54 protein-coding genes, 1 pseudogene and 1 riboswitch (1 of these 56 cut by a window edge) are annotated in these 57,671 nt (G+C 46.5%); of the genes and pseudogenes, 26 read left to right on the forward strand and 29 right to left on the reverse strand.

Annotated elements, in window-relative coordinates; translation table 11 throughout:
• Positions 1–155: 155 nt before the first annotated feature.
• Together CKK33_RS03055 and CKK33_RS03060 are read right to left on the reverse strand one after the other, a co-directional pair.
• Positions 156–767, reverse strand: coding sequence for a superoxide dismutase (locus tag CKK33_RS03055; RefSeq protein WP_095702695.1), 612 nt, complete (start codon positions 765–767; stop codon positions 156–158).
• A gap of 125 nt (positions 768–892) precedes the next feature.
• The gene (locus CKK33_RS03060; protein ID WP_095702696.1) at positions 893–1,258 is read right to left on the reverse strand and encodes a CoA-binding protein; all 366 of its coding nucleotides are present in this window, start codon (positions 1,256–1,258) and stop codon (positions 893–895) included.
• 122 nt (positions 1,259–1,380) lie between these two features.
• On the opposite strand from CKK33_RS03060, the gene CKK33_RS03065 reads away from it, so the two are divergent.
• The 5 genes from CKK33_RS03065 (at position 1,381) to CKK33_RS03085 (ending at position 5,464) form a co-directional block, all read left to right on the forward strand.
• Positions 1,381–1,950 (forward strand): thiamine pyrophosphokinase, encoded by a 570-nt coding sequence (locus CKK33_RS03065; protein ID WP_095702697.1) that lies wholly within the window; start codon positions 1,381–1,383, stop codon positions 1,948–1,950.
• A gap of 117 nt (positions 1,951–2,067) precedes the next feature.
• On the forward strand, positions 2,068–3,144 hold the full coding sequence (locus CKK33_RS03070; protein WP_095702698.1) for a DUF6515 family protein: 1,077 nt from the start codon (positions 2,068–2,070) through the stop codon (positions 3,142–3,144).
• A gap of 145 nt (positions 3,145–3,289) precedes the next feature.
• On the forward strand, positions 3,290–3,634 hold the full coding sequence (locus CKK33_RS03075) for a four-helix bundle copper-binding protein (RefSeq protein WP_095702699.1): 345 nt from the start codon (positions 3,290–3,292) through the stop codon (positions 3,632–3,634).
• A gap of 9 nt (positions 3,635–3,643) precedes the next feature.
• Entirely contained in the window at positions 3,644–4,246 is a 603-nt protein-coding gene (locus CKK33_RS03080) for a flavodoxin family protein (protein WP_095702700.1), read from the forward strand.
• A gap of 30 nt (positions 4,247–4,276) precedes the next feature.
• Complete coding sequence (locus CKK33_RS03085) at positions 4,277–5,464, forward strand: class I SAM-dependent rRNA methyltransferase (RefSeq protein ID WP_095702701.1); 1,188 nt, start codon at positions 4,277–4,279, stop codon at positions 5,462–5,464.
• Between the two features lie 3 nt (positions 5,465–5,467).
• Here CKK33_RS03085 and CKK33_RS03090 read toward each other — a convergent pair whose 3' ends face one another.
• From CKK33_RS03090 to pnuC, 6 genes are all read right to left on the reverse strand, one after another.
• Positions 5,468–6,235 (reverse strand): TerC family protein, encoded by a 768-nt coding sequence (locus tag CKK33_RS03090; RefSeq protein WP_095702702.1) that lies wholly within the window; start codon positions 6,233–6,235, stop codon positions 5,468–5,470.
• A gap of 87 nt (positions 6,236–6,322) precedes the next feature.
• Positions 6,323–7,642 carry a hypothetical protein gene (locus tag CKK33_RS03095; RefSeq protein ID WP_095702703.1) on the reverse strand — a complete coding sequence of 440 codons (1,320 nt, stop codon included), beginning with the start codon at positions 7,640–7,642 and terminating at the stop codon, positions 6,323–6,325.
• Positions 7,626–8,201: a hypothetical protein gene (locus tag CKK33_RS03100; RefSeq protein ID WP_095702704.1), complete on the reverse strand. Its 576-nt coding sequence runs from the start codon at positions 8,199–8,201 to the stop codon at positions 7,626–7,628. Before CKK33_RS03100 ends, CKK33_RS03095 begins: the two co-directional genes overlap by 17 nt.
• Positions 8,198–8,758, reverse strand: coding sequence for an RNA polymerase sigma factor (locus CKK33_RS03105; RefSeq protein ID WP_095702705.1), 561 nt, complete (start codon positions 8,756–8,758; stop codon positions 8,198–8,200). The genes CKK33_RS03100 and CKK33_RS03105 overlap by 4 nt, the downstream gene beginning before the upstream one ends.
• Before the next feature lie 123 nt (positions 8,759–8,881).
• On the reverse strand, positions 8,882–9,421 hold the full coding sequence (locus CKK33_RS03110) for an AAA family ATPase (protein ID WP_095702706.1): 540 nt from the start codon (positions 9,419–9,421) through the stop codon (positions 8,882–8,884).
• Positions 9,422–10,039, reverse strand: a complete 618-nt coding sequence (pnuC, locus tag CKK33_RS03115) for a nicotinamide riboside transporter PnuC (protein ID WP_095702707.1) — start codon at positions 10,037–10,039, stop codon at positions 9,422–9,424.
• 97 nt (positions 10,040–10,136) lie between these two features.
• Here pnuC and CKK33_RS03120 point away from each other — a divergent pair, with 97 nt between their 5' ends.
• Positions 10,137–10,625 carry a DUF3347 domain-containing protein gene (locus CKK33_RS03120; RefSeq protein WP_095702708.1) on the forward strand — a complete coding sequence of 163 codons (489 nt, stop codon included), beginning with the start codon at positions 10,137–10,139 and terminating at the stop codon, positions 10,623–10,625.
• A gap of 2 nt (positions 10,626–10,627) precedes the next feature.
• Here CKK33_RS03120 and CKK33_RS03125 read toward each other — a convergent pair whose 3' ends face one another.
• The gene (locus CKK33_RS03125) at positions 10,628–11,044 is read right to left on the reverse strand and encodes a hypothetical protein (RefSeq protein ID WP_143822891.1); all 417 of its coding nucleotides are present in this window, start codon (positions 11,042–11,044) and stop codon (positions 10,628–10,630) included.
• 57 nt (positions 11,045–11,101) lie between these two features.
• Between CKK33_RS03125 and CKK33_RS03130 the strand changes: the two genes are divergently transcribed.
• The 6 genes from CKK33_RS03130 (at position 11,102) to hflX (ending at position 17,644) form a co-directional block, all read left to right on the forward strand.
• Entirely contained in the window at positions 11,102–12,286 is a 1,185-nt protein-coding gene (locus tag CKK33_RS03130) for an anhydro-N-acetylmuramic acid kinase (RefSeq protein ID WP_095702710.1), read from the forward strand.
• A 185-nt stretch (positions 12,287–12,471) separates the two neighbouring features.
• Complete coding sequence (locus CKK33_RS03135) at positions 12,472–12,918, forward strand: cytochrome B (RefSeq protein ID WP_095702711.1); 447 nt, start codon at positions 12,472–12,474, stop codon at positions 12,916–12,918.
• Between the two features lie 225 nt (positions 12,919–13,143).
• The gene (locus CKK33_RS03140) at positions 13,144–14,553 is read left to right on the forward strand and encodes an anthranilate synthase component I family protein (RefSeq protein ID WP_095702712.1); all 1,410 of its coding nucleotides are present in this window, start codon (positions 13,144–13,146) and stop codon (positions 14,551–14,553) included.
• 43 nt (positions 14,554–14,596) lie between these two features.
• Positions 14,597–15,214 carry an aminodeoxychorismate/anthranilate synthase component II gene (locus CKK33_RS03145; protein WP_095702713.1) on the forward strand — a complete coding sequence of 206 codons (618 nt, stop codon included), beginning with the start codon at positions 14,597–14,599 and terminating at the stop codon, positions 15,212–15,214.
• A gap of 110 nt (positions 15,215–15,324) precedes the next feature.
• Complete coding sequence (gene trpC / locus CKK33_RS03150; protein WP_095702714.1) at positions 15,325–16,107, forward strand: indole-3-glycerol phosphate synthase TrpC; 783 nt, start codon at positions 15,325–15,327, stop codon at positions 16,105–16,107.
• A 352-nt stretch (positions 16,108–16,459) separates the two neighbouring features.
• On the forward strand, positions 16,460–17,644 hold the full coding sequence (hflX, locus tag CKK33_RS03155) for a GTPase HflX (protein WP_095702715.1): 1,185 nt from the start codon (positions 16,460–16,462) through the stop codon (positions 17,642–17,644).
• 59 nt (positions 17,645–17,703) lie between these two features.
• Here hflX and pepT read toward each other — a convergent pair whose 3' ends face one another.
• Positions 17,704–19,023 (reverse strand): peptidase T, encoded by a 1,320-nt coding sequence (gene pepT / locus CKK33_RS03160; RefSeq protein WP_095702716.1) that lies wholly within the window; start codon positions 19,021–19,023, stop codon positions 17,704–17,706.
• Between the two features lie 88 nt (positions 19,024–19,111).
• On the opposite strand from pepT, the gene CKK33_RS03165 reads away from it, so the two are divergent.
• The 4 genes from CKK33_RS03165 to CKK33_RS03180 are packed head-to-tail and all read left to right on the forward strand — an operon-like array spanning position 19,112 to position 22,542.
• Entirely contained in the window at positions 19,112–19,831 is a 720-nt protein-coding gene (locus CKK33_RS03165) for an outer membrane beta-barrel protein (protein WP_095702717.1), read from the forward strand.
• Between the two features lies 1 nt (position 19,832).
• Positions 19,833–20,183, forward strand: a complete 351-nt coding sequence (locus CKK33_RS03170; protein ID WP_095702718.1) for an MmcQ/YjbR family DNA-binding protein — start codon at positions 19,833–19,835, stop codon at positions 20,181–20,183.
• 5 nt (positions 20,184–20,188) lie between these two features.
• Positions 20,189–21,934 (forward strand): M14 family zinc carboxypeptidase, encoded by a 1,746-nt coding sequence (locus CKK33_RS03175; protein ID WP_095702719.1) that lies wholly within the window; start codon positions 20,189–20,191, stop codon positions 21,932–21,934.
• Entirely contained in the window at positions 21,931–22,542 is a 612-nt protein-coding gene (locus CKK33_RS03180; RefSeq protein WP_095702720.1) for a rhomboid family intramembrane serine protease, read from the forward strand. The genes CKK33_RS03175 and CKK33_RS03180 overlap by 4 nt, the downstream gene beginning before the upstream one ends.
• On the opposite strand, the gene CKK33_RS03185 is transcribed toward CKK33_RS03180, so the two are convergent.
• Positions 22,532–23,521 carry a hypothetical protein gene (locus CKK33_RS03185; RefSeq protein WP_095702721.1) on the reverse strand — a complete coding sequence of 330 codons (990 nt, stop codon included), beginning with the start codon at positions 23,519–23,521 and terminating at the stop codon, positions 22,532–22,534. The genes CKK33_RS03180 and CKK33_RS03185 overlap by 11 nt on opposite strands.
• 54 nt (positions 23,522–23,575) lie before the next feature.
• On the opposite strand from CKK33_RS03185, the gene CKK33_RS03190 reads away from it, so the two are divergent.
• Positions 23,576–24,586 carry a dipeptide epimerase gene (locus CKK33_RS03190; protein ID WP_095702722.1) on the forward strand — a complete coding sequence of 337 codons (1,011 nt, stop codon included), beginning with the start codon at positions 23,576–23,578 and terminating at the stop codon, positions 24,584–24,586.
• On the opposite strand, the gene CKK33_RS03195 is transcribed toward CKK33_RS03190, so the two are convergent.
• The 4 genes and pseudogenes from CKK33_RS03195 to CKK33_RS03210 all read right to left on the reverse strand — a co-directional run bounded on the left by CKK33_RS03195 (position 24,569) and on the right by CKK33_RS03210 (position 30,443).
• Complete coding sequence (locus CKK33_RS03195) at positions 24,569–28,333, reverse strand: ATP-binding protein (RefSeq protein ID WP_095702723.1); 3,765 nt, start codon at positions 28,331–28,333, stop codon at positions 24,569–24,571. The genes CKK33_RS03190 and CKK33_RS03195 overlap by 18 nt on opposite strands.
• 69 nt (positions 28,334–28,402) lie before the next feature.
• Positions 28,403–29,290 carry an ACP S-malonyltransferase gene (fabD, locus tag CKK33_RS03200; protein ID WP_095702724.1) on the reverse strand — a complete coding sequence of 296 codons (888 nt, stop codon included), beginning with the start codon at positions 29,288–29,290 and terminating at the stop codon, positions 28,403–28,405.
• An 89-nt stretch (positions 29,291–29,379) separates the two neighbouring features.
• Positions 29,380–30,017, reverse strand: a pseudogene (folE, locus tag CKK33_RS03205) (GTP cyclohydrolase I FolE).
• 9 nt (positions 30,018–30,026) lie between these two features.
• Positions 30,027–30,443 (reverse strand): 6-carboxytetrahydropterin synthase, encoded by a 417-nt coding sequence (locus CKK33_RS03210; RefSeq protein WP_095705730.1) that lies wholly within the window; start codon positions 30,441–30,443, stop codon positions 30,027–30,029.
• A 220-nt stretch (positions 30,444–30,663) separates the two neighbouring features.
• Between CKK33_RS03210 and mqnB the strand changes: the two genes are divergently transcribed.
• Positions 30,664–31,200 carry a futalosine hydrolase gene (gene mqnB / locus CKK33_RS03215; RefSeq protein WP_233138137.1) on the forward strand — a complete coding sequence of 179 codons (537 nt, stop codon included), beginning with the start codon at positions 30,664–30,666 and terminating at the stop codon, positions 31,198–31,200.
• A 33-nt stretch (positions 31,201–31,233) separates the two neighbouring features.
• Here mqnB and efp read toward each other — a convergent pair whose 3' ends face one another.
• Complete coding sequence (gene efp / locus CKK33_RS03220) at positions 31,234–31,797, reverse strand: elongation factor P (RefSeq protein WP_095702726.1); 564 nt, start codon at positions 31,795–31,797, stop codon at positions 31,234–31,236.
• A gap of 317 nt (positions 31,798–32,114) precedes the next feature.
• Here efp and CKK33_RS03230 point away from each other — a divergent pair, with 317 nt between their 5' ends.
• The 3 genes from CKK33_RS03230 (at position 32,115) to CKK33_RS03240 (ending at position 35,054) form a co-directional block, all read left to right on the forward strand.
• Positions 32,115–33,533 carry a glycogen synthase gene (locus CKK33_RS03230; RefSeq protein ID WP_095702728.1) on the forward strand — a complete coding sequence of 473 codons (1,419 nt, stop codon included), beginning with the start codon at positions 32,115–32,117 and terminating at the stop codon, positions 33,531–33,533.
• Between the two features lie 4 nt (positions 33,534–33,537).
• Positions 33,538–34,800 (forward strand): glucose-1-phosphate adenylyltransferase, encoded by a 1,263-nt coding sequence (locus CKK33_RS03235; protein ID WP_095702729.1) that lies wholly within the window; start codon positions 33,538–33,540, stop codon positions 34,798–34,800.
• 74 nt (positions 34,801–34,874) lie between these two features.
• Positions 34,875–35,054 carry a hypothetical protein gene (locus tag CKK33_RS03240; RefSeq protein WP_095702730.1) on the forward strand — a complete coding sequence of 60 codons (180 nt, stop codon included), beginning with the start codon at positions 34,875–34,877 and terminating at the stop codon, positions 35,052–35,054.
• An 83-nt stretch (positions 35,055–35,137) separates the two neighbouring features.
• Here the strand turns inward: CKK33_RS03240 and CKK33_RS03245 are convergent, their stop codons facing one another.
• From CKK33_RS03245 to aspS, 5 genes are all read right to left on the reverse strand, one after another.
• Positions 35,138–35,815 (reverse strand): metal-dependent hydrolase, encoded by a 678-nt coding sequence (locus CKK33_RS03245; protein ID WP_095702731.1) that lies wholly within the window; start codon positions 35,813–35,815, stop codon positions 35,138–35,140.
• A 27-nt stretch (positions 35,816–35,842) separates the two neighbouring features.
• Entirely contained in the window at positions 35,843–36,157 is a 315-nt protein-coding gene (locus tag CKK33_RS03250) for a YbaB/EbfC family nucleoid-associated protein (protein ID WP_095702732.1), read from the reverse strand.
• A gap of 99 nt (positions 36,158–36,256) precedes the next feature.
• Positions 36,257–37,468: a serine hydrolase gene (locus CKK33_RS03255; RefSeq protein WP_095702733.1), complete on the reverse strand. Its 1,212-nt coding sequence runs from the start codon at positions 37,466–37,468 to the stop codon at positions 36,257–36,259.
• A 152-nt stretch (positions 37,469–37,620) separates the two neighbouring features.
• Entirely contained in the window at positions 37,621–38,091 is a 471-nt protein-coding gene (locus CKK33_RS03260; protein ID WP_095702734.1) for an FKBP-type peptidyl-prolyl cis-trans isomerase, read from the reverse strand.
• A gap of 20 nt (positions 38,092–38,111) precedes the next feature.
• The gene (gene aspS / locus CKK33_RS03265) at positions 38,112–39,866 is read right to left on the reverse strand and encodes an aspartate--tRNA ligase (RefSeq protein WP_095702735.1); all 1,755 of its coding nucleotides are present in this window, start codon (positions 39,864–39,866) and stop codon (positions 38,112–38,114) included.
• Between the two features lie 124 nt (positions 39,867–39,990).
• Between aspS and CKK33_RS03270 the strand changes: the two genes are divergently transcribed.
• Both CKK33_RS03270 and ffh read left to right on the forward strand, forming a co-directional pair.
• Positions 39,991–41,076, forward strand: a complete 1,086-nt coding sequence (locus CKK33_RS03270) for a S41 family peptidase (RefSeq protein WP_095702736.1) — start codon at positions 39,991–39,993, stop codon at positions 41,074–41,076.
• A gap of 394 nt (positions 41,077–41,470) precedes the next feature.
• Positions 41,471–42,799 carry a signal recognition particle protein gene (gene ffh, locus CKK33_RS03275; RefSeq protein ID WP_095702737.1) on the forward strand — a complete coding sequence of 443 codons (1,329 nt, stop codon included), beginning with the start codon at positions 41,471–41,473 and terminating at the stop codon, positions 42,797–42,799.
• A 105-nt stretch (positions 42,800–42,904) separates the two neighbouring features.
• On the opposite strand, the gene gltX is transcribed toward ffh, so the two are convergent.
• The 8 genes from gltX to CKK33_RS03315 all read right to left on the reverse strand — a co-directional run bounded on the left by gltX (position 42,905) and on the right by CKK33_RS03315 (position 51,906).
• On the reverse strand, positions 42,905–44,425 hold the full coding sequence (gene gltX / locus CKK33_RS03280) for a glutamate--tRNA ligase (protein WP_095702738.1): 1,521 nt from the start codon (positions 44,423–44,425) through the stop codon (positions 42,905–42,907).
• Positions 44,426–44,500: 75 nt separating this feature from the next.
• Positions 44,501–45,349, reverse strand: coding sequence for a transglutaminase family protein (locus CKK33_RS03285; RefSeq protein WP_095702739.1), 849 nt, complete (start codon positions 45,347–45,349; stop codon positions 44,501–44,503).
• Positions 45,339–46,079 (reverse strand): peptidase, encoded by a 741-nt coding sequence (locus CKK33_RS03290; RefSeq protein ID WP_095702740.1) that lies wholly within the window; start codon positions 46,077–46,079, stop codon positions 45,339–45,341. The genes CKK33_RS03285 and CKK33_RS03290 overlap by 11 nt, the downstream gene beginning before the upstream one ends.
• Positions 46,080–46,175: 96 nt before the next feature.
• Positions 46,176–47,150 (reverse strand): transglutaminase family protein, encoded by a 975-nt coding sequence (locus CKK33_RS03295; protein ID WP_095702741.1) that lies wholly within the window; start codon positions 47,148–47,150, stop codon positions 46,176–46,178.
• A 59-nt stretch (positions 47,151–47,209) separates the two neighbouring features.
• Entirely contained in the window at positions 47,210–48,145 is a 936-nt protein-coding gene (locus tag CKK33_RS03300; RefSeq protein WP_095702742.1) for an alpha-E domain-containing protein, read from the reverse strand.
• A gap of 107 nt (positions 48,146–48,252) precedes the next feature.
• Complete coding sequence (locus tag CKK33_RS03305; protein ID WP_369803587.1) at positions 48,253–49,668, reverse strand: circularly permuted type 2 ATP-grasp protein; 1,416 nt, start codon at positions 49,666–49,668, stop codon at positions 48,253–48,255.
• 224 nt (positions 49,669–49,892) lie between these two features.
• On the reverse strand, positions 49,893–51,062 hold the full coding sequence (locus CKK33_RS03310) for a glycosyltransferase family 87 protein (RefSeq protein WP_158223389.1): 1,170 nt from the start codon (positions 51,060–51,062) through the stop codon (positions 49,893–49,895).
• 100 nt (positions 51,063–51,162) lie between these two features.
• Complete coding sequence (locus CKK33_RS03315) at positions 51,163–51,906, reverse strand: hypothetical protein (protein ID WP_095702745.1); 744 nt, start codon at positions 51,904–51,906, stop codon at positions 51,163–51,165.
• A gap of 268 nt (positions 51,907–52,174) precedes the next feature.
• A riboswitch (SAM riboswitch) is annotated at positions 52,175–52,282 on the forward strand.
• A gap of 74 nt (positions 52,283–52,356) precedes the next feature.
• On the opposite strand from CKK33_RS03315, the gene CKK33_RS03320 reads away from it, so the two are divergent.
• The 3 genes from CKK33_RS03320 to CKK33_RS03330 form a co-directional block, all read left to right on the forward strand.
• Entirely contained in the window at positions 52,357–53,487 is a 1,131-nt protein-coding gene (locus CKK33_RS03320; RefSeq protein ID WP_095702746.1) for a cysteine desulfurase family protein, read from the forward strand.
• A 256-nt stretch (positions 53,488–53,743) separates the two neighbouring features.
• The gene (locus CKK33_RS03325) at positions 53,744–56,932 is read left to right on the forward strand and encodes a SusC/RagA family TonB-linked outer membrane protein (protein ID WP_095702747.1); all 3,189 of its coding nucleotides are present in this window, start codon (positions 53,744–53,746) and stop codon (positions 56,930–56,932) included.
• 4 nt (positions 56,933–56,936) lie between these two features.
• Positions 56,937–57,671 carry the 5' portion of a SusD/RagB family nutrient-binding outer membrane lipoprotein gene (locus CKK33_RS03330; protein WP_095702748.1) on the forward strand. 705 nt of this gene lie beyond the right edge of the window, so only the first 735 of its 1,440 coding nucleotides appear in the window; its start codon is at positions 56,937–56,939; its stop codon lies off the right edge, out of view.

The following is a 57,671-nucleotide window of genomic DNA, read 5'->3' on the forward strand; positions in this document are numbered from 1 at the left end:
AGAGGAGAGGGTTCTATAACGCCATCCTTATAAAGTCCTCTCCTCTGGAGAGGATTTAGGTGAGGCCTATACTACTAAATAAAAAAGCGGCAGATTGTTTACCTGCCGCCTTTTTTATTTAAGCCTTCTCCTTTGGAGAAGGTTTGGATGAGGCATTACGCTATCGCTTTAGCGTATAACTCAGAAACGTGGTTCCAGTTGATCACGTTCCAGATAGCGGCTAAATAATCCGGGCGACGGTTTTGGTATTTTAAGTAATAAGCATGTTCCCAAACGTCAATACCCAGGATTGGTGTACCTTTTACTTCGGCAATGTCCATTAATGGGTTGTCCTGGTTAGGGGTTGAGGTTACGGCCAGTTTTTTATCGGCACCAACAATTAACCAGGCCCAGCCAGAACCAAAACGGGTTGCACCCGCTTCAGATACTTTAGTTTTAAAATCAGCAAAAGAACCGAAAGTGCTTTTGATCGCGTCAGCTAACGGGCCTGTAGGCTCGCCGCCACCGCTTGGAGACAATAAAGTCCAGAACAAAGAGTGGTTGTAGTGGCCACCGCCATTGTTACGCACAGCGGCAGGGTACTTTGAAATATTTTTGATGATATCTTCAATTTTGCCATCCGCCTCTGGTTTACCTTCCAAAGCTTTATTTAAGTTGGTAACATAAGCCTGGTGATGTTTACCGTGGTGAATTTCCATGGTAGTTTTATCAATATGCGGTTCAAGAGCATCAGTAGCGTATGGTAACGCCGGTAGTGTAAATGCCATAATATTTCAAATTTATTGGTTAAACAATTTATATGTGACGTAGCAAATATAAGCGCAGATATTACTTTTTGTTCTAATGAAATGTCATTTAATGATATGATAACTTACGAGGCTTCCGCCTCGCCCTAATACTGCCCCACTGAAAGCAGAAGCAGCGTACAAGCATAATCGGTTTCAATGCCGTTATCTACTGCCATGCGTCGCAGCTCCTCATTCTCGGTTCCGGGGTTAAAAATTATCCTTTTAGGTTTTGTTTTAAAGATGTAGTCGTACAATGGCGGCTGGTTCTGCGGCCCTACATAAAGCGTTATAGTATCAATATCGGTGTGGATGGTTTCCGGTTTCTCAATAGCAACCCCGGCCACCTCACCGGTTTTAATGCCTACATTCACAATACTGTGCCCATGGCTCACCAGGCGGTTAGCGGCCAGGTAGGCATAACGCGAAGGGTCGGGCGTAGCGCCTATAATGAGTGTTTTCTTATCTGCCATATGTATATAACGTGCAAGTTATAAAAATGATTTATTGGCAGGCCTAATGCCTCCGGTAATTACATTCAAATGGAATTTACGTTACCTTTGGCTATCCACCTTTGGTGAGATAAAAATAGAAAATGTCATCACACCATGTTATCCGCGAAAAGCAGGAACCAGCATTACTGGTACTCAGCTTAACTAACTTCAGCGACGAACTGCTGGGCCAGTTACTGGAATGGAGCCCTACGGTTGTTGCGCTGCAGCACGCGGCAGAAGAATTAAACAGCCTCGGTATTAAGGTGGATGTGGTGGTAGAGCATGAAGTAACCGCTCATTTACAGGAACATGTAAAGTTTATTTCCGCGGGAGCAGAAAATGCTATCGCCGCGGCATTAAACTACCTGGCAAACGAGGGTTACCCGGCAGTGAATGTAGTGACGGACGATGTGGAAATAAACCAATACGAACAGTTTATTAAGCGCATTAACCTGGTAATTTACAGCGGCACCCAAAAAATTTATCCCGTAAGTAGCGGGTTTAGTAAATGGAAGCCCGCGGACGAACGGGTAAGGATACTATCAGCATGTGCCGACCTGCAAACTACAGGCCTTTTAGCACAGCCCGATGGCGATCATATCACCCTGGCCGATGGTTTATTTTCGCTTAACTTCACCGGGCCGTACCTGTTTATTGCCGAGGAGCTTTAAAAATAATTGCGGCCTGCTTTTTGTTGAAAATAATTTATTAAGGATTAAACCGTTAGGAACTTTTCCAGTCATACATACAAATCAGCGCGAAAGCGCTGGCGCTTTATTACTTTCAAGATGAGAACAGCATATAAAAAATTATTAACAGTGGCCCTCAGCGGAATGATGTTCCTGGGTATGGGCCTCAACGCTGATGCACAACGGGGCGCTCGTGGCGGTGGCGGTGGTGGATTTAGTGGTGGCGGTGGCCGTGGGTTTAGCGGTGGTGGCGGTGGCGGTTTCAGCCGGCCATCAGCAGGCTCTTTCAGCCGGCCTTCAAGCGGCTTTAGCCAGCCATCAAATGGTTTTGGCAGAGGTTCGGCAGGCGCGTTCAGTCGCCCATCCGGTAGCTTTAGCAGGCCAAATGGCACTGCAATAGCGCCAAACAGCAGTGGTTTCGGCCGGGGTTCTGCCGGTGTTACCGCAGGCAGGGGCTATGGTTACAGCAACCGTGGCGCTTTCGCGGGTAGCCCATATTCCGGGTTTAACCGTGGCAGCGGCTACACAAGAGGCTACTATGGTGGCCGTTATGGCTATGGTTATGGCAGGCCATATGTAAGGCAATATTACGGCCCACGTTATTTTGGCTATGGTTATTATAACTATCGCGGTTACTATAACTCTTATTATTTGCCACGCATTGGTTTCAGCATAGGCGTACTACCTTTCGGTTACTATCCGTTCTGGTGGAACAACTACCAGTACTACTACGCCGACGGTTTGTATTACCAGTACAATGATAACCAATATACTGTAGTGGAACCACCGGTAGGAGCAGCAGTAAATTCATTACCATCAAAAGCGCAGCCTATTACTATCAACGGTGAGCAGTTCTATGAATCAAACGGTGTTTACTACCGTGCGGTAACCCGCGATGATGGTACTGTGGTTTACGAAGTAGCCGGTAAAGACGGTGAACTAAATACCAGCAATGGCGGTTCTGACGATGGCAACTACCAGGCTTACCAGGTAGGCGACATCCTGACCTCATTGCCTGAGGATAGCCGCAAAATAAAAGTAAATGGCGAAAAGCTTTGGGTATCTCCTGACGGAACCTATTTCCAGGAGCAACGCGATGAGAACAATAAAAAAGTTTATCGTGTTGTTGGAACAGCCGACGAGGACCAGGGCGATGACAATAATAACCAGCAATAAGTTTTAAGATTAGCTTCATAAAAGCGGGGGTTGTAAAAGGCCCCCGCTTTTTTTATGCCTGCTCCGCAACGTTAGGCATTTTTAAATTTACCGAAACATTTTTAACTCCGGCGTATTGGTATAGTATAACTAAATATCAAATACCATGGAAAATCATGATCATACAGCATTAATTGCAAAACTATTGGCCTGTGTAGCCGCTTGTGAAAATTGCGCCACAGCTTGCCTTAATGAAGATGAGGTAAAACCGATGGTGCGCTGTATCAGCCTCGACAGGGATTGCGCCGACATTTGCTCACAGGCGGCAAGGCTGTTACAGCGACAATCAGAGATCGCGCACCAGTACCTGGTACTTTGCGAAGAAATATGCCGCATGTGTGCCGAAGAATGTGGCATGCACGAGCATGAACATTGTCAGCAATGCGCCCGGGCCTGCCGCGAATGCGCCGATGCCTGCCATGCCCATCACCAAACCATTACACAGGATTAAACATGTAACATGAAAGCATTAGTGCTCAATTGCACGCTTAAGCCTTCGCCGGCGCCGTCAAATACGGAAGCGCTGGCCTATGAAATGATCAAAGAGATGGAGAGGATGGGCGTGCGAACCAAAATGATACGTGTGGCCGACCACCATATCATCACCGGTATAAAATCCGACCTTGGCGAAGGTGATGAGTGGCCGGCCATTTTGGATGAACTGCTCTCCTCAGAGATCCTCATTATTGCTACGCCTACCTGGATGGGTACCATGTCAAGCATGGCCTTAAAGGTACTCGAACGTATCAATGGCCTGTACCCTAAACGCGACAGCCAAAACCGGCCCGTTACCTTTAACCGTGTTGCGGGTTTTGTGGTAACCGGCGCGGAGGACGGGGCAAGGCACGTGGTAACAGAAATAGCAGGGGCTTTAATGGATGTTGGCTTTACCATTGCACCGCAATCATACACTTACTGGAACAACGGCCCCGGCCCGGGCGACAAGTATCTGGAGAGCGATTATCGTAAAGATTGGTCGGTACAAACGGCTAAGGCCGCAGCTAACAACGTAGTAGCTGTTGCCAGAGCGTTACGGCAAACCCCCATACCCGGCAGTGCCTGATAATGGCGATGATATTATTACCTTTGCGCCATGATTGATGTTGTACTTAAAAAAGGCAAGGAAAAAGCGGTTTTACAAAGGCACCCCTGGGTATTTTCGGGCGCTATTGAACAGGTAAAGGGCAAGCCCGCCAACGGCGAGGTAGTGCGCCTGCTTGATGGTAAAAAAACCTTTATGGCCTATGGCTTTTACAACAATCAATCGCGCGTGGCTGTGCGCCTGCTGGAGTGGGATGAGAACACCGCCGTTAACGACGACTGGTTCCGCGATAAGGTAAGGATGGCCGTAGCCGGTCGTGCCGATGTACTTGAGAGCGGCGAAACCGATACCTGCCGGCTGGTCTTTAGCGAGTCTGATTACCTGCCGGGGCTTATCGTTGACAAATATGCCGATCACCTGGCCGTGCAGGTACTCACCTCGGGTATACAAAATGTGTTGCCGGTAATTATTGATGAGCTTAATCAGCTCCTGAACCCAGCCAGCATATTTGATAAAAGCGACGCGGCCTCCCGTGCGCACGAAGGGCTGGAAACTTCTAACACCTTGCTTGCCGGCACCCACCCGCCGGAGCTGGTAATGGTAAAGGAAAATGGCATCACCTATGGCATCAACATCGCCGAGGGCCAAAAATCGGGTTTTTACTGCGACCAGCGCGATAACCGCCGCATATTGGCCCATTACGCCAAAAACCGTAAGGTGCTCGATTGCTTTTGCTACACAGGGGGCTTTACCCTGAATGCCCTGCACAACAATGCATTCCATGTTACCAGTGTAGATAGTTCGGCACTGGCCATTGAAACCTTGCTGGAAAATATACGCCTTAACGGCTTTGACGCAACCAAACACGAGGCTATCAAATCTGATGTGAACGCGCAGCTGCGCAAATTCAGGGAGGAGGGCGATAAGTTCGATATCATTGTTCTGGACCCGCCAAAATACGCGCCATCACGCTCGGCGCTTGACCGCGCCTCACGCGCGTATAAAGACCTTAACCGTATTGGTATGCAGCTGCTCAACAGCGGTGGCCTGCTGGCTACCTTCTCCTGCTCGGGCGCCATGGACATGGAAACCTTTAAGCAGGTATTGGCATGGGCCGCCCTTGATGCCGGTAAACAGGTACAGTTCATTTACCAGTTTAACCAGCCCGAGGACCACCCCGTTAGGGCGTCCTTCCCCGAGGGAGAATACCTGAAGGGCTTACTGTGCCGCGTTTGGTAGCTGCTATTTTTTGGTAACCGGTTTGGTAAGCTTGTTTTTTGAACGCATTTTAAGGTTCAGCATTTCTACCAGTACGGAGAAGGCCATCGCGAAATAAATATACCCTTTAGGGATGTGCTGCTCAAAGGCCTCGGCCAAAAGGGAAACACCTATCAATAACAGGAACGACAGCGCCAGCATTTTTACCGTTGGGTGCTTGTTCACAAAATTGGCCACACTTGCCGACGACCACATCATGATACCTACAGCTATAACCACTGCCGCCACCATGATCTCGATATGCTGTGCCATACCTACCGCCGTGATCACCGAATCAAGCGAGAAAACAATATCCAGCAGCATAATCTGCACAATGGTTCCCCAGAACGAGTGCGGTTTAACATTTTCGGCGCCTTCTTCATCGCCTTCAATTTTATGGTGTATCTCGGCCGTACTTTTATAGATCAGGAACAACCCGCCCACGATCAGGATCAGGTCGCGGCCGGATATAGCCAGCTTCTCCACCCAGTCGGCATCGGTTGCCCCAACAATGCCCGATAAATTAAACAGCGGGGCGGTGAGTTTCATTACCCAGCTTATGGCAAACAGGAGCATTACGCGTGTGATCATGGCCAAACCCAGCCCCAGCTTGCGGCCTTTATTTTGTTGATGTTTAGGGAGCTTGTCTGACAGTATGGAGATGAATATCACATTGTCAATCCCCAATACTATTTCCAAAAAGGTAAGCGTGATAAGGGATATCCACGCTTCCGGGTCGGTAAAAAATTCCATGCAGATGTTTATTGTTTCCGCTAAAATAGCAAAACCCCTGCCGTTGTTTGGCAAGGGTTTTACATTTAATGCTATTTAGCTGTTTTTCTATTTGAACTGTATGCCGGCAAACCTCGAGTTTACCACAACCGTAGTACCTGCGTTATTTTTGCCCACATAACCTTTATACGTTTTCACCTGCGACCAGCCGCGCTCTTCATCGCCGGGAGTTTTGGCGGTAACTTTCACCTTATCGTCTTTATAATTAAAGCTGCCCATGCGTGTGGTTACATCAAAGTTATAGCTAAGGTCGTTATCAAAATCAAGGTCAATTTTGGTATTTGAGGCGTTGATGTTAAGGTTTTTTACCCCTTTATCAATAGCGCCGATGCTAAGGCCGCCGCCAAATTTCACGTTGATATCCGCGGAAGTTTTCAGCCGGTCTATACTCACATCAGAGAAGTTAAACGTGGCCGCGCTGTTATCAATAGTGCCTGCTTTAAACTTACTGAACTCTACCCGAAGCTTTTCGCCGTTGTAGAAGGCTATGGACGATGGGCTATCCTGCGAAAAGCGCACAGATACATCATTTTGGGCATTGGTGAGCTGCTGCGCTATCAAGGTGCCAAACTGCAGCCTAACCACGGTTTTACCGCTGAGGTTGGGTAAAGTAACCGATCCGAACTTATTGTTAATATCCAGCGCGTTACCAGCCGGCATATACACTACGTAATCAATACTCATTTTCTGGTGGGTATCGCCACCGCGGCGCTGGTTGGTCCAGGTAATGGTTTTGAAAGAAACGGTTGAGCCTGTCTTACTGTCCCTGATAGAAGTACCCTCCGCCATTTCATCCACAATGCCAGCATCTTCTGATGAAAAACGCATGGTTACATCAACCTTAAACTCGTTACGGTTCCAGGTGTTTACATTGATTTTTCCAAAGCTGTTGCTGATCTGTAACACATCGTTAGCATCGGCGCTGTAGGTTTTACTGTAGGTTTTTACCTTCTCCTTGATTTCGCCGGTGGCTATTTTTTTTCGGTATTCCTGGTCAGACAGGTCGCTTTTAAAATTAAAGCTGCCCTGCGGCACCATACCGTTAAAACTACCCGAAAAGTTTTTATCAAAGTCTTTACCGAAATCCTTGAACTGTACGCTGAGCTTTTTATGCAGATCATTCATGCGCAGGGCCATCTGTTTATTCTGCTCAACAGAAAGTTTGGCCATTTGCTTGTTCAGGTCGGCCATCTTCACTTTAAGTTCGGCCATTTTCTTAGCCAGCTCCTTTTTATCGAAGTTGCCATTGTAGGTATAATTTTCTGGCGGCAGCGGCGGTTCGGGCGGTGTTACCTGCGCACGCAGGCCGGAACTTGCAGCTATTATCGCAGCAGCTGCAAATAACATGCTTTTAAATAGTTTTTTCATTTTGCTGATTTTTACTCGCGTTAAATTGTTGTATTACACTTAGCTGCTGGTTAAGCACTTCGGTTTGTATTTGCAAGTTCCGGATCATTGCACGTAAAACACGCTCCTGGTTAGGCGAAGTGGCCAGCTCGGCATTCAGTTTCTTATATATAGCCTGCATCCTGGTTATTTCCCCGTTAAATTCCTGGTATAACTGGGGGTCAAATTTGGCTATCTCTTTCAGTTCGTTCTTCTGCGTTTCAATTACCGATACCAGGCGCATCTGCTGTTTGGCATAGGTAGGGTTAATATCGGCATAATCTATTCCATTGCCGGCCGGCTTCATGGTTTTAAGATACAAGGCAAACCCAAGGCCCATCACCACAATTACCGAAGCGGCAACTTTTAGTACAAAACCCAGCGAAAACGTTTTAGCTACCCGTTTAACGGGCTGTTGCTCCCGATGCTCATCCCATGCGTCCAGTTCGGCGGCAATATTATCCCACAGATCGGCACGCGGCTCCAGGTCATCAAATTCTTCCCGGTTATGGCTAATAAAATCTTCTATAAGCTTGCTCATCTTTTTATCCCTTTCCTTATCAGTATATCGCCCAGTTTTCTTTTTGCTCTTAAAAACTGCGTACGTGATGTATTCTCGCTAATATTCAATATCTGCCCTATCTCCTCATGGTCGTAACCTTCCAGCAGGTATAACGATATCACCAACCGGTAACCCTCCGGCAGTTCTTTCATGGCCTCCTTTATCTGCGCCACCTGGTACTGTACGTCCTCATCATCAAAACTTTCCTCATCGGGTACGTTGTCCAGGTGCCCATCGTCAATCTCTACCAGTTCAAGCCGCCTTTTGCGTAAAAGATTGATAGAGCGGTTCACCACAATTTGTTTAAGCCACAGGCCAAAAGTAGTATCCTGTCTAAAATCCTTCAGCTTGTGAAAAGCGTCCGTAAACGATTCCTGCAATACATCTTCCGCCTCGGCAATATTGCCCACTATCCTGAAAGCGGTGTTTAACATCGCTTTGGCGTAAAGGCGGTAAAGCTCATAGCAGGCTTTTTTACTGCCCTGCTTACACTCAGCCACAAGGCTGTAATGTTTATCGGTATATACGGCTTCCAAATTGTATTGACAGGTTTCAGGTTAAATGACGCATGCCTTTTAACAACGTTGCACGGAGAGTAAAAAAAGTTGGTATCAGAATTAGAGAATTATCAGAATAAACGCATCTACACCTGAATCTTGTCAATTATTCGAATTCTGATCAAGGTACTTATCTATCACCTCAACAGCCCGCTCGTACCTGTCCTGCCCGGTTCCGGAGATCACGGTATAATTGGCGTTAAGCGCTTTTAGTTCCCGGTGCCATACCTCCATAAAATGTTCGCGCAGGTGGGGGAAATCGCGCAGGGGGTCGTCCTGCCAGGGCAGGTCAATATCCAGCAGTAGGTACAAGTGGTACGGGTGGCGGGGTAATTCGTCCAGCACCTCCTGCGGCGAGCTGCCAAATAACTGGTCGCTCCATATTTTAACGGTAATAAAAGTGGTATCGCAAATGAGCAGGCGGTTAGCTTTGGGCAGTAATTGCTCTTCCAGCGCGAGCTGCCCGTAAAACATGTTCACCTCATCGTGCCAGGTAGGCGGGGCGGTAAGCTTTTCGCAATAGCCGCGTGCAAACTCGGGCACCCAAACTGTTTGGTAATGCGCCGCCAAAAAGGCCGACATGGTTGACTTACCGGTAGATTCGGGCCCTACCACAGCTATCTTTATAATATCTGATGCCATTTATTTTATTTCATTAGGTACAGCCTGCTGCAATTTCCACTCACGGCGCCAATCTATATATCCTTTAGCGGCAATAAGCGCGTAAATAGCATACATAAGGGCGGTAAGATGCAGGTCTTTAAACATATAAACGCCTACGTATATGACATCAACAAACACCCATAGCAGCCAGTTTTCCAAAACCTTGCGCGCCAGGAATAACTGCGCCACCAAGCTGCATGACGCCAAAAAACTATCCAGGTAGGGGTATGAGGCGGGCGTGTATTGTAATACCGTACCCAACACAAAGGTAACCACCACCACCGCGGCAGCCGACAGGCCGGTTTCTTTTAAGGTGACGCGCCTGAGCGGTACTTTTTGCTCGGCGGGCGAATGGCTCCAGTACCACCAGCCATACATATTCATGCCCAGGAAGTAAAATTGCAGGCCCGTATCGGCATATAAATGTTTCTCAAAAAACAGGAAGATATAAATAGACACGCTAATAATGGCCAGTGGCCAGTTCCAAATACTGTTGCGCGCGGCAAGGTAAACGCATAACAGCCCGGTAATAACGGCGATAATCTCCGCTGCCGTTTGCTGCTGCCACCAGCTTTGCCACATGCTTATCCATTGCATGCGGTAAATATAACAGGATATATCAAAAGCCTTTGCAAGGCTTTAACCGTATATTGGTTAAGTATCATTATTTTTGAAAATCAACGTTTAATATATCATGAAGAAATTACTATTCGGGCTGCTTTTTCTATTGGCCGCTTATACCACGCATGCACAAAACAAATCGGTTGATCAGATTACCTCGGCCTACATCGGCGTAAAGAACGCCTTGGTAGGCAGCAATGCTACGTTGGCTAAAACCCGCGCCAAGGAGCTGCTTGCCGCGTTAGCCATACCACCAACGGGACTTACCGCCGCGCAGCAGAAACTTGCCGGCAGCTATGCGGATAAACTGAAAGCCGACAGCCGCGGCATAAGCCAGGCAACGGATATTGAGCAGCAGCGCAAATATTTTGAAACCCTATCTGCCAATATGTACAGCCTGCTTTCCGGCCTGCAACAGAATAGCGCAACGTTGTATCAGCAATATTGCCCCATGAAAAAGGCGGCATGGCTAAGCGAAAGTGATGATATACGCAACCCTTATTATGGTGATAAAATGCTGGAATGCGGTACGCTAAAGGCAACCTTAAAGGCGGCGAAGTAGGGTTAGGCTTCTTCGGCGGACGGCGCATAGATAGAAAGCTCTATGCTAATATTTAGCCCGGCGCAAAGTTTTAACAGGTCTGTCGGCAAATATTTCGATTGTACAAATTTACTTTCGTCATACCCGACACCAAAATCTAATACAGCATATTCAATTCCTATTGTTTGGGTAAGCTTTTGTAGGTGTTTATAATTATCTTTTAAGAACGCAGTCACGTCAGCCACCTGCTCGTTAAACTGATTAAAATCCGCATCACTTGCCGTAAATGAGCAGCCGCTGTGCGTTAGCTTTTTTCCGTCGGGCTTAGTTTTCAATTTAGGCTCGCCTTTGTGCCAGATGTTTTGGGGCCGCATTGTTGTCGCTAACAAACAATTATCTACATCAAAATCTGCACCCAGTATATTGAGATAGCAACTCATGTGATTAGTTTTAAGTGATAAATATATCCACAAATAAGTAGATTAGCGGCAATAGCCATGAATCAGAACCTGCAAAAGCTTTTCTCCATTGCGCAGAAGCCCGAACGTTTGTGCATCGGCCTCATGTCGGGCACCTCGTTAGATGGCCTGGATATTGCCCTGTGCAGTTTCAGCGGAAGCGGGATGCAAACCGGATTTAAGCTCCTCAACTTTGTTACCATTCCTTATGAGGATGAATTTAAGGAGCAGGTAAAGCAGGTATTCGCTAAACGGCAGGCCGACCTGCAGCAGGTTACTCTGCTTAACGCTTTTATAGGTACATATCACGCGCAACTAATACTACAGGCTTTAAAAGATTGGGGTGTAAAACCATCTGAGGTAGACTTCATAGCCAGCCACGGCCAAACTATTTACCACGCGCCCAAACACCAGCATGGGCAAGCGGGCTATGGTAATGCCACCCTGCAAATTGGAGATGGCGACCACATCGCGGTTAAAACCGGCATCATTACCATTAGCGATTTCAGGCAGAAACACATTGCCGCCGGTGGCGAGGGCGCGCCGTTGGCCCTGTATGGCGATGTGCTGCTGGGCAGCAGGCCCGGCGAAAACCGCGTGTTGCTTAATATAGGCGGTATTGCCAACCTTACCTATCTGCCCGGTGATGGCGACCTGTCAAAAGTACTGTCTACCGATATTGGGCCCGGCAATACACTGATAGATGCCGCCTGTCGCGAGCATTTTGGAAAGCCATACGATGAGAACGCGGCCATTGCGTATTCGGGTACGGTAAACGAAACACTGCTTGATGCCCTGCTGCATCATCCGTTTTTTAATGAGCGCCTGCCTAAAACCACCGGCCCCGAACTGTTTAACCTCGATTATGTAGCCAATGCGCAGCAAGCCACGCGCGATCTTAACATTGCCAAGGCCGACCTGGTTGCCACGCTCAGCGCCTTTACCGCGCGGACCATTGTACGGTTCATCGCCCAAAATTTCCCGGTGGACGGGTTAAAGATATTCGCCAGCGGCGGCGGTGCCCGCAACCCCTTTGTAATGGGGCAGATTAAAAAAGGCTTACCGAAAGCGGCTATTGGCAATACTGCCGATATAGGTATTGATCCTGACGCCAAAGAGGCTATCCTGTTTGCGGCCCTGGGCAACGAGGCAATTTGCGGGGAGCCTATAGTAATTGGCAACAACCCGGCGGTATTGATGGGTAAGTTTAGTTTTTCGGTGTAAGCCTCACCTAAATCCTCTCCAAAGGAGAGGACTTTATAACAAGATTTTTTAGAACCTTCTCCCCTGGAGAGGGCAGGGTGAGGCAAACGCGGGCAGGACTTTATAACAAGATTTTTAGACTCTCTCTCCCGTAGAGGGCAGGGTGAGGCAAATTATCCTTATATTCGACGCAAAAACAAATACGCATGAACGCATATAAATTCTTCCTTGAATTTCACTCTGGTTTCAGGTACATCGTAATGGTACTGGTATTGCTGGCCATCCTGGTTGCCTTTGCCGGCCTGTTAGGCAAAAGGCCATATACCAACGGTAACCGCAAGCTTAACCTGTTTGCCATGATATCGGCACACGTGCAACTATTAATAGGTTTGGTGCTATATTTTTTAAGCCCTTTTGTACGCTTTGGTAATGGCGTAATGAAAGATGCCGACGCCCGCTACTGGACGGTTGAGCACCTGGCCATGATGATATTTGCTATTGTTTTAATTACCATCGGGCACTCAAAATCAAAGAAAGCCACGCTTCCGGGCGAAAAGCACCGCGTGATCGCTTTGTTCTATTTACTGGCCTTTGTTACTGTGGTGGTAGCCATTATACAAAGCCATCGCCCTTTATTAGGCATGTCCCACTAAAAAAGTCGACAAAAAATTTGATAATTCAATTTTCTTTATAAATTTGTTCCCGCGATGAATAAAACTATCTACAATAACAGTTGGTGGCATCTTACAAAAGTAAGACAGCCGGATAGTTTCGTAATATTGCAACACTAATCAAATGTAAACCTATTTTGAAACCCGGCGAACGCTCAATTCGCCGGGTTTTTTTGTTTTAAGCGCCCAAGAGAGATCACAACATAAATGAAAACATATAAAATTAACACCACCCATAAAAAGCTGCTGGCCGACACCACTACGCCCGTAAGCATATACCTGCGGCTGCGCGATGTGTTCCCCAATTCACTGCTGCTGGAAAGTTCAGACTATCATAGCCGCGAGAACAGCTTAAGCTTTGTTTGCTGCCAGCCTTTCGGCGGCATTGTACTGAACGATGGCGAGCTGAAAAAGAAGTTTCCTGACGGCAGCGAGGAAACCAGCCAGCCCGGCACGTTTGACCTGGTGGACGAGATCAACCAATTTATCAATCGTTTCGAGGTGGAGGCCAATAACTCTAAAGTGCTTAACAACGGCCTTTTCGGGTATTTTACCCATGAAGCGGTTGAACATTTTGAAACCATTAAATTAAAACCCTATGGCCCTCACGACCGCAAGATACCGGTAATGCAGTACCATATGTACAGCTACATTATCGCTATTGACCATTTTAAGAATGAGCTGTACATTTTCCATAACCAGGTAGAAGGTCAGGAGCAAAGCAACGGTCTGGACCGCCTGGCCGACCTCATCAAGAATAAAAACTTTCCTGAATACAGCTTTGACAGTACGGCCGAGGAACAATCTAACCTTACCGGCGATGAATTTATTGCCATTGTGGAGAAAATGAAGCAGCATATTTACCGCGGCGATGTTTTCCAGATAGTGCCATCCCGTGCTTTTTCCAAAGCATTTACCGGCGACGAGTTTAACGTGTATCGGGCACTGCGCTCTATTAACCCATCGCCGTACCTTTTTTATTTTGATTACGGCGATTTCCGCATCTTTGGCTCATCGCCCGAGGCGCAGATCACCATTAAAAATAATGTGGCCAGCATATTCCCCATCGCCGGCACCTTTAAACGCAGCGGCGACGATGAAAAAGATGCCGAAATAGCCCGCGCCCTGGAGAACGACCCTAAGGAGTCCGCCGAGCACGTCATGCTGGTTGACCTGGCCCGTAACGACCTGAGTCGCCATTGTGAAGAGGTAAGCGTAAAGGCATTTAAAGAGGTGCAGTACTATTCTCATTTGATCCACCTGGTATCACATGTGAGCGGCAGGCTTAAACCCGGCACATCCTCCTTTAAAATTGTGGCCGATACCTTCCCGGCAGGTACACTGAGCGGCGCTCCTAAATACCGCGCCATGGAAATTATTGACGAGAACGAGAAAACCAAGCGCAGCTTCTATAGCGGCGCGCTGGGCTTTATGGGCTTCAACGGCGATTTTAACCACGCCATCATGATCCGCTCTTTCCTCAGCAAAAACAATACGCTGCACTACCAGGCCGGGGCAGGCATTGTAGCCGGGTCGGTACCGGAAAGTGAATTAAAAGAAGTAGATAACAAGATAGCAGCCCTGCGCAGGGCAATAGAACTGGCGCAGGAGTTGTAACCCCCTACCCCCCTGAAGGGGGAATAAAATACTATAAAAAAGAATGAGCACACAAGAAAATAACAGCCAATCCAACTCCCCCTCCAGGGGGCTGGGTGGTATCCTGATCATAGATAATTACGATTCGTTCACCTACAATTTGGTGCACCTGGTAAACGAACTGGGCCTGCAATGCGAGGTTTGGAGAAACGACCAGTTTAAGCTGGAAGATGTGGACCAATTCAGCCATATTATCCTGTCGCCGGGGCCGGGCATACCGTCTGAGGCGGGTTTATTGTTACAGGTGATAGAAAAATACGCGCCCACCAAGAGCTTGTTTGGGGTATGTTTAGGTCAGCAGGCCATAGCCGAGGTATTTGGCGGCAAGCTGTATAACCTGCCTCAGCCCATGCACGGTATAGCTACACCCATAAAGGTGACCGACACATCGGAGCCGTTGTTCAGATCATTACCTGAAAGCTTTAAGGTAGGGCGGTATCATTCCTGGGTGGTTGAGAAACAACTGCCCGATACGCTGGAAATTACCGCTATTGATGAGCAGGACGGATCCGTAATGGCGCTGCGCCACAAAAAATATAATGTGCGCGGTGTACAATTTCACCCCGAATCGGTGTTAACAGAGTATGGGAAAGAAATGATGCAAAACTGGTTGAACGCGTAAGTATATTTTCAGATTAATAAAAAACTGTCATTCTGAACAATAGTGAAGAATCCATCCACAAACAGATGCTTCGCTGGCGCTCAGTATGACAAGCTATTGTAAAAGACACCATGACCATACTTGATAAAATAGTAGAGCAAAAAAAGAAAGAAATAGCCGCTGCTAAACAACTGGTAAGCATCGCACAACTGGAGGCTTCGCCTTATTTTGACAGAACGCCCCACTCTTTCAAAGAATTCCTGCTGGCACCGGACCGTACTGGCATCATCGCCGAGTTCAAGCGCCGCTCCCCATCAAAGGGCATTATTAATGATAAGGCATTGGTTGAAGAGGTGACGCAGGCTTACGCAGCGGCAGGCGCATCGGCATTGTCTGTGTTAACTGATGAGCAATTCTTTGGCGGCGCGCAAAAAGATGTGACCGCCGCCCGCAAGGTGAACAAAATCCCTATTTTGCGGAAGGATTTTATGATTGACGAGTACCAGGTACTGGAAGCAAAGGCTATTGGCGCAGATGTAATTTTACTCATCGCTGCTATCCTTACACCTGAGGAGATCGCACGCCTCGCGGCCGCGGCTAAAAGTCATGGTCTTAGTGTGCTGTTAGAGGTACACAACCTGGAAGAACTGCAACGCAGCATTACGCCCAACCTGGATGCCATTGGCGTAAATAACCGTAATCTGGCCGATTTCAGCGTGTCGGTGGAAACTTCCTTTGAACTGGCAGAGCACATTCCCGATGAGTTCATCAAGATCTCTGAAAGCGCTATCAGCAACACCCATGTGATCAAAGACCTTAAAAAAGCCGGTTTCCGCGGGTTTTTGATCGGCGAGAACTTTATGCGCCAGCCTGACCCGGGTGCCGCTATCCGCGAATTTGTAAAAGGCTTGTAATTCAAGCCTTTTACCCTTATCTTTGCATTACATTTATACTCCATGTAATACTTCATCATTATTACCTTACACATGGTAAGGTTAGCGTAACAGTGAATGGGCACTACCCGTGCAATTCTCTCAAAATCAATATTTTCAGACTAACGCATTTTCGGCGTTAATTAATTGTAATAGCTATGTGAACATAACCGCAAACAGCGAGTTATAATTTAAGGTAGCACTTGCTTACCTTTATGGTTGAATTGCAAGCCCTCCTTAATCTCCAAAAAAGGGGAGATTTGAGATAAGCATAATTCAAAAGCCCCTCGCCTTATGGAGAGGGGTTGGGGAGAGGCTATAATCATTTTACTAAATGAGACAAAAATTTTATGATACTGCTGTGAAGCAGGAAAGGGCAGTGTTGGTAGGTGTAATTACGCCAAACGAAACAGAAGCCCAAGAAAAAGAATATTTAGAGGAATTAGAGTTCCTGGTGATGACTGCCGGCGGCAAAACCGAGAAGGCGTTCACCCAAAAACTGCAGCGGCCTGAGCGTGCAACCTTTGTGGGCACCGGTAAGTTGGAAGAGATAAAAGAATATGTAAAGGCAGAAGAAATAGACATGGTGGTGTTTGACGACGAACTGTCGCCATCACAACTGCGTAATATCGAGAACGAATTGCAGGTGAAGATACTGGACAGGAGCAATCTTATCCTGGATATTTTTGCCGGCAGGGCCCAAACCGCGCAGGCTAAAACCCAGGTGGAGCTGGCCCAACTGCAATACCTGCTGCCCCGCCTTACCCGCCTCTGGACGCACTTAGAGCGCCAAAAGGGTGGTATTGGTATGCGCGGCCCGGGCGAGTCGCAGATCGAGACGGACAGGCGTTTGATCCTGAACAAGATCTCGTTACTGAAAGAACGGCTGAAACTGATAGACCGGCAGAACGAAACACAGCGCAAAAACCGCCAGCAATTGATACGCGTGGCCCTGGTAGGGTATACCAACGTAGGTAAATCAACCATCATGAACATGCTGTCGAAGTCTGAAGTGTTCGCGGAGAACAAGTTGTTCGCAACGCTGGATACTACGGTGCGTAAAGTAGTGATAGAGAATGTGCCCTTCCTGCTGTCAGACACGGTCGGGTTTATCCGTAAGTTACCTCACCATTTGGTGGAGTGCTTTAAATCTACCCTGGATGAGGTGCGCGAAGCCGATATCCTGATCCACGTGGTCGACGTATCGCACCCGAACTTTGAGGACCAGATACGCACCGTTAATGAGACACTGAAGGACCTGGGCGCTATTGATAAAACCATGATAACGGTTTTTAACAAGATAGATGCCTTTAAGCCCGAAGACCATAACATCAACACAGAGCAGGAACCCATCACGCTTGATGACTTCCGCCACAGCTGGATGGCCAAGAACAATAGCCCCGCCATATTCATCTCTGCCACGCAGAAAGAAAACGTGGAGGAGTTCCGCAACCTGCTGTATGATTATGTAAAACAGGTGCATACGGCAAGGTATCCTTATGATAACTTGCTGTATTAACCCCTTAACCCCTTAAAGGGGGAACAGGAGTTGAAGACGTTACAAGAAAGGCCGGATGATTATATATCATTCGGCCTTTTTTTATTATTCATTAAGACAGATTTTTCTCCAGCTCCCCCTTCAGGGGGCTGGGGGGCTTCCCAAACCTCGCATAAATGCAAAATGGTATCTACCGCCTTTTGCATATCCTGTACCGATACCCATTCCTGCTTACCATGAAAAGCATGCTCGCCGGCAAAAATATTAGGACTGGGCAAACCCATGAATGATAACCTGGAGCCATCGGTACCGCCGCGTATGCTGCAGAGCTTAGCTTCTAAACCGGCGCGTCGAATTGCTTCCATACCATATTCTACTATCTCCGGGTGTTTTGCCAGCACATGTTTCATGTTGCGGTACTGTTCATGGGTTTCCAGCGTATAGCTGGAATTTGGGAAACGTTTCAGCACTTCATCAACTACTTTTCTTATAGTGTCTGCATGCTTAGGCAGGTTCGCGTCTTCGAAATCGCGGATAATAAAATCAATGATCGCCGTTTCTACATGGCCGCTTATATCAACGGGATGTACAAAACCCTGCATGCCTTCGGTATGCTCTGGCGACAGATCATCAGGCAAGGCCGCGATGATCTGCCCGGCAATTTTTATAGCGCTTTCCATTTTACCTTTGGCAAAACCCGGGTGGCTGCTCACCCCGTTAATGGTAAGGCGTGCGCCGTCAGCGCTAAAAGTTTCATTTTCCATATTGCCTGCGCTCTCGCCATCCATGGTGTAGCAGGCAAACGCGCCTATTTTGGCAATATCGGCCTTATCCACGCCCCTGCCTATCTCCTCGTCAGGCGTAAACAATATTTTTATGGTGCCGTGTTTGATCTCCGGGTGGTTCATTAACTGGTAGCACGCATCCATAATCTCGGCTACGCCGGCCTTGTTATCCGCCCCTAAAAGTGTAGTGCCCGATGCCGTGATAATATCGTTACCTATCTGGTTCTTCAGATCAGGGTGCTCACTCATTTTCAGTACCTGTGTCGTATCATCCGGCAGCGTAATGTCTTTCCCTTGGTAATTTTTATGGATGATGGGCTTAACACCGGTTCCGCTGCAATCAGGAGCGGTATCCATGTGCGAGCAGAAACAAATCACCGGCACATCGGGCTTATCCGTATTGGCTGGGATGGTGGCATAAACATAACCATATTCATCAAGGTGCGCGTCGGTTACCCCCATGTCCAACAACTCGCTTACCAATAGCCTGCCCAGGTCCTTCTGCTTTTCGGTAGACGGGATGGTTGGCGATGCCGGGTCCGACTGCGTATCAATGGTCACATATTTTAAAAATCTATCAGTAACCGTATAATTTAGCGGTGTTTTAAAATCCATAGAAAACTTATATTAGTAAAAAATTTACCGGTCGCCCTAAGCCGTGTAACGGCCGGTACAAACAGCAATTACCAAACATACAAATTCATTGAAAAAGTATATTTTAATTCTGCTACTGGCCGCCGCGTTTAACCAGGCCAAGGCGCAAAACAGCTTAAATTACGCTTCATTAGGTATTGGCGTAAGCGCGAGTTTAAACAAACCAAACGCCGACCTTAAAAATGAGTACCAGAACAAGTCATACGCCCTAACCTTTAATTATTATTATACACCCTATGTGCCGATAGGTTTAGAGTTTCAATTCGGTAAATTATCTGGGGGCGGGAATACCGTTGCCGAAGATAAGGACACCCGCCGTTTCAGTAACGACTACAAAGCGCTCATACTGCATATGGACGCGCAACTGGGCGAATTTGTTGATTATGAGCGAAACGCGTTTTTAAATGTGGTAAAGAATTTTTACGCGGGTATAGGTGTGGGGGGTATCTACAATAATGTAAACCGCAACGAGTACAGCCTGCTCGACCCTACTTATAAGTTCCCCGGGCAGAATACAAGCATTAACCTGATCGTTCCGCTGCGGGTAGGCTATGAGTTTAAGTTTTATAACGAATACGGGCAGCCCAACGTAAGGCTGGATATCGGCTACCAGCACAACATCACCTTTGGCGAAGGGCTGGATGGTTACGCGGATCCGTCAAGCAAGTTCAAGAACAACGCACCCGATCAGTATCGCCAGATCACCGTGGGCCTTAAAGTAAACTTTGGCGGCCAGAGCACTTACGACAAAGACATAAAGGGATACTGATATGCATATTGAAGACCTGCGCGACTATTGCCTTGCTAAACCCGGCGTTACTGAAAGCTTCCCCTTTGGCGAGGATACCCTGGTTTTCAAGGTGGGCGATAAAGTATTTTTGCTAACCGGCCTCAATGATCACAGCTTCAACGTAAAGTGCGACCCCGAAAAGGCCATTGAGCTACGAGAGCAGTTCAGCGAGGTGATGCACGGCTACCATATGAACAAAAAGCACTGGAACACCGTACGTACAGATGGCTCGCTTACCAATAAACAGCTCCGCGAAATGATAGACCATTCTTATGAACTGGTATTTGCTTCATTACCAAAAAAATTACGCGAGGAGATATCCAACCTGTAGCACTGATGAAAAAAGCGTTCCTGTTTCTCGTTCCGCTCTTATCAGGCCTGTTAGCCCACGCGCAGCTTACCCCCTTTGAGCAAAGTCCCGATAAAAATTATACCGCCACTTATCACCAGGTAATAGCTTACTACAAAAGCCTCGCGGCTAAGCAGCCGCAAATGCGCCTGTTTAACTATGGCAGTACAGATGCCGGTAAACCGCTAACGCTGATAGTGCTCTCAAAAGACAAGGTTTTTGACCCGGCGCTCATTAAAAAGCAGGGCAAATGTGTACTGCTGGTAAATAACGGCATACACCCCGGCGAGCCCGAAGGGATTGATGCGAGCATGATGCTGGTACGCGACCTGCTGAAAAACAACCAGCTGCCCAACAACGTGGTAGTGTGCTTTGTCGCTTTTTATAATATTGATGGCAGCCTTAACCGCGGCGTTTCGCGTGTAAACCAGAACGGGCCGCGCGCCTATGGTTTTAGGGGTAATTACCGCAACCTTGACCTTAACCGCGATTTTATCAAGGCTGATAGCCGTAACGCCCTGGCCTTTGCGCAGATCCTGAACACCTGGCAGCCCGAGGTGCTTTTAGATACCCACACCAGTGATGGCGCCGATTACCAGTATGTAATGACGCTGATTGAAACGCAGAAAGACAAGCAAAACCCCAGGCTGGCCGCCTACACGGATAAGGTATTAACACCCGACCTGTACAAAGGCATGAAGAAAAAAGGCTTTGAAATGATCCCTTACGGCGCGGGCGAGCAGGGCCTGCCGGATAGCGGCATTGTGAGCTTTATGGAAACGCCCCGCTTTTCTACCGGTTATGCGGCGCAGCACAACATCATCAGCTACATGACGGAAACGCATATGCTGAAACCATTTGACAAGCGGGTTTGGGCCACCTATTATTTTATACAACAGTTGGTAGATATTTGCCGCCGCGATGCCAGCCTGCTGGTCAGCAACAAAAAGCAGGTAGATACTGAGGTGGCACGGCAGCAAACCTTCGCCCTGAATTGGGCGCTTGACGAAATCCGGGTAGATACCATTACTTTTAAGGGTTATGCCGCCAAATACAAAACCAGCGAGGTGAGCGGCTTAAAACGCCTTTATTACGATCGCAACGAGCCTTATACAAAAACTATCAAGTTTTATAATACCTACAAGGCCATTGCCAGCGCGACTAAACCTGTAGCCTACATCATACCACAGGCCTGGGGCAAGGTAATTGAACTGCTGAAACTGAACAAAGTAGCCATGAGCCGCCTGGCGCATGATACTACGCTTACCCCGCAGATGTATTACCTAACTGATTACAAAACCGGCAACCGCCCATACGAAGGCCATTACCTGCACAGCAACGCGCAGCTTAACCCGGTTACCATGCCGGTTAAGTTTTACCAGGGCGATTATGTAGTATATGTAAACCAGCCCATTAATCGGTACATAGTAGAAACCCTTGAGCCGCAGGGCGTGGATTCTTTCTTCGCCTGGAACTTTTTTGATAGCATACTGGGGCAAAAGGAATATTTCTCTGATTACGTTTTTGAGGATGTTGCCGCCAAAATGCTTCAAGAAGACCCCGCGCTGAGAAAAAAACTGGATGAAGCCAAAGCCGCAGATGCTAAACTGGCAGGCAGCGCGGCAGCGCAGCTGAACTGGGTGTACCGCAATTCGCCCTATTTTGAAAAAACGTACCTGCGTTACCCGGTAGCCAGGCTATTAACTAACCCCCAACTTGATCTTGTAAAATGATTGAATATTTGCAATACGCCCCGGTGGCCTCTATCATATTTGCTATAACACTGGCTACCTCTTTATGGGCCTTTTATAACGAGAACCTGTACGGTAACCTTATCCTTAACCCTTACAATGTATCGCGCGGGTATAAGGTTTATACCATTATTACCAGCGGGCTTATCCATAAAGACTGGAACCACCTGTTCTTTAACATGTTGTCGTATTATTTTTTCGCCTTTCAGCTTGAGGTGATGCTGGGGCACTGGCAGTTTGGCCTGCTCTATGTTTTAAGCTTGATATTAAGCGACCTGCCTACCATACAAAAACACAGGAATGACCTCTGGTATAACAGCCTGGGTGCTTCGGGTGCCATTAGCGCGGTTATCTTTAGCTTTATCCTGTTTGAACCTACGGCGCAAATGGGGCTGCTGTTTTTACCCATTCATATCCCGGCATGGATATTTGGCATCCTGTACCTGGTATATTGCCATTATGCCTCTAAGCACGCGCGCGATAACATTAACCACGACGCGCACTTTTTTGGTGCCATAAGCGGCATCATTATCACCTTTGCACTGCACCACGAGGTATTGAACGAACTGATCGGAAAATTCAGAGGCTAAGACTGATGCTTTGCGCCGGTATTTTGTTGCCGGCTTCGTCAAACAGAAAACTCATTGGCCGCTCCGGGTTCTTGATGATCTCCAGCAGCAGAAAACCCCAGTTCTTCCAGAAGTTTTCCAGCACCTGGCCGTAGGTCTTATTCTGCCATTCATCAAAAAGCGACTTGCTGCTTAGTCCGCGCAGTGGCATTTCCTCAATGTATATCTCGTCGTTAACCGGTAGTATGTTATACTCGGGCAGGCGGTTAAACAGGTAATTGGAGTAAAAAACCCGTCCGCTAAATTCTTCAAACTGTATAGGGTGCAGGGTATCGTCCTTTAGCTGGTCGTATATCTTTTTATGATAATAATAGTTGGCGGCGTTATCCTGCAGGCATATCAGTAAGCCAAAATCATTTACCCGTAAAGCGAGGGTTTGGGTGTTTATCTCATCGCGGTAGCCAAACTCCTCCGGCTTGTTGTTCACCTTAAACAGAAAAAGGCTGAAAGGCTTAAAATCCTCAAATATCAACGGCAGGTTAATACTTTGCAGCATGAGGTGCAACTGGCTGAATTTTAAAAGAATAGACTGCGACATGCTGAATTCCTCGCCCTGCGCATGCATCAGCCGGATGCCTGCCTGTATCTCGTTAAAGATAATGCCATACAAAAGCTTACCCGCCCACTGAAACAACTTTAGCTCATCCAGCTGTTTTATACCTTCATATCCTTTGTTAAAAGCGGCGGCTACTTCCTGCTCCAGCGGTTCCATGAAATCGTTATTGATACCTGCAGAGCAGGGCAGCTTAAGGTCTTTATAGGTGGCTATGGTTTCATCGAGCAGTTTGAAGGGTTGGTCTTCTAACCCATAACGGCTCATAAGCCATTGGGGGAAAACCTGTATTTTTTCTTCATCGCTGCTGAGTGGTTCCCCGCTTAGGAAACAGGTTTTGTTACTGAAGTTAAAACGTTCAAACGGCGCGTAAATTTTTGGCGGCATAAGCGCAAAGATACACAGTAGGATAAAATTAAAGTTTTAGCTTTGATATTTGACATGCAGCTTACTTACCGCCCATACGAACTTTTACTTAAACACACGTTTACCATAGCGAAATTCTCGCGTAACGCTACCCCGCTCATGCTGGTGCAGCTTACCCACGAGGGCCAAACCGGTTATGGCGAAGCTTCCATGGTGCCGTATATGGGCGAGAGCGTGGAAACGGCCACAGCTTTCCTGAACCGGGTAGATGTAACACGTTTTACCTATCCGTTTAACTATGCGGAGATTATCACTTATCTGGATAGCATAGCGCCGGGTAACCCCGCCGTTAAAGCCGCCATTGATATTGCCCTGCATGACCTGGATGGCAAACTGCAAAACAAACCCTGCTGGCAGCTACTGGGCGGTAACCCTGGCCTGATGCCCGTTACCAGCTACACGGTGGGGATTGACACCAAAGAGATCATCATTCAAAAGATACAGGAGGCGCCAGAAGCAAAAGTAATTAAAGTAAAATTGGGCCGCGATAGTGATAAAGAGCTCATACAAACCATCCGCTCAATTACCGATAAGCCGCTGTATGTAGATGCCAACCAGGGCTGGACAGACCGGCAGCAAAGCCTCGACCTCATTTACTGGCTGCAGGAGCAAGGTGTGCAGCTGATAGAGCAGCCCATGCTTAAAACCGATATTGATGGTAACGCCTGGCTCACCGCCAACAGCCCCATACCCATCATTGCCGATGAGGCCGTACAGCGCCTTGCCGATGTGGAAAAAGCTGCCGGTGCCTACCACGGAATTAATATTAAACTCATGAAATCTGCCGGACTGTATGAAGCGAAGCAAATGGTTGATAAAGCCCGTGCACTGGGCTTAAAGATACTCATCGGCTGCATGAGCGAAACCAGTTGCGCCACCCTCGCCGCCGCCGCGCTGGCCCCGCAGTGTGACTGGGCCGATCTTGATGGCCCCCTGCTGGTTTCCAACAACCCCTACCCGGCGCCTGCATTTGAGGATGGCCGCTGGGTGTTGCGCAATGAACCGGGTTTAGGCCTGCGCGCCTGATGAGCCCCCATCGCTCATAGAAGCAGGGAAGCTAAGGTAAAATGTAGTACCGGCATCCATTACGGTATCAAACCAAACTTTACCGTTGGCATTCTCAATAGAGTTTTTCACAAATACGAGGCCCAGGCCGGTACCCGAACTTTTAGTAGTGAAATTGGGCTCAAATATCTTCTCGCGCATGTTTTCGGGAATGCCGCTACCGTTATCTTTTATGGTTAACAGGATATTTTTGCTGGTGATGAGGTAATTGATGTCGATCTCGCAGCGTTTATCTTCGGGCGTAGCCTCAATGGCATTTTTAAGCAGGTTATTAAAGCAGCGCAGCAACTGGTCACGGTCGGCATCTATCATAAACGGCTGCTCAGGCGGTTGGTAAGTGATCTGCACATTGTCCATTTGTTTAAAAATGGTAGTAGCCTGGTTAAGGATATCAAATATGTTAATGCGCTCTATGCGGGTATCGGGCATCTTGGCAAAGGCCGAGAATTCCGAAGCTATTGACGATAAGCTCTCTATCTGCTCCACAAATGATTTACTGAAACGCTCAAACTTCTGGTCAAATTTAGGGTCCTTATCCTTCCATGATTTATCCAGCAGTTGCAAGCCCAGCTTTAGCGGGGTGAGCGGATTTTTAATTTCATGCGCCACCTGCTTGGCCATTTCGCGCCAGGCCGATTCTCTTTCAGACTGGGCCAGTTTCTGGGCGCTTTGCTCCAGTGCGGCAATCATGTTATTATATTCCTTTACCAGCGCGCCGATCTCATCGTCGCGGTTCCATTTAATTGGCTCGTTCTTTTTCCCGTAAATGGTTTTACTCAAACTGTACTGGATAAAGTTAAGCGGCGCGGTTATTTGCCGGGCAATTATTACCGCGAACAACCCAATGGCGATAAATACCAGCGCATAAACGTTAATCATGATGTTAAGCAGGGAGCCTATCCGCTCGGTATAATCGGCCTCGTTGGCAAAATACGGCAACTGTAAATAAGCGATGGTTTCGTGCTTAATGTTGCGTATGGGCGTGTAAGCCGCTTTGTAATTAAGCAAGCCTATCTTTTCATCGTTCAGTATCTCCGATTTTTGAAGGCCATGCAGGTTAATAAAAGCGCGGCCGTTCATTTGCCGGGCTTGCAGGCCGTAATCATAAATTTTGGGCTGGGTGCTCATAAGCAGCGTCCCGTTCACATCAAACAAACTCAGGTCGGCAGAGTAAGTGTTGGCCAGCTCATCAAAACTGATCTGGGCCTGCTCGTTAATATGCTGTATACGGTCGGTAAGGGGGCCAACCTCAAAAGCGGCCGCTATCTGCAAAATCTTGGTACGTATCAGAGTCTCCTGCTGGCTCTGGTATTGCGAGCTGATGGAAACGAAGGTGATGATACCCACCAGTATCAGTGTAATTACTACCGCGAATATCATAGAAAACTGGATGCGTGTGCGGTAAAGTATCTTATCAAAATTTATCTTAAACGCCCATTTGATACGGTTGTTGCTAACGGTTAGGATCTTCACCCTTATCCACAGGAGGCGTAGCAATATGAGCAGGGTACTGAAGGATAACAGCACCACAAAGAAGAAGGTTAACGCGGTGATACTGGATAATATGGCGTTATCCTCACGCGTTACCACAATAAGGTTGCGTTCGCTGGGTTTGTAGAGCAGGTGACTGTAAGTGGTAAAACGGCCCGTCATGCCGTTTTTGCTGCCCTGGGTAACCTGTGTAGTGTATGTTTTTATTTTGCCGCTAAACTCGTTGTTGCGCAGGCTGTAAATATAGGTTCCGCTTTGGGCCACCAGCCGGTTATCCGCATAAAAAGCGAACGAATAGTTTTTAAACTCGTCGCTGCTGCCTTTCACCTGTTTGTCGATCAACAGGTCGGGGAACGCTCCGGGGGTTAGCAGGGTTTTGGATTTAAGCTCAATTACAATGGTACCCAGGTTGGTGTTCCCTTCCATTACCGGCAGCATGGCAAAATAGCTCTGAAAGCCAAATGACTCGTTTTCGCGGTAGAAATATTTGGATACTTTGAACGAGTTATACACCACCATATCCTTAAACACATCCAGCGAATAACTTTTATCTACCGATACGGGTTGCCCATCGGGCCCGTACTCATGCACATCAAAATCATACTTGGAAAGGTACTGGTCAAAGTACTGCTTTTTCAGGCCGGTTTCGAGGTAATCATCGCTATGGTTAGGGTTTTTATAGTAGGATATCAGCAGCGAATCTTTGGTGATATCATTCTCTATCCGGTTAAATATACCATCGGCAATGGCGTCATCGGGCATTTCCAGGCGTTGTATCAATACCTTACGCACGGCCTTTTCCTTGATCTGCTCAAAATGATCAAGCTTTGAGGCCGATATCACGGTGCATAACAATATTACACTGATAAAGGTAGCCGCGGTAAAGCGCCGCCCGTGGTAAAGGTGCGAATAACCCCTGATGAGGATCAATAGCATCCACAGCAAGTGGAACAGGCTAAATTCCCAGTAGTAGGTATTAACGATGGTGGCCAGCGATACGCCCAACAACAGCCCAAATACCTGCTGCTGCAACGGTACTGCCAGCTTTAAGCAAATGGCAATGGCCAGTTCGCCCAGCAGGAAGAATAGCAGGAAGGCGAAGCACAGCATAAGCACTCCCAGGAAGCTGAATCCCGAAAGATTAAGGATGTTATTTACATCAAAGCTGATCTTAGAGTTGATCACCAGGCCATAAAAGGCGCTTAACAGCGCCTGCGCAGTACCGATGAGGGCAAGCACCATAAACCCGTAAATGGCATAGCCGGTTATTTTGCCTGGCGTTTTGGTAATGAGCCGGTTCCGCTGTATGTAGGCGAATCCTGCAAACCAGCATATAAATAAGATATTGATACAAAAATCGCCCAGCGAGCGGAAAACCGCCGAAGAAGCGTACACCTGCGGGTTAAAGAGGCTAAGCTGCTGCGTAAACGTAGGTATACCCAGCCAAAGGTTGATGGCCCTGATAGCCACTATGGAACCTGCCAGAAATAGCAGCGCCAGATAGGCGTTTTTACGGGCAATGTACTGCGCCACACTATTGATGAGGATACACAGCGTAATAATGGCCATTACCCAAAACCCGATAACCAGGTAAAAGAACCGGTGATTTACCCCCTTTGCCAGTTTAAGCGAAAAAAGATATACGCCGTTTACATCATGTACGGGGTAAATCTCTTTATCGGTAAAATCGGCAATGGCAATATTACGGTCTGTGGTAAGGTCGCGGGCAAAAACATTGGTGAGGTACTCATTGGTAAAAGGATAATTTCCCTTTACCGGTATAAAAAACATCACGGTTGTTTCGCCATCCGTTTTACGGATAGCTTCATAATAGCCGTTAGGTTGCTTAATAAAAGAGCAACCCTCCTTGATACGCTTTACCGCGTTTGGCGGGATAATTTTAGCGCCCGACCAAAAGCTTAAAACACCTTTTTTATACACCAGCAGCCATATGCTCCTGCTGGTTGTAAATTCGTTGATGTATTGTATACCCTTTTGCGGTGTGGAGCGCAGATTTTTTATCTCATTAAAAACTGTTTTATTGCCAAGTGCCTGGTAAATAAAGTTTTCTTTTTTATGTAGGTTGTTCTCCAGAAATTTGGCCGTTTGCTCCAGGTTGTTGGCCGGGGTATAGGTACCCTCAATAGCTATTGCTGTAAATAGCAAACTGGCAAACAGTAACGCAAGCAATACACGTATTTTTCCTGGGGCTGACACAAATAGGCTGATCTACTTAACAGTTAATGAAATAGCAAAGCCACCCATTACGGTGGCTTTTAAATATGGTTAGGCTTGTATAGCGGCGCTTGCCGTAGCAACATCGCGGTTTACCTTTTTTACTAAGCCCTGCAACACTTTGCCTGGCCCTACTTCGGTAAATGAGGTAGCGCCATCTTCCAGCATATGCTCAACAGTTTGGGTCCAGCGTACCGGGCCGGTAAGCTGGGCAATCAGGTTATGCTTAATGTGCTCCACATCGGTGTAAGGCTTCGCGTCGATGTTTTGATATATGGGGCAAACCGGCTGGTTAAAAGCAGTATGTACAATAGCATGCTCCAGTTCAACACGGGCCGCTTCCATCAGCGGCGAGTGGAAAGCGCCGCCAACATTCAGTTTCATGGCACGCTTGGCGCCGGCAGCAGTCATTTTTTCACAGGCCGCATCAATACCGGCAACCGTACCCGAAATAACCAACTGGCCGGGGCAGTTGTAGTTGGCCGGCACTACAACATCGCTAACCTGTTTACAAATATCCTCTACCGTAAAATCATCCAAAGCTAAAATAGCGGCCATAGTACCGGGTTGTATCTCGCAGGCTTTTTGCATAGCATTGGCACGGGCGGCTACTAAGCGCAGGCCGTCTTCAAAAGCCAGCGCGCCTGCAGCTACCAACGCCGAAAACTCACCAAGTGAATGCCCGGCAACCATATCGGGCTTAAAATCATCGCCTATTACTTTTGCCAATATTACAGAGTGCAGGAAAATAGCAGGCTGAGTAACCCTGGTTTGTTTAAGGTCTTCTTCGGTACCATCAAACATAATATCGGTAATGCGGAAACCTAAAATTTCATTCGCTTTTTCAAATAGTTCGCGGGCCTGCTCGCTTTGCTCGTAAAGGTCTTTACCCATGCCAGGAAACTGGGCGCCCTGCCCAGGGAAAATATATGCTTTCATTAGCCCCCCAACCCCCTAAAGGGGGTTTTATTTTAAAGTTTATAATATAATTAATTAGCCATCCTGCTCCCCCTTCAGGGGATTGGGGCTTAACTTAACCTCGATGATATTAAGTTTAAAAATTCGGTTCTGGTTTTTTCTTTCATAAACTCGCCTGTAAATGCCGATGTGGTAGTTACCGAGTTTTGCTTTTGTACGCCCCGCATGCTCATGCACAAGTGGCGGCACTCAATTACCACGCCAACACCAATTGGGTTAAGCGTTTGCTGTATACAATCGCGTATCTCGTTGGTTAAACGCTCCTGCACCTGCAGGCGGCGGGCATAAACATCAACCACGCGCGGTATTTTACTTAAACCTACTACGTGCCCGTTAGGGATATATGCTACGTGTGCCTTGCCAAAAATGGCAGCATATGGTGTTCGCACATAGAGTATACTTCTATGTCCTTAACAATCACCATCTGGCTGTATTCCTCTTTAAACATAGCCGATGTAAGGATGTCTTTGGCGTTAAGGTCGTACCCGTGCGTAAGGTACAGCATGGCCTTAGCCATACGCTCAGGCGTTTTCAGCAAACCTTCCCTTTCCGGGTTTTCGCCAAGCTCCTTTAAAACTTCGTGGTAATGGGCCGAGAGGTTTTTTATCAGTTCGGGGTTGTAGCGGTCAATTTTCTGGTAGCCGTTTATACCCGCGTCCCTGTCCGGAATGTTATCGTGATCGGTCATCGTGTGTATTTATCCGCCAAAGTATTCGGCAGAATTATTTTCGGTTTCGTATAGTTTAACAGAATGCAGGAACACGCCCTCATGCGCCTCAATAGGTCCTTTTAACTGGTTAAATATCTCAATGGTGAGCAACTCGGTCGAAGCCATTTTGCCGGCCATAAAGTCCACATCTTTATTAATATTCTTGTGATCGAGCTTCTCTATCACATATTCATTAATGATCTTTTTAAGATCTTTCAGATCGATCAGGTAGCCGGTAGCATGGGTAATTTCACCTTTAACCGTTACAAACAGGTTGTAGTTGTGGCCATGCCAGTTTGGGTTGGCGCACTTACCAAAAACCTCAAAGTTTTTTTCTGCGCTCCACTCTTCCCGGTACATCCGGTGTGCGGCATTAAAATGTTCTCTGCGCGTGATATGTATCATCATAACAATTAGTGGTGCAAATATACAAAACAAATAATGCTGAGTTGTTTTATCTTAGTTGGCAAAAAGTTTTGAACGGGATGAATATATTGCTGGTAGCGGCCACGGAATTTGAGGTAAATGAGTTAAAGTCAAAAATCAAAATTCAAAATTCAAAAAAACTATTGATGAGCAGGAAGGCCAACTGCAAATTGCAAACTGCAAACTGCTCATTACCGGTGTGGGAATGGTGGCAACCGCCTATGCGCTGGGCCGCGAACTGGGCGCTAATAGCTACGATATGGCCATTAACCTGGGTATAGCCGGCAGCTTTGACAGGAGTATTGCCCTTGGCGAAGTGGTGGAAGTAATTACAGACACGCTTGCCGAACTGGGAGCCGAGGATGATACCGCATTTTTACCGATAGAGCAAATGGGCTTTGGCGAGAGCCGTTTTGAAGCTACTTATCAACTTGATACACTTACGCTGCCGCCTGCGAAAAAAGCAACAGGCATTACCGTAAATACCGTGCATGGTAACGAAAGTTCTATACAAAAACTGCAGCAACGGCTAAGCGTTCAAACAGAAAGCATGGAAGGGGCAGCTTTCTTTTATGCCTGCAGGCAAGCCGGTGTGCCTTGTATGCAGTTAAGGGCCATATCCAACTACGTGGAGAAACGCAACCGCGATGCCTGGCAAATAGGTGCGGCTATTAAAAACCTCAATGCCTATGCACAGGAACTTTTAGCGGCATTAAATAACAAAGGCCGCTCATGAGCGGCCTTTGCATATATGTTGTGCAATTTATAATTAACCTTTAGCACGCTCTACGTATGAGCCGGTAGCAGTATCAACCTTAACACGGTCGCCAATGTTAATGAACAAAGGTACACGTATCTCGGCACCGGTTTCAACAGTAGCCATTTTAAGGGCACCGCTTGAGGTATCGCCTTTTACGGCAGGCTCAGTGTAAGTAATTTCCAATTCGGCCGAGCCGGGGATCTGCCCCATGATGGCTTCGTCGCTTTCAAAGGCAACAATTACGTTCATGCCCTCTTTAAGGAAACGCACTGCCGGGCCAAACAGGCTTTTAGGCACATTGTGCTGGTCGTAAGTGGCGTTATCCATAATTACCAATGAATCGCCGTCTTCATAAAGGTACTGGTAATCGTTGGTTTCCACACGCGCTATATCCACCTCCTCATCGGTACGGAAACGGTACTCCACCAGTTTACCGGTTTTAACGTTACGCATACGTGCCTGGTAAAAGGCGCGCAGGTTACCTGGTGTGCGGTGTATAAACTCTTCTACCTGCACCAGTTCTCCGTTAAAGCGCAGTATATTTCCATTTTTTACATCAGATGCTTTTGCCATATTATTTGTGAATACTTGAAGGCCAAAATTAGCTAATTGATTTTAATTTTCAGCACGCCGCTTTTTATAGCGCAAGGCAATAAAAAAACAACGCTTGTCCCTGTATTTAAGCCCCATACCATCCTAAGGGGCCAGCAGATGTTAACCCGCATTTGCCAATATGTTAATTGGCTGCGCCAACACATTGCCATTTCTAATAACATTGTAAATAAAACACGCTTTAAATTAAATTTTGGCATTATTTGAAACACATTTTTTAAATAATATGTTTGTTCAATTGGGTAAATGTTTACTACCTTATGCCATATATCAAGCCCATGAGAATATTTCACCTGAGTGCCGAATGCTACCCCGTGGCCAAGGTTGGCGGCCTTGCCGACGTGGTTGGGGCGCTGCCTAAATACCAAAACCAGGCAGGGTTAAACGCGGCGGTGGTTATGCCTTTTTACGACCGTAAATTTGTACAGGAAAACACGTTCGACGTGGTTTTCCAGGGTACCAGTTTACTGGGCACACGGCGCATTTATTTTGAAATATTAAAGGAGCAAACCAATAAACTCGGCTTTGAGCTTTACCTGGTAAAGATACCCGGCCTGCTCGATCGTGAGAACGTTTACAGCTACCCTGATGAGCGCGACCAGTTCATGGCCTTTCAATTGTGTTTCCTGGACTGGATAAACTGGAGCGGGCAAACGCCCGACCTGGTACACTGCCACGACCATCACTCCGGGCTGGTACCTTTTATGATGTATCACTCGGCTTTGTATACCCGCCTGGCAAATGTACCCACCGTATTTACCATACACAACGGCCAGTACCACGGCGCCTTTGGCTGGGACCGCCTGAATTTACTGCCCGAGATAGATATGTTTAAAGCCGGTTTACTGGAATGGGCAGGCGGCATTAACCCGCTGGCCTGCGCGGTTAAATGCTGCTGGCGGTATACCACCGTTTCGCCGAGCTACCTGCATGAGCTGGAACTAAGCAGCAACGGCCTCGAATACCTTTTCTACCTCGAAGGGCAAAAAGGTGTAGGCATTTTAAACGGTATTGACACAGAGGTTTGGAACCCCGAAACCGATCCCATGCTACCCGCCCACTTTACAGCAGTCACCGTTACCAAAGGCAAAAATCAAAACAAGGAAGCGCTTTGCCAGCGCTTTAACCTCTCAACAGATAAGCCATTGGTAGCCTTTATTGGCCGTTTGGTAGAAGAGAAAGGATCAGACCTGCTGCCCGCTGCTATTGAGCGCAGCATACAGGAGCATGGCGATAAGGTAAACTTCCTGGTGCTGGGTACCGGCGACCCTGCTACCGAGCTCCAGTTGAATGCTTTAAAAGAACTGCACCCCACTCAATGCGCCGTATTCATAGGGTATGACGAAGCCCTGGCCCACCTGGTTTATGCCGGAGCCGATTTCCTGCTGATGCCATCGCGGGTGGAGCCCTGCGGCCTTAACCAGATGTATGCTCTGCGCTACGGCACCATGCCAATGGTACGCAGCACCGGCGGCCTGCGCGATACCGTAATTGATTTTGGCGAAGAAGGTGGCTACGGCATACGTTTTGACCATGTAAATGTAGATGACATGAGCCTGGCCATTTCACGGGCGGTTGTTTTATATGATGATACGCGTAAAATGCAAACCCTGCGTAAGCGCATGATGGCGCTTGATTTTTCATGGGGGCGCTCTGCTAAAGAATATACAAACTTGTACCAAAGCTTAATTTTGTAGATATATGACATCCAAAGTAATCAGTATTGTACTTGGGGGAGGGCAGGGCAGCCGCCTGGCGCCACTAACCCAAACACGCTCAAAGCCGGCTGTACCTATAGCAGGTAAATACCGCCTTGTTGATATCCCGATCTCTAACTGTTTGCACTCGGGCATAGACCGTATTTTTGTGCTTACCCAGTTTAACTCGGCATCGTTAAACAAGCACATTAAAAATACTTACCATTTCAGCACGTTTAGCAAGGCCTTTGTAGATATACTGGCCGCCGAACAAACCCCCACCAGCGGAAACTGGTTCCAGGGAACGGCCGACGCGGTAAGGCAAAGCCTGCACCACCTGAACGTGCACGATTTTGATTACGTGCTGATCCTATCCGGCGACCAGCTGTACCAGATGGATTTCAGCGAGATGATACAGCAGCATATTGAAAAAAATGCCGATATATCTATCGCCACCATACCCGTACACGCCAATGATGTGCCCGGCTTTGGTATCTTAAAAACGGATGAGAACAGCCTCATTACCTCGTTTGTGGAAAAACCTAAAACAGGCTTTGAGGACCTGGTATCTGAAGTGAGTGATGAGATGAAGGCACAGGGCCGCCTTTACCTGGCCTCAATGGGTATCTACATTTTTAACAAAAAGCTGCTTTACGAACTGCTGGAAAATACCGATGATACCGACTTTGGTAAAGAGATCATCCCGCACTCTATTGTAGGGCACAAGGTGGTGAGCTACCAGTACGAAGGCTACTGGACAGATATTGGTACCATACCATCGTTCTTTGATGCCAACCTGGGCCTTACCGATGATATACCGCAGTTTAACCTGTTTAACAGCAACCAGATATTTACCCGTGCACGTATGCTGCCCCCTACCAAAATATCGGGCACTACCATGGAAAAATCCATCATCGCGGATGGCTGTATCATTAACGCCAGCCTGGTTAAACGCTCCATTATTGGGATACGTACCCGCGTAGGTTTTAACTCGCAGATAGAGAACTGTTATGTAATGGGTAGCGACAGCTATCAAAACCTGGATGAAATTGCCCTGGCAAAGCAAAACAATATACCAGCCATGGGAATTGGCGACCGGTGCTGTATCAAAAATGCCATTATTGACAAAAACACCTACATAGGCGATAACGTAACTATTAACTGCGGCAGCAAATTACCAGATGGCGACTTCCCTACCTATACCGTGGTGGATGGAATTGTGATCATTAAAAAGCGTGCAGTTATACCAAGCGGCACTATTATTTAACCAAAAATTAACAAAAACACATAAAAACTATTTTTAGTTAATTTGTTATATATAAAACTAAAATTAACTAAATCATGAAAAAGACCATTGCAACCCTTGCTGTCGCCGCCATTACGTTCGGCAGCATTAATGCTTTTTCCAGGCCTGTGCAAACACAGCAGGACACTTCGAAAACCAAAACACACAAGGAAAAGAAGATGAAGCACAAAAAGCCATGGAAAGACACCACTAAAAAGGACACCATGAAAATGTAGTTTTTGTTGTTGTGTGTAGCTATTAACCAAAAAGGCCCTGCAAAATTTTTGCAGGGCCTTTTTGGTTTTATGGCAATGAGCGTTTACAGTTCTATGCTTTCGCCAACTGCCGGCAGCTTAAGGTTAAGCCCGGCTTTAATGAATTTCTCGGTAACCTCGTCCTTGTTTATCTTAATTACCGGGAACGAATCATAATGTATACCTACAATATTTTTACAATTCACAAACCCGGCGGCCTTAATGGCATCATCGGCACCCATGGTATAATTGTCGCCAATAGGCAACAGTGCCCAGTCAATGTTCTCGTCTTCCAGTAACTTCATATCATAAGTTAACGCGGTATCGCCTGCAAAATAAATGGTTTGGCTATCGCCGTAAACTACAAAACCTGCAGGGTTACCACCGTTTGAGCCATCAGGCAACGCGCTGGAGTGGATAGCATTTACCATTTTTACACGGCCAAACTCAAAATTGAAGGCGCCGCCAATGTTCATGCCGTGTACGTTTTCAACACCTTTAGTGCCCAGCCAATTGGCTATTTCGGCAATGCAGATCACTTTTGCGCTTGTGCGTTTGGCAATATCAATCAAGTCGCCTACGTGGTCGCCGTGGCCGTGTGATACCAGGATATAATCCGGCTTCAGGCTATTTACGTCAATATCCTTTGCCAGCGGGTTACCTGTAATAAACGGATCGAATAATAATGTTTTGCCGCCAACAACTATTTCCAGTGTCGACTGACCATAATAAGTGAGTTTCATAGTATTTTTTTACAGATGCTTAGCAAGTTATTTGCCAAAAAGGCTGCCCAAGCCGCCCATGCCACCCAGCATAGCACTGGTCATGGCGGCCATTTCGCTCTGGCTTACATTCTCTGCCTGTTCCAGCGCTTTGTTAACGGCTACTACCAACAGTTCTTCCAATTCTTCCTTATCGGCTTCTTTTAAAAACGCCTCGTCAACAGCGATGGATTTAATTACTTTGTTGCCATTAGCCTGTACGGTGATCTTACCGCCTTCGGCCATACCGGTAACCGTGATCGCGTCTAATCGTTTTTTTACCTCGCCAGCCTTTTGCTGGGCTTCCATTAATTTATCAAACATGATACCCCCTAACCCCCTAAAGGGGGAATAAAAGTTAATATTATGAGTTAATTGTTATCCATTCCTATTCTGCTCCCCCTTCAGGGGGCTGGGGGGTTGCTAATCCTCTGCCGTATCCCCGTTGCCGGTATAGGCGCCTTTGCGTACAATTGGCATGCCTGTCATTTTAAACAGATCGTCCAGGTGCAGCAGGCTACCGTTTACCATATTGCCTAACAAAACAATGGTTACATCGTTTTTAAGGTCGCGTAAAAATATATGGCGGAAACCATGCCACCAGCCGGTGTGGTATACCACCTTCTGGCCCGGCGCCTCAAATATACGCCAGCCGTAGCCGTAGCTAAAGTGCCCGCGTATCATGGGGTTGTGGGCGGTATAGGCCGAATCCTGCGTAGCTGGCTTAATGAGCTTGCCCGCCTTAAGCGCCTGGTCAAACACAAACAGGTCGCCAACGGTACTGTATATGCCTTTATCGCCTACCGGCCCGTCCAGGAAATTCTGCGCTACCGAATAACGCCAGCTGTTACGGTCGTGCCCTACTACGTCAACCGGTATTTTATCATAAACCGCTTTTGAGTACACGGCGGTATGCGCCATGCCTGCAGGTTTAAAGATGTTCTCTTTCATGTAATCGGCATAACTTTGTCCGGTAACTTTTTCAATAATAGCGCCCAGTACCATAAAATTGCTGTTGTTGTACAAAAAGCTGGCGTTAGGTTTATTAAACCGGGCGGGTTTGTACTTGGCAATCATTTCCATAGCCTCCTTGTTAGTAAGGCCTTTTTTCTGGTTGAGGTGCTGCGTGCGGTAGATGTTATCAACAAAGTACACATAGTTCATCATGCCGCTGCGGTGGGTAAGCAGCAGGCGTATGGTAACCCCTTCGTAAGGGAAATCCGGAAAGAAATCGCGTACGTCCTGGTCAAGCTTAATTTTGCCGCGCTCCCATAGCTGCATAATGGCAGTACCGGTCATGGTTTTGGTAACCGATGCCAGCTCAAACTGCGAGCTCAGCTTCAGGCTGTCGCGGGTAAGGTGGTTGGCCCAGCCGAAAGATCCTTCATAAATGATCTTACCTTTTTTAGCTACCAGCACATTGCCGTTAAAACCGCTCACCTTATGCAGGTGCTCCATAAACTCCTCTATCTTTTTATCGCCTTTTTGAGGGTCGTACTTTAATATCTCGGTGGGGTTAAAGGGTTTGCCATTATCCGCCTCGCCATTTTTATTGTGGCCGGGATTTGATGAGCAGGAAGCTAAAGAAAGCAGGGATATAGCGATGGAAATGACAGCAGTGCACACTTGTCTCATAGGTATTAATCAATCACAAAAACGAAAGGCGAAAATTAAAAATTATATAACTGCAAAAAGATTAAATAAGGATTAATGTTTCAACAATGTTAATTAAATGCAAAAGCGCCCTTGCGGGGCGCTTTTTAATATATCAAACGTATACGATGAGGTTATTTTACACTCAGTACATCAACGGTAAATACCAATACAGAATTGGCAGGTAGTTTATCGCTTGCCGCCCTGTTACCATAACCAAGAGCCGATGGTACGATAAGGAATATACGGCCACCAGCCTTAACATGCGGTATACCGTACTGCCAACCGGCAATAACACCCGATAGCGGGAAACTTACACCATTATTCGCATCAAACTGAGCACCGGATAGCAGCGTACCTACATAATTTACCGTTACGGTATTGTTGATAGTAGCGTTAACGCCTGTTCCCTCCTTAATTACCTGATAATATACACCGTTGGCATCTTTAGTAACGCTAATTTCGGGATGGGCTTTAATATACAGCTGTATATCCGCTTCATCTTTAGCGGCCTGCGCGGCAGCATCAAATTGTGTTGAATTGTCTTTTGAGCACGATGCCAAAACAGCCACAAACAGGCTTAAAATGAGTAAGTATCTTTTCATGATATCTTTAACGCAATAATTTACTCAGGTGATACAGTCGACGCGATTTTTAATTCATTCATCTGCGCCTCTGCTATGGTTGATGGCGAATCGATCATGATATCGCGTCCCGAGTTGTTCTTAGGGAAAGCGATCACATCGCGGATAGAATCCAGACCAGCGAAGATCGATGCTAACCTGTCGAACCCGAAGGCGATGCCACCATGTGGCGGAGCGCCGTACTCAAAGGCATCCATCAGGAAGCCGAATTGTTTTTGCGCTTCTTCCTTAGAGAAACCAAGGTGTTTGAACATGAGCGATTGCAGTTCACGGTCATGTATACGGATAGAGCCGCCACCAATTTCGGTACCGTTGATCACCAGGTCATAGGCATTCGCGCGTACTTCGCCAGGCTTGGTATCTAACAGGGCAATATCCTCCGGTTTAGGCGAGGTGAAAGGATGGTGCATAGCGTGGTAACGCTCACTTTCCTCATCCCACTCCAGCAGCGGGAAATCAACCACCCACAGCGGCGAAAACTTGTTTTTATCGCGTAAGCCCAAACGGCCACCCATTTCCAGGCGAAGCTCGTTCAGCTGTTTACGTACTTTATCAGTCTGTCCGGCCAGGATCAAGATCAGGTCGCCTTTTTCGGTTTCAAAAGCGGCAGACCACTTGGCCAGTTCTTCCTCGTTAAAGAATTTATCTACTGATGATTTAATGGTACCATCCTCATTGTGGCGGGCGTAAATTAGGCCGGTAGCACCAATTTGAGGGCGTTTAACAAAGTCGGTCAGTTCATCCAATTGCTTGCGGGTATAGCCAGCACAACCTTTCGCGTTGATGCCCACAACCAGTTCGGCATTATCAAATACGCCAAAGCCTTTGCCTTTCGCAATATCATTCAGTTCAACAAACTGCATCCCAAAGCGGGTGTCAGGCTTGTCGGACCCATACAAACGCGCCGCGTCGGCATAGTTCATGCGCGGGAACTCGTTCAGTTCAATCCCTTTAACGGTGCGGAAAAGGTGGCGGGTTAAGCCTTCAAATATATTCAGGATATCTTCCTGCGTCACAAAAGATAGCTCACAGTCTATCTGCGTAAACTCCGGCTGGCGGTCGGCACGCAGGTCCTCGTCCCTAAAGCATTTAACGATCTGGAAATAACGGTCGAAACCGCTCACCATCAGCAGCTGCTTAAAGGTTTGGGGCGATTGCGGCAGGGCATAAAACTCTCCCGGGTTCATGCGGCTCGGCACCACAAAGTCGCGGGCACCTTCCGGGGTCGATTTGATCAGTACCGGTGTTTCTACCTCGATAAAATCCAAATCAGATAGATATTTACGTACTTCCTGCGCCATTTTGCTGCGCAAAACCAGGTTGTTACGGATAGGGTTACGGCGCAGGTCCAGATAGCGGTACCTGGCGCGCAGTTCTTCGCCGCCATCGGTTTCATCCTCAATTAAAAACGGCGGAATTTTAGCCGCGTTCAATACTTCAAGTTCGGAAACCGCTATTTCTATTTCGCCGGTAGGTATTTTCAGGTTCTTGTTAGAACGTTCTAAAACCTTACCGGTTACTTTGATCACAAACTCGCGGCCCAGGTTGCGGCCGGCTTCACGCAGTTGCTCATCGGTTTCGGTATTAAAAACCAGCTGAGTTAAACCATAACGGTCGCGCACATCAATAAAGGTAGTACCACCCAGATCGCGTGATTTTTGTACCCAACCGCAAAGTGTAACGGCTTCACCTAAATTGGCAATAGTTAATTGTCCGCAAGTGTGTGTTCTTAGCATAACGTAAAATTCTGAATCCCGCAAAAGTACTGTTTTGAGGTTAAAGGTTAAAGCATTAAGAAAAAAGGGGTAAAATAGGTGTAACTATTATTGCCCTGAAAAATCAAATAGTTTTATAAAGCCAATGAAAATCGCCAAACCCTATCTGCTGCTGTTTATTTTATTAGCTACCCATGTAAGTTTAAAGGCCCAAACAGAACAACTCAAGAACTTTGATGCCTTTTACCGGGTATTTGCAGACCGTTACGCCTTTTTTGATATACACCATGTTAACTGGAAGGCATCATATATAAAAAACCGGCCAGCGGTTGAAAAAGGCATGACCAACGATAGCCTGTTTAGCGTGATGAGCCGAATGCTGAAACCGCTTGCCGACTCACACGTGAGCCTAACCGATGCTAAAAACAAAAGGAAGTTTAATGCCGCCGGGCCATCGCAGTTTGCTACAGAGTTTTATAATGATAGCATAAGAACCGTTTTCTGGAAAATGGTTGACGCTTCGCTTAAAGCCAAAGGATTTGATGAGGTTAAAGGCTACGGATCGGTATTTAAGGGCAAGCACCTGTTTTATTTTACCCGCCGGGCAGATATTGGTTACCTGCGTTTTAGCCGCTGCTTTGCCAGGATAACCGACGGGGAGCTGGACGAGAAAAATTTTGAAACAGCGGTGCTGGATTCACTGATGGCCCAATGCAAAGACCTGAAAGCCATGATAGTTGATGTGCGCGCTAACATTGGCGGCGATGATAAGTTTAGCTACGAAGTGGCCGGTCGCTTTACCGCGAAGCCGGTAGTGGGGCACTATAAACAGGAGCGCATTGCTAAAACCAACCGCTACACCAGGCTGCAAAAATGGATGATCAAGCCTAAGGGCAATTACGCTTTTGAAAAGCCGGTAATAGTGCTTACGAATGATAAAACCGTGAGCGCCGCCGAGATTTTTACCCTTGCCATGAAACAGCTGCCACAGGTGAAAACGGTTGGCTCGCATACGGAGGGTAATTTATCAGACATGTACAGCGCGGAGTTACCCAACGGATGGGAGTTAACGCTTTCCAATCAGCGCTATTATTCGCCCAAAATGATTGGCTACGAAGGTATAGGCATACCGGTGGATGTACAGGTCTTAAACAGCCGGAGTAACTTGCTAACCGGCACCGACCCGGTGGTGGACGCTGCACTGGCTGCTTTAAAGCAATCAATGAAGTAATTACCGGCGTTCCATTTTGTTCCGTTTTAGTTTCCAAAAGCGTTCCGCATGGAACGCATGGCTAAAGTGGATAAGTAACGCTCATTCAGTGGCTTAGCTACTATATTTAAAGCTTTCCGGCGCACTTGCCGCTACGCTAACCAATTGTATGTCAAAATGTTCCGTTTGTTCCGCGCAGGTATTATCTCCTGGTGGAACGCTTGAAAATATGGAAGTATACGGCTAAAAATTTATCCATCTTTCCCCGCATGTTTGTACGGCATTACCGGTACCATATCAATAGTAAACAGCATACCAACGGAGCCCTACTTATTTTAGCCGAATGATGAGCGGGTTGATGCTGTCTAATTGCGTCAAAATCTTACCTTTGTAACCTCAAAAATTAGGAATAATAATGTTTGAAAATCTTTCGGATAAGCTGGACAGGGCCTTTAAGGTACTAAAGGGACAGGGATCAATCACTGAAATTAACGTGGCCGAGACCATGAAGGAGATACGCAAAGCCCTTCTGGATGCCGACGTAAACTATAAAACCGCCAAAGCATTTACAGATGATGTAAGGCAAAAAGCATTGGGCGAAAACGTATTAACTACCATTTCGCCGGGCCAGTTGCTTACCAAGCTCATGAATGATGAGTTGACCGCCTTAATGGGTGGCACCACATCAGAGCTGGACCTCAAAGCATCGCCAACCATTATCCTGATAGCGGGTTTGAACGGTGCGGGTAAAACTACCTTCACCGGTAAACTGGCGAACTTCCTTAAAACACAAAAAAACAAAAAGCCCTTACTGGTAGCTGATGACGTTTACCGCCCCGCAGCGATAGACCAACTGGAAGTATTGGGACAACAGATAGGCATACCCGTTTATGCTAACCGCGAAAGCAACGATCCTATAGCTATTGCTAAAGAAGGTATTGCCCAGGCTAAACAAAATGGCAACAACGTAGTGATCATTGATACCGCCGGTCGTTTGGCTATTGATGAGGCCATGATGGTGGAGATCGAAAATGTTAAGGCTGCTACGAATCCGCATGAGATCTTGTTCGTGGTGGATTCCATGACCGGCCAGGATGCCGTGAATACCGCTAAGGTATTCAATGATCGTTTGGATTTTACCGGTGTGGTGTTAACCAAGCTGGATGGTGACACCCGTGGTGGTGCCGCGCTGTCTATTAAATCGGTGGTAAACAAGCCTATCAAGTTTATTGGTACTGGCGAGAAGATGGAAGCACTGGATGTTTTCCACCCTGACCGTATGGCATCGCGTATCCTGGGCATGGGCGACGTGGTATCATTAGTAGAACGTGCGCAACAGCAATTCGACGAAAAAGAAGCTGCCGAACTCCAAAAAAAGATACGCAAGAACAAGTTTGACTTTAACGACTTTTACGGCCAGATACAGCAGATCAAGAAAATGGGTAACATGAAGGATTTGATGGGCATGATACCGGGTGTAGGCAAAATGATGAAGGATGTAGAAGTGAGCGACGACGCATTTAAAGGCATTGAGGCCATTATTCAATCCATGACGCCGAAGGAGAAGGAAAACCCTGATCTGATCAACCAAAGCCGGCGCCAGCGTATTGCAAAAGGCTCGGGTACCGATATCAACGAGGTAAACCGCCTGATGAAGCAGTTTGAGGATATGCGCAAAGTAATGAAGCAAATGAGCAACCCTGCCGCCATGGCGCAAATGATGCGCAGGATGCCAAAAATGTAATACCCTCCAGCCCCCTGAGGGGGGAGTTGGAGAGCAAATAATAAAGCCCGGATAAAATATCCGGGCTTTATTATTATCATCAATTATCTTTAGTACAGTAGCTATCTACGCATTAAAAGCTTCCAGCGCCTTTTCAATACGGATGATGGTTTCGCTTTCACCAAGCAGTTTGGCTATGTCGAACACATGCGGGCCAAATTTGCCACCCACAAGCATAATGCGGAAAGGCAGCATCACATCACCGGCTTTCAGGCCTTTTTCTTCTGCCAGGGCTTTAAATTTAGCTTCAAGCGCTGCGGCATCATACGTTTCAGGAGAGCTTAATATACTAATGAACGCATTGAAAAAATCGGTTTTGGCATCCGTCCATTTTGGTTTAACAGCATTCAGGTCATACTCTGCCGGTTGCCGGAAAAAGTATGCCGATTGCTGATAGAAATCATATATCAGTACGCATCGCTCTTTAACAACGTCTATCACTTTCAGCAAATACGCTTCATCTTTTATCACGATGCCTTTAGCTTTCAGTACCTCCCAAACTTTTAACTTCAGGTTTTCCGCATCAGATCTTTTGATCCACTCGGCGTTATACCATTTGGCTTTCTCAAAATCGAACTTAGCACCGGCCTTGCTGATGCGATCGATCGAGAATTTTTCTATCAGTTCATTCAATGAGAAGATCTCCTGATCGGTGCCATCATTCCAACCTAACATGGCCAGCAGGTTCAGGAAGGCCTCCGGTAAAAAACCTAACTCGCGGAAACCGGGCGTTAATTCGCCGGTTTTATTGTCCTGCCAGTTCATGGCATATACCGGGAAACCCAAGCGCGCGCCATCGCGCTTGCTTAATTTGCCGTGTCCATCGGGTTTTAATATCAATGGCAAGTGCGCCCATGCGGGCATATCGGCCTCCCAACCCAATACCTTCCAAAGCAGGATGTGTACAGGAGCGCTTGGCAGCCACTCTTCGCCACGAAAAGCGTGGGTAATTTTCATCAGGTAATCGTCAACCACCACCGCTAAGTGATAGGTTGGCATGCCATCGGCTTTAAGCAGTACCTTATCATCAACCAGGTTACTGTCAAAGTTCACATAGCCGCGTATCATATCGTCAAACCCTATGTTTTGGTCTTCCGGCATTTTTATGCGAATAACATGCGGGGTACCATCATGCAGTAATTTTTCTACCTCATGTAAGGGCAGGCTCAGTGAGTTGCGCATCTCATGGCGATAAGCATGCCCATACTGGAAGTTAGGGATATCTTTACGTTTTTGCTCCAATTCTTCCGATGTATCAAAAGCGTAATAAGCATGTCCATTCTCTACCAGGCGCTCTGCATATTCCCGGTACAGCGGTTTACGTTCGCTTTGGCGGTAAGGGGCAAAGGGACCACCCACCAGCGGGCTTTCATCAGGCGTGAGGCCGCACCATTTAAGGCAGTCCATAATGTACTGCTCCGCGCCATCTACATAGCGGGTTTGATCGGTATCCTCTATACGTAAAACAAAATCGCCACCGTGTTTTTTGGCAAACAGGTAATTGAATAAAACGGTGCGCACACCGCCAAGGTGCAAACCACCTGTAGGGCTCGGCGCAAAACGGACTCTAACTTTTTTATCTGACATTGCGGGGCAAAGATAAGCCTATTTGCCTTAAACCTGTAAGAATGATATTAAATGTGATGGTATAGTGATGGTTGGCTAATTGTACGCTACCCCATCATAAACAGATGGATAATGATAAACGGGCTTAAAATCATCCTCGCCGGCCAGTTGGCAGTTTACTTCTGTACTGGTGTTTATGATATCGCCAAACATACTTGCTATGGAAGTATCGGCAGCATCGCGCCCTGTGGCTATTTTTACAAAACCATTTAATGGTGATAACCGGGTAGCATCAAAAAGTAACCAGCGCCCTCCAATGTAAGCCTCAAAGCAGGCATGAAAATCCTGTGGGATGAGCATGTAGGAGTATCCTGTAAAATAACGTGCCGGTATAGATAGCGCACGGCATAGCGCAATACCCAAATGTGCAAAATCGCGACAAACGCCGGCCTGCTGGGCCACCGTATCATAAGCTGAAGTTTCGGATGTAGTGCTGCCGCTCAAATACTCCACATGGTTATGTATCCATTTGGTGATGGCAACCGCCTTATTATAATTGTTGGCCAGATTACCAAATTCGTTTTCGGCCAGGCGGTACAACTTGTCCGACTGGCAATAACGGCTTGGGTTAAGGTACATGAGCACTGCCGGCTCTAAGTGGCTAATGCTTATGTCGGTATAGTTCTTAAAATGGTATACTTCAAAGGCGTTTTCCGCTATGGCGTCGTACATGATCTGGTAGTCGCCAGGCCCCGGTATATCTATACGGACAAAACGGTTGTCTGTATCAGGAATGGTTAGTTCTTCGCCGGAGGAATCAGGCGTTATGGTAAAAACTTCATCCGATATCAATTGCCCGGAAGTTTTAAGCGCGTGAATGTTTAATATAATAGTCCCGGCAGAGTTTGCCTGGTAGCCCAGCCGGGCCGATACCTTAAATTTCATTATTGTTATCTGCGGGTAATTTGGCAAAAGCTTTTTCCATCCAATCGCCCGATATATTATTGAGCGCGGCTTTTAGTTCATCGTCCCACTGCATAGATATATCGGCCAGATCGCGTTGTGTATAGCGTTGTTCCACCAGTTCAAAGGTACCCTTTTTATACAATGCAATATCTATCGGAAAATCAACATTATTGCTGCTTACCCGGGTAGAATCGAACGACAGGAAGGCGGCTTTAAGCGCCAGGTGCATGCTGGAGTTCTCATCAATTGTACGGTTGAGGATGGCCTTGCCCTGGCCTGAATTACCTATAGCTACAAAAGGTGCACCTTCGCCCAACTCTACCCAGTTTCCTTCGGGGTAAAGTAAAAATAGCTTATGGTCTTCATCACCTTTAAGCTGGCCGCCGATAATGGTATTCAGATCAAACTTAAAGCCTGCTTTTTCGAGGGTCTCTTTGTCCTCAAGGGCTACGCGGCGTATTTGCTCACCAAAGGCATTTACCGCCTGGAAAAGTTTATCAAAAGTTTGTGTATGCGTTAGCTCATTAAAATAAACCACCGCCTTATCCCGAACAGAACGCAGGCCACTGGTCATGATGAACATGGAGCCGCCGTCTTTTTGTACGATGGTCAGCTTTTTCTTATTGGTTGTTTCTAAACCCGATGTGATCCTGGTATCGGCAAGCGCCACCAGGCCCTCTTTTACCTTTATTCCTAAACAATAAGTCATAATTGATAAGAGTCAAGAAACAAGAATCAAGATTCAAGAAAAAGGCTTTTAACTCAGTCTTGATTCCTGACTCTTGGTTCTTGTGTCTGTAATTTATTACTGCTGCTGTTGTTGCTGTTGTTGTATCATCTCCATGTACCTTGCATAGCTGTTGCGAGGCATGCTTTGCGCTGGTGCAGGATTTACTGACGATGTAAATATATCCTTTTCTTCATGAACCTGCCCGTCCTCGTGGCCAACAGATACGGATACTTCCAGCTTGTGGCCCGCGCTGCCTTTGTATACTCCTTTTACCGGAGAGCAATCGCTAAAGTTACGCCCAACGGCCAGCCGCACGTGGTTCTCGTTGGCAATGCAATTATTAGTTGGGTCGATACCTAACCAGCCATAACCGGGTAGGTAAGCCTCCGCCCAGGCGTGAGTTGCGCCTTCGCCGCGCATACCATCCTTATTAGGGCAAATATACCCGCTAACATACCTTGCCGGTATGCCTACATAACGCAGCATCACCATTAGCAGGTGGGCAAAATCCTGGCAAACACCGGCGCGTATCTTCCATATTTCATCCAGCGTGGTTTCAACCGTGGTTACGCCCTTAATATAGTCGAAGTTCCTGTAGACATAATTGCTAAAGTTAAGCGCCGTATGATAGGGTGTATCTTCCGCTTTGCGCTCAGCCTCTACAATAGGTTTCAACTCGCTAAGCCCTTCAAAATACTCCTGCTTTAAAAAATCTATATAAGGCACTATATAGCGCATGTTGTATAGTTCTTGCCATATTTCTGATGAGAACATGGTATCAACAGGTAAGGGGCGGGGGTGAGTAATTACCGACAATTGCGAATTGATTACCAGTGAATTATGCGACTCGGTATAGGTAAAACTACCTACCTGGTTGCCATAATAATCAATATAAGTATCTATCTGCGGGTGGCCCGTTACAAACAGATCATGCTTAAGCACCTCCTGATAAACATCATTAATAGGATACAGGATAATCTTATTGGCGCTGTCGCGCACATAACCATCATAAGTGTACCTGGTAATATGCTGTATTTTAAATTCGGGCATTATGCTTATGTATTAGTTGGAGAATAGGGGTGCCTCGTCTCCAAATTTCAAATCAGTTTCTATGAGTTGGCAAAGTAATAGCCATTGAGTGAATTGCCTATTTTGTACAGGTCGTCGCGCAGGCCGGTCAAATATTGGTGCAAGCCTATCTGGCTGATGCTTTTTACCGAACTGTATTTGATATTGCTTTGCAGCTTACCAATCTGGAAGGATATCTCGCGATAATCGTTTACGTTGCTGTTGTTCTTCAGCCTGTCAAAATACCGCTGAATGTTATTTACAGAATAGATGGCCGATCGCGGAAAGTCATTATTCAGAATTACCTGCTCAATCACATTATGCGCTTCCAGCCCATCTCTGTAGGTTTTCTGATACAACTCATACCCACCGATGGATTGCAAAAGGTGTTTCCAGTAGGTAATGTCCAGCAGCAGGTCGGGGTTGGTATTAATGGGGCCAAACTTCACATCCAATATATCTATAGACTGTATAGCGCGTTCCAGGTATTTGCCAATGTTCATGAAACTGCGTGCCTGCCCCCGCTCCATCGTGATCTCCGCAGTGCCATAGTATAACATGACTTCCTTTATCAGTACATCTAATATGCCTATTGGATCGTCTTTTCTTAAACCGGTGGCAATGCGTGGCTCTTTTACTGTATGGTAGTACTCGTTTATGCACTGCCAAAGGTCTTTGGGGATGTGCTCCTGTACACTACGGGCGTTCTCGCGCGCCAACGTGATCAGGTTGATTATAGAGTTGGGGTTATCGCGTTCGTTCACCATAAATTTTAATACGGAACGGCTCTCATTACCTAACGAACGAATAAGATCGGTATCGGCACCTGAAAAAATACGCATCACCGGCTCCCAGCTAAAACCAGCAATAGAATCCTGCGATGAGGCATAGTTGGTTTTCAGCATTCTCAAAATACCATCGCTCCGCTCAATGTAGCGGCTTAACCAATAAAAACTTGCTGCAACTCTACTTAACATTCATTTTTTATAATAATGAACACCGAATACGGAATGTAAAATGATGAAATTTATTTTGATTTCATTCTACATTCATGGTTCGAAATTCAATGTTCGATATTTCTAACTCAGGCCAGCACCCATGTATCCTTGCTACCGCCGCCTTGCGAGCTGTTCACTACCAGCGAGCCTTCTGTTAAGGCCACGCGGGTTAAGCCGCCGGGAACAATTTCAATACCATCTGGGCCGCAAAGCGCGTATGGGCGCAAGTCAATACGCCTTGGCTGTAACACCCCATTGATATAACAAGGCGCGGCCGACAAACTAATAGTAGGCTGGGCGATAAAATTGCGTGGATCTTTCATGATCTCCAGCTTGTATTTCTCTATCTCCTCGTCGCTGGCCGCATGCCCCATCAACATACCGTAACCACCACTTTCGTTGGTTTTTTTAACAACCATTTTGTTGATGTTGGCAAATACATATTCACGCTCATCTGGGTTAGACAGGCGATGCGTAGGTACATTCTTTAACAACGGCTCCTCGTTAAGATAATAGCGTATCATATCGGGCACATAAATGTAAGTGGCTTTATCATCGGCCACACCATTACCCAACGCGTTTACTATGGCTACGTTTCCTTTGCGATAAGCACCCATGAGGCCTGCCACGCCCAACACGCTGTTGGGGTTAAACATTAGAGGATCCAAAAAGTCGTCGTCAACCCTGCGGTATATCACATCAACCTGTTGCAGGCCTGTAGTGGTTTTCATGTAAACGCGGTGGTTATTTACCACCAGGTCGCGCCCCTCCACCAGCTCCACACCCATTAAACGGGCAAGTGTGGTATGCTCAAAATAAGCCGAATTATATATACCCGGACTTAACAACACAATAGTTGGATTGCTCACCTGCCGTGGCGACAAAGCCTGCAGGTTCTTATACAAGATGGACGGATATTCTGTTACGCTGCGTACGCCGCAATGTGGTATCAGGTCGGGGAATAAACGCTTGGTGATCTCCCGGTTCTCCAGCATATAGCTTACTCCCGAAGGGGTACGGAGATTATCTTCCAGCACATAAAATGTACCGTCATGGTCACGAATAAGGTCGATACCGGCTATATGCACATACACATCATATGGTACATTTAACTGGTACATCTCTCTAAGAAAATGCGGGCAAGAATATACAATATCTATAGGCACCACCCCATCCTTTATAATAAACTGGTTGTGGTAAATATCTTTCAGGAAAAGGTTAAGGGCAGTAAGGCGCTGCTTTATCCCCTTTTCAATAAACTCCCACTCGGATGAGGTAATGATACGCGGTATAATATCAAAAGGGAAGATCTTTTCGATTCCCTCCCCGCTATTATATACAGTAAAGGTAATGCCCTGTGTCATAAACAGGCGCTTAGCTAATTCTTCCTTTTTATGGAGATCATCAGCGGATTCTTTGGAGAGATACTCAATTACCTTATGATAATGGTCGCGAACTACATGGTCCTTGTTATACATTTCGTCCCATACGCCATTGATCAAGCCATATTTTTCAAAAAACTGAGTATCCTGCATGCTATAATGTTACAAAATGATTTTAAATACCGGCTTAACACCCTCAAGTTACAAATAATTTCAATATTAAGGTTGTTTTTTTGTAGAAATTACAATAACACACTTAAAACATTAGGATTATTTTTAGAAATAGCATGCAAAACCAATACCAATGTGTATTTATCCCTGAATTTCCCGGGAATTAGCTTTAGTTAATACTGATCTTTAGAGAAATCAGCAAATAATAATTCCCACGCCAGCTTGAACCATATGATAGCCGGGGCATAAGCTTTTATGGCGTAGTTCTGCATCCAGATACGGGCTGGTTTAGGGAACGCGTCTGACGGGCCGAGGCCGGTAACTAGCAGCAGCAGAACAAGCATTACGATGTTAAACGCTGTAAACGGCTTTGGCTGCATCATGATGTAGATAACCGCACCCGCAGTAGCGATAATAAAAGTGGGATGCTCGGATGCGGTGCTAAAAAGTACGATCATCATGAGTAATGAACACATCAACTGCAATTGGAATTTTAAGTAAGGGTATTGCTTCACCCGCAGCAAAGCGCCCGCAACACTTAGGGCACCCATTAATAAAAATGGCCAGTTCGGTATCGTACTATCCTGGAAAAACCGCCTTACCATGCCCATTACACACCAGTCGAACCCGGTAGTGAGGCTTTGGTTGGTAAGGTTTTTAGACGTTAAAGCGGCGAACCAATCTTTATAAGTTTGTATAAGAAAGCCCGGCCCGGATATAATCGCCGGCAAGCAAATCAGTACCACCAACCATATTACCGACCACAATATATATTTCGCCTTATTTTTTGAAAAGAAGAAAAAGGCCAGCCCCACTACAGGGTATATCTTCATCAGCGTACCTGCTATGGTAAAAAGCGTTGCGTATTGTTCTTTTTGCCGCTTTACCATTACAAAGCTAAGGATAACTATTGCCGCTATAATGGGGTTAAACTGCATATAATGGCTGGAGTTGGCAAACTCAATGGCGCATAATAGCAGGATAATGGTTTTGGTTTTATTAGAAAATGGCAGCAAATGGATGGCCCATAAAAAAGCCGCGGCATTACCTACCTCCCACAATAAAAAACCCAGCCATTCGGGCATGAGCGATAGTGGCGCTATAAAAACCGTAAATAATGGGCCATAGATGTACACATCATAATACTCTGCCGGGTATAGCAGGTACAAATTTAAATGATCGCGAAAGTGGTAGAACGAAGTACGGAATATGATGTAGTTATTATCAATATGCCTGAAATACTTGAGCTGCCAGCAAAAGATAGCCACAGCAATGTAGAGGATGCAAGTCCATTGGTAGCCGGTTAAACCCCAGAATTTTTTAGCAGAAATGCGTGCATCCATATCAGGAGATAAAATAAAGCAAAAAATACTTAAACCGGATAGCATGAAATAAAAAAGGCCATCCGTTTATGGGATGGCCTTGTATCTTACAGCCAATTTATTATTTGTTGCCTTTATTGTGATGCTCAAACTCATGAGCTTCAAAAGCCAATATAACATTAGCAATTACACGGTTATAAATATTGGCGTTGCTGGTGCCGCTGATAATAATTGTACCGTTTGTACGTGTAGCCTGATCAAGCAAGCCTGCTGGAATACCCATTAATAATCTGTTTAAATGCAGGTTTATTTTAGATGTTACACCTGTAGTTGCGTCAACAGTTACGTCTTTTACTTCTGTTTTGATAATGGCGTTGTCATTGTAGTCAAACTCGATAGGTACAGCGGCTCCGCCAGTTGTGGTGAAAGTACCTTTTGCTGTAAGCGGAATATCGGTACCTGATGATTTAGTCAATAAAATACTTAACTCAATCTCGCGGTAGTGGCCTGTATCAACCATGGCAACTATTGGTGATGAGCTTAAATTAAGCAGATCCAGGTTAGATACATTTTTTGTGGTTACCTCGGTTACCTTGCCGTTGCGTTTTGCTTCTAGTTTAAAACGGTTAACATTGGCAATTACTGATGACCATTTAATGCTGGCAGTAGTACCGATAACGGCATTTACTTCTATACCATTTGCAACAGCATTGGTAGCAACAGTAGCTTGTTGGTTATCAGCGGTTAACTGGAAGCCCATTTCGGCTTGTGCAGTAGCTGTTGCATTTTTCTCTTTTGAGCAAGAGGTTAATAATGCGGTGCATATTAAAGCTGCAGCACCCAGGTTAAGGAAAGATTTTTTCATGAGTTATTATTCGGGGTTTAATTATAACCGTATTACGTTTAAAGGTAGAATAAAGGTTGCTTCAATTTTTGATTTTAATAAAAATTTAATGTGCACGTAAAAGCCTAAAATTCTCCCGGAGGTAGTTTAAGTAATAAACTATTGCAGTAACCGCTATTGGGTTACAGAAATGTACCCCAAACAATGGGAAAAAGAAAATTTAAATTAATCTACAAAAACTATAGACATTATATAATATTTTATATATTTGCACCCGTAACGTTCTTTAAACTTATCCAGAAAGACCGAGGGAATGGCCCTAAGACGTCTTAGCAACCTGTACATCAAATGTAAAAGGTGCTAATTCCTGCTCCTGTTATATGGAGAAAGATAAGCATAAACAGTATCCAACTACTGTTAACTCATTGCCTCGCTATCTGGTAAGTTAATAAAGACAAAAAAATTAACAGTATGAAAATTTACCTGGATAACGCGGCCACAACACCATTAGCTAAAGAAGTATTTGAAGCAATGACTCCTTTTTACCTGCAGCATTTCGGTAATGCTTCATCTCAGCATGCTTTTGGCAGAGAGGTAAAAGCTACATTAGAACATTGCAGGCAAACCATTGCAGGTTTGTTAAATGCACATCCGGATGAGATCATTTTTACATCGGGCGGCACCGAGGCTGACAATACGGCTATTCTATCGGCGGTAGAGGGCGCCGGGATACAAAACGTAATTACTACCCGTTTTGAGCACCATGCCGTACTGCATACCTTGCAACATCTGCAAAAAGAAGGAAAAATTACGCTGAACTATATAGAACACGATCATCTTGGCAGCCTAAACCTGCATCACCTGGAGCAATTACTCGAATCAAGTGAAAGAAGTTTTGTATCGGTTATGCACGCCAATAATGAGATAGGTAACCTTAACGATATAGAAAAAATTGCCGCCCTATGCGAACGTTATAACGCTATCTTCCACACCGATACAGTGCAGACAATGGGCCACTATACCCATAACCTGCAACGGGTAAAAATACACTACCTGGCAGCATCGGCACATAAATTTCATGGCCCAAAGGGTGTTGGCTTTTTGTACTGCCGCAGGGGTGCCCCGCTAAGGCAATTGCTAAAAGGCGGTGGCCAGGAAGCCCGGTTGCGCGCAGGAACGGAAAATATTGCCGGCATTGTAGGCCTCACTAAAGCACTTGAACTGGCTTATGAACATTTAGATAACCACCAGGCGTACATACAGGGTTTAAAGAGCCAATTGATTAACGGTCTGTTAAACCATGTACCTCATATTACTTTTAACGGGCGATGTTCTAATGTCGATAAAAGTTTATACACCGTATTAAGTGTTTCCCTACCTGATGCCGGCACTGATCTGCTACGATGTTTAGACGACCTTGGAATAGCCGTATCAGGCGGTAGCGCCTGCTCGGCCGGGGCTACTTCGCATGTGCTTAGCGCGCTAAAAACCGCTCCGGGTAAACATACCATTCGCTTTTCATTCAGTCGGTTTAACACGCCGCAGGAAATTGATCAGGTGGTTGCCTCGTTAACCGGCATTTTACAACCGGTAGCTGCCTAAAGGCAAAATCAAACGCTTAAAAAGCCAAATCGCAATATGTACTTATTTAAATCATGAAAACCACATTTACTACAGCTTCTTTAAATCGCTATTCTATCGATCCGCGCAACTTCACTTATGGCCAGTGTTGTTGCTGTTTCCGCGCGTAATCTGCCCATAAGCGGCCAATTGACAATTTATTTATTCATCTGCATCCGGTAATAAGTCGCCTGGCTACTTATTACCGGCCAGGGTATTATTTCCAAAAAAGAATATCATGTTAAAAATTTACAAGTTTTTGCTGGCAATATGGTTGCCGGTATTATTTTTTCAAACAGCAAATGCACAAGGCATTAAAGTAAGCGGTACGGTAACCGCCCAGTCTGACGGGCAGCCATTACCAGGTGTAAGCGTTGCCGTACAAGGCGGCAACACCGGCACCCAAACAGATGTACAGGGGCGCTTTACGCTCACCGCTAAAGTGAACGACGTATTACAAATATCCTACCTGGGCTTCGTTACACAGCGTATTACGGTTTCAGAAACGCAGGCTCCTTTAAAGATCGTGTTTGTAGAAGCTCCCAACTCGCTTAATGAAGTGGTAGTTACGGCGCTCAACATCAATAAGGATAAAAAATCATTGGGCTATTCTGTACAGGGCCTTAAATCAAAAGACATATCAGAGGCTAAGGAAACCAACCTGGTGAACGCGCTGGCAGGTAAAATTGCAGGTGTACAGGTTACCAACAGCCAGGGCGATATGGGGTCTTCGCGAATTGTTATACGTGGAGAAACGTCGATATCCGGTAATAACCAGCCACTTTTTGTGGTAGATGGCGTTATTGTAGACAACTCACAGTTCCTGGGAACAAATGGTTCAAGGGACTTTCAGAATGCCATATCTGATCTGAATACTGAAGATATTGAATCTATAAGCGTGCTCAAGGGGCCGAACGCGGCTGCATTATATGGTTACCGTGCTGCTGCAGGTGTAATTCTTATTAAAACCAAAACCGGCAAGGGCGCGAAAGGATTGGGCATTACCATCAACTCCAACACTTCTTTTGCAACACTAAAGGTGTTCCCTGATTATCAAAACTCATACGGACAAGGCTCAAACGGCAGGTTCAGCTATGTTGATGGCAAGGGCGGAGGTATAAATGACGGGGTTGATGAAAGCTGGGGGCCGCGCCTTGATGGTCGCCTTATCCCGCAATTCTATTCCAATGGGCAGGCGGTGCCGTTTGTGGCCCATCCTAACAACGTACGTGATTTTTTCCGCACCGGGGTTACGCTTAACAATGGGGTAGCACTGGCAGGCAGCTCTGAAAAGTTTGACTACCGCATATCTTACAACAACCTACACCAAACTGGTGTGGTGCCTAATTCTTCGCTGGGCCGTAACTCATTTCTATTGAATGCCACCTTTAGGCCAACGCCAAAGCTAACGGTTACTACCATTGCCAATTATATTAAGGACGACGCGGGCAACCTGCCCGGCGCCTATGGCCGAAGGGCAACCAGCACCATGCTGCAGTTTACCTGGTTTGGCCGGCAGGTTGACATTAACCAGTTAAAAAACTACAGGAATGCCGACGGAAGCACCTTTAACTGGAACAATAGTTATTACAGCAACCCTTATTTTATCGCTTACGAAAATACGGTTAGTCAGTTTAAAAACCGCCTTATTGGTAGTGTTGAACTAAATTACAAGATCATAAAAGGGCTCTCGGCAAACTTACGTACCGGTACCGATTTCTATAACGACCGCCGAAAAATCAAGGTTGCTTACGGCACCAGTGGCACACCTTTCGGTTCATATGAAGAAGATGCTTACTACGTAAACGAAACCAACACAGAAGGCCGCCTGCAATACACCAAAAAACTCAACAAGGACTTTTCTCTTGATGCCTTTGTGGGTGGGAACATCAGCACGGTTACCAATGAGCAGAACGACCAGATAGCGCCAAAGTTGGCGGTTGCCGGGTTATATACGCTCAGCAATTCCCGCGATCCGCTGGTATCATCCAACTATTATGGTAAATTAAAAACCTACAGCTACTTCGCCTCGGCCCAGATCGGGTTTCGTGATTATGCCTTTTTAAACGTTACAGGCCGTAACGACTGGTCATCTACGCTGCCTGCAGCAAATCTATCCTATTTTTATCCTTCTGTTAACGGTAGTCTTGTGCTATCACAGGCCCTGGATATCAAAAGCGATGCGCTGAGTTATTTAAAACTCAGAGGAGGGTGGTCAAAAGTAGGAAAGGCTACCACACCTTACCAGTTGATTAACACTTATAATTTTACAGCTCCTTTTAACGGAAACCCACAACAAAGTGCCGCCAATATTGACCTTAACCCCAACCTTAAGCCTGAAACAACCACATCCGGCGAGGCAGGCTTTGAGGCCGGGTTTTTTAAAGACCGTGTGTGCCTTGATGTAAGCGTTTATAACACCAACAGTACTAACCAGATCTTGAGTGTTGATGTGAGCTCAAGCACAGGCTATACCCAAAAATTGATCAACGGAGGCCGTATCAACAATAAGGGACTGGAAGCACAACTGAGTGTAACACCTGTAAAAACCACCAATTTTAGCTGGGATGTAAGTGTCAATTACTCACTTAACCGTAGCAAAGTTGTATCGCTTGATGCAGAAGGCCGGCTGCAGAGTTATGTGCTTGGCACCAACCGCACCGTGCAGGTGTTAGCGGCGGTAGGCAAACCCTACGGCACCCTGTTTGGCACAGCCTATCAGCGAGACGCATCAGGAAACATTATTATTGATAATAGCGGCGTACCGGTAATTAACCCTGCTAAACAATACCTCGGTAAATTTACACCCGACTTTTTAGGCGGTATAACCAACAGCTTTAACTACAAAGGCATAAACCTGAGTGTATTGGTTGACGCTCGTTTTGGTGGCTCTATTTATTCTAATACCAACCGAACCGGTACTTACACAGGGGTACTTGCTTCTACATTGCCGGGCCGTGGTGCCGAGAACGGTGGCCTGTCTTATTACTATCCGGCGAACAACACTTCCGCCTCCGCTGTACAGGTGGCTACAGGTGCCAGCGCGCCTAATGGCGAAACCGTGTATGACGATGGCATGGTTTGGAAAGGCGTAAAAGCTGATGGCACACCTAACACCAAAGTAATACCTGCCCAATCTTATTACAAAGGCTTTACCAATGTAGATGAAGCTTTTGTATACAGCGCTTCTTACGTAAAACTGCGCGAAGTTAAGCTGGGTTACACCTTCCCTGCAAGCTGGGTGAAAGGCATAGGTCTGCAATCGGCTACCGTATCAGTAGTTGGCCGCAACCTGTGGATCATTCATAAAAAAGTGCCCAATATTGACCCTGAAACCGCCTTTAACACCGGCAACGGCCAGGGCCTTGAAGACCTTACCTTACCAACGGTGCGTAACATAGGCTTTAACGTTAACCTTAAATTTTAACATCATGAAATCAAGATATATATCTTCAATTATACTTTTAACCGCGTTACTTGGCACGGCATCATGCAAGAAAGACCTTGTAGACATTAACCAAAACCCTAACGCATCGCAAACGGCTCAGCCGGATTATCTGTTGACAGGTGCCATTAAAAACACGGCCGATACCTATTGGGGGACAGCTAATAATATGGATGCCAGCCTGCTTTTTGTGCAATACTGGGCTAAAATACAATATACCGATCCGGACAGGTATATCTACGCTAATACCGCTTTCCAGGAGTTATGGACCGTAGGCTATAGTCGCAGCATTGTAAACCTTAACCAGATCATTAAACTGGCTGATGCGCAGGCTAATCCTAATTATAAAGGCGTGGCGTTAGTATTGCGTTCGTGGGTTTTTCAACTGCTAACCGATGCTTATGGAGATATTCCTTACAGCCAGGCGGTTAGTATTAAGCAGTACCTTACTCCAGCTTATGATAAACAGAAAGATGTGTACAATGCCCTGTTGGATGATCTTAAAACGGCACAGGGCCTGTTAAATACATCGGGGCCGGCTATAGCAGGCGATGTGATATACAACGGCAATATAGCGTCATGGAAAAAATTTGCCAACTCTTTACGTCTGCGTATTGCGCTGCGCATAGCCGACCGCGACGCGGATAAAGCCAAACAGGCAATAGCCGATATACTGGCCAATGGCAGCGGTTACATCTCGGCGAATAGCGAAACAGCGCAG

This window comes from Mucilaginibacter sp. MD40 (genome assembly GCF_002288635.1).
Classification (GTDB): domain Bacteria; phylum Bacteroidota; class Bacteroidia; order Sphingobacteriales; family Sphingobacteriaceae; genus Mucilaginibacter.

Excerpts from the sequence above, each read along its gene's own strand:
- CKK33_RS03055 (WP_095702695.1), bottom strand. The coding sequence starts at position 767 with ATGGCATTTACACTACCGGCGTTACCATACGCTACTGATGCTCTTGAA.
- CKK33_RS03060 (WP_095702696.1), bottom strand. The coding sequence starts at position 1,258 with ATGGCAGATAAGAAAACACTCATTATAGGCGCTACGCCCGACCCTTCG.
- CKK33_RS03065 (WP_095702697.1), top strand. The coding sequence starts at position 1,381 with ATGTCATCACACCATGTTATCCGCGAAAAGCAGGAACCAGCATTACTG.
- CKK33_RS03070 (WP_095702698.1), top strand. The coding sequence starts at position 2,068 with ATGAGAACAGCATATAAAAAATTATTAACAGTGGCCCTCAGCGGAATG.
- CKK33_RS03075 (WP_095702699.1), top strand. The coding sequence starts at position 3,290 with ATGGAAAATCATGATCATACAGCATTAATTGCAAAACTATTGGCCTGT.
- CKK33_RS03080 (WP_095702700.1), top strand. The coding sequence starts at position 3,644 with ATGAAAGCATTAGTGCTCAATTGCACGCTTAAGCCTTCGCCGGCGCCG.
- CKK33_RS03085 (WP_095702701.1), top strand. The coding sequence starts at position 4,277 with ATGATTGATGTTGTACTTAAAAAAGGCAAGGAAAAAGCGGTTTTACAA.
- CKK33_RS03090 (WP_095702702.1), bottom strand. The coding sequence starts at position 6,235 with ATGGAATTTTTTACCGACCCGGAAGCGTGGATATCCCTTATCACGCTT.
- CKK33_RS03095 (WP_095702703.1), bottom strand. The coding sequence starts at position 7,642 with ATGAAAAAACTATTTAAAAGCATGTTATTTGCAGCTGCTGCGATAATA.
- CKK33_RS03100 (WP_095702704.1), bottom strand. The coding sequence starts at position 8,201 with ATGAGCAAGCTTATAGAAGATTTTATTAGCCATAACCGGGAAGAATTT.
- CKK33_RS03110 (WP_095702706.1), bottom strand. The coding sequence starts at position 9,421 with ATGGCATCAGATATTATAAAGATAGCTGTGGTAGGGCCCGAATCTACC.
- pnuC (WP_095702707.1), bottom strand. The coding sequence starts at position 10,039 with ATGCAATGGATAAGCATGTGGCAAAGCTGGTGGCAGCAGCAAACGGCA.
- CKK33_RS03120 (WP_095702708.1), top strand. The coding sequence starts at position 10,137 with ATGAAGAAATTACTATTCGGGCTGCTTTTTCTATTGGCCGCTTATACC.
- CKK33_RS03125 (WP_143822891.1), bottom strand. The coding sequence starts at position 11,044 with ATGAGTTGCTATCTCAATATACTGGGTGCAGATTTTGATGTAGATAAT.
- CKK33_RS03130 (WP_095702710.1), top strand. The coding sequence starts at position 11,102 with ATGAATCAGAACCTGCAAAAGCTTTTCTCCATTGCGCAGAAGCCCGAA.
- CKK33_RS03135 (WP_095702711.1), top strand. The coding sequence starts at position 12,472 with ATGAACGCATATAAATTCTTCCTTGAATTTCACTCTGGTTTCAGGTAC.
- CKK33_RS03140 (WP_095702712.1), top strand. The coding sequence starts at position 13,144 with ATGAAAACATATAAAATTAACACCACCCATAAAAAGCTGCTGGCCGAC.
- CKK33_RS03145 (WP_095702713.1), top strand. The coding sequence starts at position 14,597 with ATGAGCACACAAGAAAATAACAGCCAATCCAACTCCCCCTCCAGGGGG.
- trpC (WP_095702714.1), top strand. The coding sequence starts at position 15,325 with ATGACCATACTTGATAAAATAGTAGAGCAAAAAAAGAAAGAAATAGCC.
- hflX (WP_095702715.1), top strand. The coding sequence starts at position 16,460 with ATGAGACAAAAATTTTATGATACTGCTGTGAAGCAGGAAAGGGCAGTG.
- pepT (WP_095702716.1), bottom strand. The coding sequence starts at position 19,023 with ATGGATTTTAAAACACCGCTAAATTATACGGTTACTGATAGATTTTTA.
- CKK33_RS03170 (WP_095702718.1), top strand. The coding sequence starts at position 19,833 with ATGCATATTGAAGACCTGCGCGACTATTGCCTTGCTAAACCCGGCGTT.
- CKK33_RS03175 (WP_095702719.1), top strand. The coding sequence starts at position 20,189 with ATGAAAAAAGCGTTCCTGTTTCTCGTTCCGCTCTTATCAGGCCTGTTA.
- CKK33_RS03180 (WP_095702720.1), top strand. The coding sequence starts at position 21,931 with ATGATTGAATATTTGCAATACGCCCCGGTGGCCTCTATCATATTTGCT.
- CKK33_RS03185 (WP_095702721.1), bottom strand. The coding sequence starts at position 23,521 with ATGCCGCCAAAAATTTACGCGCCGTTTGAACGTTTTAACTTCAGTAAC.
- CKK33_RS03190 (WP_095702722.1), top strand. The coding sequence starts at position 23,576 with ATGCAGCTTACTTACCGCCCATACGAACTTTTACTTAAACACACGTTT.
- fabD (WP_095702724.1), bottom strand. The coding sequence starts at position 29,290 with ATGAAAGCATATATTTTCCCTGGGCAGGGCGCCCAGTTTCCTGGCATG.
- CKK33_RS03210 (WP_095705730.1), bottom strand. The coding sequence starts at position 30,443 with ATGATACATATCACGCGCAGAGAACATTTTAATGCCGCACACCGGATG.
- efp (WP_095702726.1), bottom strand. The coding sequence starts at position 31,797 with ATGGCAAAAGCATCTGATGTAAAAAATGGAAATATACTGCGCTTTAAC.
- CKK33_RS03230 (WP_095702728.1), top strand. The coding sequence starts at position 32,115 with ATGAGAATATTTCACCTGAGTGCCGAATGCTACCCCGTGGCCAAGGTT.
- CKK33_RS03235 (WP_095702729.1), top strand. The coding sequence starts at position 33,538 with ATGACATCCAAAGTAATCAGTATTGTACTTGGGGGAGGGCAGGGCAGC.
- CKK33_RS03240 (WP_095702730.1), top strand. The coding sequence starts at position 34,875 with ATGAAAAAGACCATTGCAACCCTTGCTGTCGCCGCCATTACGTTCGGC.
- CKK33_RS03245 (WP_095702731.1), bottom strand. The coding sequence starts at position 35,815 with ATGAAACTCACTTATTATGGTCAGTCGACACTGGAAATAGTTGTTGGC.
- CKK33_RS03250 (WP_095702732.1), bottom strand. The coding sequence starts at position 36,157 with ATGTTTGATAAATTAATGGAAGCCCAGCAAAAGGCTGGCGAGGTAAAA.
- CKK33_RS03255 (WP_095702733.1), bottom strand. The coding sequence starts at position 37,468 with ATGAGACAAGTGTGCACTGCTGTCATTTCCATCGCTATATCCCTGCTT.
- CKK33_RS03260 (WP_095702734.1), bottom strand. The coding sequence starts at position 38,091 with ATGAAAAGATACTTACTCATTTTAAGCCTGTTTGTGGCTGTTTTGGCA.
- aspS (WP_095702735.1), bottom strand. The coding sequence starts at position 39,866 with ATGCTAAGAACACACACTTGCGGACAATTAACTATTGCCAATTTAGGT.
- CKK33_RS03270 (WP_095702736.1), top strand. The coding sequence starts at position 39,991 with ATGAAAATCGCCAAACCCTATCTGCTGCTGTTTATTTTATTAGCTACC.
- ffh (WP_095702737.1), top strand. The coding sequence starts at position 41,471 with ATGTTTGAAAATCTTTCGGATAAGCTGGACAGGGCCTTTAAGGTACTA.
- gltX (WP_095702738.1), bottom strand. The coding sequence starts at position 44,425 with ATGTCAGATAAAAAAGTTAGAGTCCGTTTTGCGCCGAGCCCTACAGGT.
- CKK33_RS03285 (WP_095702739.1), bottom strand. The coding sequence starts at position 45,349 with ATGAAATTTAAGGTATCGGCCCGGCTGGGCTACCAGGCAAACTCTGCC.
- CKK33_RS03290 (WP_095702740.1), bottom strand. The coding sequence starts at position 46,079 with ATGACTTATTGTTTAGGAATAAAGGTAAAAGAGGGCCTGGTGGCGCTT.
- CKK33_RS03295 (WP_095702741.1), bottom strand. The coding sequence starts at position 47,150 with ATGCCCGAATTTAAAATACAGCATATTACCAGGTACACTTATGATGGT.
- CKK33_RS03300 (WP_095702742.1), bottom strand. The coding sequence starts at position 48,145 with ATGTTAAGTAGAGTTGCAGCAAGTTTTTATTGGTTAAGCCGCTACATT.
- CKK33_RS03310 (WP_158223389.1), bottom strand. The coding sequence starts at position 51,062 with ATGGATGCACGCATTTCTGCTAAAAAATTCTGGGGTTTAACCGGCTAC.
- CKK33_RS03315 (WP_095702745.1), bottom strand. The coding sequence starts at position 51,906 with ATGAAAAAATCTTTCCTTAACCTGGGTGCTGCAGCTTTAATATGCACC.
- CKK33_RS03320 (WP_095702746.1), top strand. The coding sequence starts at position 52,357 with ATGAAAATTTACCTGGATAACGCGGCCACAACACCATTAGCTAAAGAA.
- CKK33_RS03325 (WP_095702747.1), top strand. The coding sequence starts at position 53,744 with ATGTTAAAAATTTACAAGTTTTTGCTGGCAATATGGTTGCCGGTATTA.